At 31.3% G+C, this 57671-nt stretch carries 64 protein-coding genes, 1 pseudogene and 2 other annotated features (2 of these 67 only partly in view); of the genes and pseudogenes, 4 read left to right on the forward strand and 61 right to left on the reverse strand.

Features of this window, described 5'->3' with window-relative positions; genetic code table 11:
• From BIV18_RS03035 to thrS, 24 genes are all read right to left on the reverse strand, one after another.
• A protein-coding gene (locus tag BIV18_RS03035) for a GntR family transcriptional regulator (RefSeq protein ID WP_075659235.1) crosses the window boundary here: on the reverse strand, positions 1-321 show its start. The gene continues 324 nt to the left of window position 1, outside the view; only the first 321 of its 645 coding nucleotides appear in the window; it begins with the start codon at positions 319-321; its stop codon lies beyond the left edge, outside the window.
• A gap of 84 nt (positions 322-405) precedes the next feature.
• Positions 406-1956: a BCCT family transporter gene (locus BIV18_RS03040; RefSeq protein ID WP_075659236.1), complete on the reverse strand. Its 1551-nt coding sequence runs from the start codon at positions 1954-1956 to the stop codon at positions 406-408.
• An 8-nt stretch (positions 1957-1964) separates the two neighbouring features.
• Positions 1965-3461: an HAL/PAL/TAL family ammonia-lyase gene (locus tag BIV18_RS03045; protein ID WP_075660367.1), complete on the reverse strand. Its 1497-nt coding sequence runs from the start codon at positions 3459-3461 to the stop codon at positions 1965-1967.
• Between the two features lie 13 nt (positions 3462-3474).
• Positions 3475-5730 carry a xanthine dehydrogenase family protein molybdopterin-binding subunit gene (locus BIV18_RS03050; RefSeq protein ID WP_075659237.1) on the reverse strand — a complete coding sequence of 752 codons (2256 nt, stop codon included), beginning with the start codon at positions 5728-5730 and terminating at the stop codon, positions 3475-3477.
• Positions 5720-6565 (reverse strand): FAD binding domain-containing protein, encoded by an 846-nt coding sequence (locus BIV18_RS03055; RefSeq protein WP_075659238.1) that lies wholly within the window; start codon positions 6563-6565, stop codon positions 5720-5722. The genes BIV18_RS03050 and BIV18_RS03055 overlap by 11 nt, the downstream gene beginning before the upstream one ends.
• The gene (locus BIV18_RS03060) at positions 6562-7026 is read right to left on the reverse strand and encodes a (2Fe-2S)-binding protein (RefSeq protein WP_075659239.1); all 465 of its coding nucleotides are present in this window, start codon (positions 7024-7026) and stop codon (positions 6562-6564) included. The genes BIV18_RS03055 and BIV18_RS03060 overlap by 4 nt, the downstream gene beginning before the upstream one ends.
• 527 nt (positions 7027-7553) lie before the next feature.
• Positions 7554-8318: an IclR family transcriptional regulator gene (locus tag BIV18_RS03065; protein WP_075659240.1), complete on the reverse strand. Its 765-nt coding sequence runs from the start codon at positions 8316-8318 to the stop codon at positions 7554-7556.
• 95 nt (positions 8319-8413) lie between these two features.
• The gene (locus tag BIV18_RS03070; RefSeq protein WP_075659241.1) at positions 8414-9583 is read right to left on the reverse strand and encodes a UxaA family hydrolase; all 1170 of its coding nucleotides are present in this window, start codon (positions 9581-9583) and stop codon (positions 8414-8416) included.
• A 9-nt stretch (positions 9584-9592) separates the two neighbouring features.
• Positions 9593-9883 (reverse strand): UxaA family hydrolase, encoded by a 291-nt coding sequence (locus BIV18_RS03075; protein ID WP_075659242.1) that lies wholly within the window; start codon positions 9881-9883, stop codon positions 9593-9595.
• A gap of 2 nt (positions 9884-9885) precedes the next feature.
• Positions 9886-10782 carry a dihydrodipicolinate synthase family protein gene (locus tag BIV18_RS03080; protein WP_075659243.1) on the reverse strand — a complete coding sequence of 299 codons (897 nt, stop codon included), beginning with the start codon at positions 10780-10782 and terminating at the stop codon, positions 9886-9888.
• A gap of 112 nt (positions 10783-10894) precedes the next feature.
• Complete coding sequence (locus BIV18_RS03085; protein ID WP_075659244.1) at positions 10895-11809, reverse strand: amidohydrolase family protein; 915 nt, start codon at positions 11807-11809, stop codon at positions 10895-10897.
• A gap of 50 nt (positions 11810-11859) precedes the next feature.
• The gene (locus tag BIV18_RS03090; protein WP_202968681.1) at positions 11860-12972 is read right to left on the reverse strand and encodes a PTS transporter subunit EIIC; all 1113 of its coding nucleotides are present in this window, start codon (positions 12970-12972) and stop codon (positions 11860-11862) included.
• A gap of 369 nt (positions 12973-13341) precedes the next feature.
• A complete protein-coding gene (locus tag BIV18_RS03095) occupies positions 13342-14556 on the reverse strand; it encodes an IS110 family RNA-guided transposase (RefSeq protein WP_075659246.1) in 1215 nt (404 codons plus the stop codon).
• 266 nt (positions 14557-14822) lie between these two features.
• Positions 14823-15200, reverse strand: a complete 378-nt coding sequence (locus BIV18_RS03100) for a RidA family protein (RefSeq protein WP_075659247.1) — start codon at positions 15198-15200, stop codon at positions 14823-14825.
• A gap of 2 nt (positions 15201-15202) precedes the next feature.
• Positions 15203-15565 (reverse strand): ribosome silencing factor, encoded by a 363-nt coding sequence (rsfS, locus tag BIV18_RS03105; RefSeq protein WP_075659248.1) that lies wholly within the window; start codon positions 15563-15565, stop codon positions 15203-15205.
• Between the two features lie 8 nt (positions 15566-15573).
• Positions 15574-16452, reverse strand: coding sequence for an LCP family protein (locus tag BIV18_RS03110; protein ID WP_075659249.1), 879 nt, complete (start codon positions 16450-16452; stop codon positions 15574-15576).
• On the reverse strand, positions 16449-17021 hold the full coding sequence (yqeK, locus tag BIV18_RS03115; protein WP_075659250.1) for a bis(5'-nucleosyl)-tetraphosphatase (symmetrical) YqeK: 573 nt from the start codon (positions 17019-17021) through the stop codon (positions 16449-16451). The genes BIV18_RS03110 and yqeK overlap by 4 nt, the downstream gene beginning before the upstream one ends.
• The gene (gene nadD, locus BIV18_RS03120) at positions 17011-17619 is read right to left on the reverse strand and encodes a nicotinate-nucleotide adenylyltransferase (protein WP_075659251.1); all 609 of its coding nucleotides are present in this window, start codon (positions 17617-17619) and stop codon (positions 17011-17013) included. Before nadD ends, yqeK begins: the two co-directional genes overlap by 11 nt.
• Positions 17619-17906 (reverse strand): ribosome assembly RNA-binding protein YhbY, encoded by a 288-nt coding sequence (yhbY, locus tag BIV18_RS03125; protein WP_075659252.1) that lies wholly within the window; start codon positions 17904-17906, stop codon positions 17619-17621. Before yhbY ends, nadD begins: the two co-directional genes overlap by 1 nt.
• A 17-nt stretch (positions 17907-17923) precedes the next feature.
• Positions 17924-19192 carry a GTPase ObgE gene (obgE, locus tag BIV18_RS03130; RefSeq protein WP_075659253.1) on the reverse strand — a complete coding sequence of 423 codons (1269 nt, stop codon included), beginning with the start codon at positions 19190-19192 and terminating at the stop codon, positions 17924-17926.
• 157 nt (positions 19193-19349) lie between these two features.
• Positions 19350-19649 (reverse strand): 50S ribosomal protein L27, encoded by a 300-nt coding sequence (rpmA, locus tag BIV18_RS03135; protein WP_075659254.1) that lies wholly within the window; start codon positions 19647-19649, stop codon positions 19350-19352.
• A gap of 1 nt (position 19650) precedes the next feature.
• Positions 19651-19980 (reverse strand): ribosomal-processing cysteine protease Prp, encoded by a 330-nt coding sequence (locus BIV18_RS03140; RefSeq protein WP_075659255.1) that lies wholly within the window; start codon positions 19978-19980, stop codon positions 19651-19653.
• Positions 19980-20285 carry a 50S ribosomal protein L21 gene (gene rplU / locus BIV18_RS03145; RefSeq protein ID WP_075659256.1) on the reverse strand — a complete coding sequence of 102 codons (306 nt, stop codon included), beginning with the start codon at positions 20283-20285 and terminating at the stop codon, positions 19980-19982. The genes BIV18_RS03140 and rplU overlap by 1 nt, the downstream gene beginning before the upstream one ends.
• A gap of 10 nt (positions 20286-20295) precedes the next feature.
• Positions 20296-20363: a sequence feature (ribosomal protein L21 leader region), on the reverse strand.
• 204 nt (positions 20364-20567) lie between these two features.
• Positions 20568-22478: a threonine--tRNA ligase gene (gene thrS / locus BIV18_RS03150; protein ID WP_075659257.1), complete on the reverse strand. Its 1911-nt coding sequence runs from the start codon at positions 22476-22478 to the stop codon at positions 20568-20570.
• 40 nt (positions 22479-22518) lie between these two features.
• Positions 22519-22697: a binding site (T-box leader), on the reverse strand.
• Between the two features lie 147 nt (positions 22698-22844).
• Between thrS and BIV18_RS03155 the strand changes: the two genes are divergently transcribed.
• Positions 22845-23279 (forward strand): hypothetical protein, encoded by a 435-nt coding sequence (locus BIV18_RS03155; RefSeq protein WP_075659258.1) that lies wholly within the window; start codon positions 22845-22847, stop codon positions 23277-23279.
• A gap of 39 nt (positions 23280-23318) precedes the next feature.
• Positions 23319-23804: a hypothetical protein gene (locus tag BIV18_RS03160; RefSeq protein ID WP_144015195.1), complete on the forward strand. Its 486-nt coding sequence runs from the start codon at positions 23319-23321 to the stop codon at positions 23802-23804.
• A 183-nt stretch (positions 23805-23987) separates the two neighbouring features.
• Here BIV18_RS03160 and BIV18_RS03165 read toward each other — a convergent pair whose 3' ends face one another.
• The 34 genes and pseudogenes from BIV18_RS03165 to BIV18_RS03330 form a co-directional block, all read right to left on the reverse strand.
• Positions 23988-24674 carry a DUF6873 family GME fold protein gene (locus BIV18_RS03165; RefSeq protein WP_075659260.1) on the reverse strand — a complete coding sequence of 229 codons (687 nt, stop codon included), beginning with the start codon at positions 24672-24674 and terminating at the stop codon, positions 23988-23990.
• Positions 24671-25417, reverse strand: coding sequence for a TrmH family RNA methyltransferase (locus BIV18_RS03170; protein WP_075659261.1), 747 nt, complete (start codon positions 25415-25417; stop codon positions 24671-24673). The genes BIV18_RS03165 and BIV18_RS03170 overlap by 4 nt, the downstream gene beginning before the upstream one ends.
• Before the next feature lie 55 nt (positions 25418-25472).
• A complete protein-coding gene (locus BIV18_RS03175; RefSeq protein ID WP_075659262.1) occupies positions 25473-25973 on the reverse strand; it encodes a DUF4342 domain-containing protein in 501 nt (166 codons plus the stop codon).
• A 47-nt stretch (positions 25974-26020) separates the two neighbouring features.
• On the reverse strand, positions 26021-27118 hold the full coding sequence (locus BIV18_RS03180) for a DUF3048 domain-containing protein (RefSeq protein WP_075659263.1): 1098 nt from the start codon (positions 27116-27118) through the stop codon (positions 26021-26023).
• Between the two features lie 137 nt (positions 27119-27255).
• Positions 27256-27906, reverse strand: coding sequence for a potassium channel family protein (locus BIV18_RS03185; RefSeq protein WP_075659264.1), 651 nt, complete (start codon positions 27904-27906; stop codon positions 27256-27258).
• 2 nt (positions 27907-27908) lie between these two features.
• Positions 27909-29237, reverse strand: a complete 1329-nt coding sequence (locus BIV18_RS03190; protein ID WP_075659265.1) for a TrkH family potassium uptake protein — start codon at positions 29235-29237, stop codon at positions 27909-27911.
• A 64-nt stretch (positions 29238-29301) separates the two neighbouring features.
• Complete coding sequence (gene rplT, locus BIV18_RS03195) at positions 29302-29652, reverse strand: 50S ribosomal protein L20 (RefSeq protein ID WP_075659266.1); 351 nt, start codon at positions 29650-29652, stop codon at positions 29302-29304.
• A gap of 12 nt (positions 29653-29664) precedes the next feature.
• Positions 29665-29856, reverse strand: a complete 192-nt coding sequence (gene rpmI / locus BIV18_RS03200; RefSeq protein WP_019107680.1) for a 50S ribosomal protein L35 — start codon at positions 29854-29856, stop codon at positions 29665-29667.
• Positions 29857-29867: 11 nt separating this feature from the next.
• Positions 29868-30452: a translation initiation factor IF-3 gene (gene infC, locus BIV18_RS03205; protein ID WP_075659267.1), complete on the reverse strand. Its 585-nt coding sequence runs from the start codon at positions 30450-30452 to the stop codon at positions 29868-29870.
• A gap of 107 nt (positions 30453-30559) precedes the next feature.
• Entirely contained in the window at positions 30560-31177 is a 618-nt protein-coding gene (gene udk, locus BIV18_RS03210) for a uridine kinase (RefSeq protein ID WP_075659268.1), read from the reverse strand.
• Positions 31167-32396 (reverse strand): peptidase U32 family protein, encoded by a 1230-nt coding sequence (locus BIV18_RS03215; RefSeq protein WP_075659269.1) that lies wholly within the window; start codon positions 32394-32396, stop codon positions 31167-31169. Before BIV18_RS03215 ends, udk begins: the two co-directional genes overlap by 11 nt.
• Positions 32383-33039 (reverse strand): O-methyltransferase, encoded by a 657-nt coding sequence (locus tag BIV18_RS03220; protein ID WP_075659270.1) that lies wholly within the window; start codon positions 33037-33039, stop codon positions 32383-32385. Before BIV18_RS03220 ends, BIV18_RS03215 begins: the two co-directional genes overlap by 14 nt.
• A 42-nt stretch (positions 33040-33081) precedes the next feature.
• Entirely contained in the window at positions 33082-34743 is a 1662-nt protein-coding gene (locus tag BIV18_RS03225; protein WP_075659271.1) for a ribonuclease J, read from the reverse strand.
• Positions 34743-35201, reverse strand: coding sequence for a Fur family transcriptional regulator (locus tag BIV18_RS03230; RefSeq protein WP_075659272.1), 459 nt, complete (start codon positions 35199-35201; stop codon positions 34743-34745). The genes BIV18_RS03225 and BIV18_RS03230 overlap by 1 nt, the downstream gene beginning before the upstream one ends.
• An 8-nt stretch (positions 35202-35209) precedes the next feature.
• Entirely contained in the window at positions 35210-35449 is a 240-nt protein-coding gene (locus BIV18_RS03235) for a DUF1292 domain-containing protein (RefSeq protein ID WP_075659273.1), read from the reverse strand.
• Positions 35450-35457: 8 nt separating this feature from the next.
• On the reverse strand, positions 35458-35874 hold the full coding sequence (gene ruvX / locus BIV18_RS03240; protein WP_075659274.1) for a Holliday junction resolvase RuvX: 417 nt from the start codon (positions 35872-35874) through the stop codon (positions 35458-35460).
• Positions 35875-35931: 57 nt separating this feature from the next.
• Positions 35932-36186, reverse strand: a complete 255-nt coding sequence (locus BIV18_RS03245; protein ID WP_075659275.1) for an IreB family regulatory phosphoprotein — start codon at positions 36184-36186, stop codon at positions 35932-35934.
• Positions 36187-36233: 47 nt separating this feature from the next.
• On the reverse strand, positions 36234-38846 hold the full coding sequence (alaS, locus tag BIV18_RS03250) for an alanine--tRNA ligase (RefSeq protein WP_075659276.1): 2613 nt from the start codon (positions 38844-38846) through the stop codon (positions 36234-36236).
• Positions 38847-38923: 77 nt separating this feature from the next.
• A pseudogene (locus BIV18_RS03255) lies at positions 38924-40206 on the reverse strand (AI-2E family transporter).
• A gap of 4 nt (positions 40207-40210) precedes the next feature.
• Positions 40211-41338, reverse strand: a complete 1128-nt coding sequence (locus BIV18_RS03260; protein ID WP_178385766.1) for a cysteine desulfurase family protein — start codon at positions 41336-41338, stop codon at positions 40211-40213.
• A gap of 7 nt (positions 41339-41345) precedes the next feature.
• On the reverse strand, positions 41346-41741 hold the full coding sequence (locus tag BIV18_RS03265) for an RrF2 family transcriptional regulator (protein WP_075659277.1): 396 nt from the start codon (positions 41739-41741) through the stop codon (positions 41346-41348).
• An 11-nt stretch (positions 41742-41752) separates the two neighbouring features.
• Positions 41753-42208 carry a Fe-S cluster assembly sulfur transfer protein SufU gene (gene sufU / locus BIV18_RS03270; protein WP_075659278.1) on the reverse strand — a complete coding sequence of 152 codons (456 nt, stop codon included), beginning with the start codon at positions 42206-42208 and terminating at the stop codon, positions 41753-41755.
• Positions 42198-43439: a cysteine desulfurase gene (locus tag BIV18_RS03275; protein WP_075659279.1), complete on the reverse strand. Its 1242-nt coding sequence runs from the start codon at positions 43437-43439 to the stop codon at positions 42198-42200. Before BIV18_RS03275 ends, sufU begins: the two co-directional genes overlap by 11 nt.
• Before the next feature lies 1 nt (position 43440).
• On the reverse strand, positions 43441-44487 hold the full coding sequence (locus BIV18_RS03280) for a SufB/SufD family protein (protein ID WP_075659280.1): 1047 nt from the start codon (positions 44485-44487) through the stop codon (positions 43441-43443).
• Between the two features lie 7 nt (positions 44488-44494).
• Positions 44495-45907 (reverse strand): Fe-S cluster assembly protein SufB, encoded by a 1413-nt coding sequence (sufB, locus tag BIV18_RS03285; protein ID WP_235860774.1) that lies wholly within the window; start codon positions 45905-45907, stop codon positions 44495-44497.
• Positions 45908-46654 (reverse strand): Fe-S cluster assembly ATPase SufC, encoded by a 747-nt coding sequence (gene sufC, locus BIV18_RS03290; RefSeq protein WP_075659281.1) that lies wholly within the window; start codon positions 46652-46654, stop codon positions 45908-45910.
• 124 nt (positions 46655-46778) lie between these two features.
• Positions 46779-47138 carry a YraN family protein gene (locus tag BIV18_RS03295; protein ID WP_075659282.1) on the reverse strand — a complete coding sequence of 120 codons (360 nt, stop codon included), beginning with the start codon at positions 47136-47138 and terminating at the stop codon, positions 46779-46781.
• Positions 47132-47749, reverse strand: a complete 618-nt coding sequence (locus BIV18_RS03300; protein ID WP_075659283.1) for a ribonuclease HII — start codon at positions 47747-47749, stop codon at positions 47132-47134. The genes BIV18_RS03295 and BIV18_RS03300 overlap by 7 nt, the downstream gene beginning before the upstream one ends.
• Entirely contained in the window at positions 47736-48587 is an 852-nt protein-coding gene (gene ylqF / locus BIV18_RS03305) for a ribosome biogenesis GTPase YlqF (RefSeq protein WP_075659284.1), read from the reverse strand. Before ylqF ends, BIV18_RS03300 begins: the two co-directional genes overlap by 14 nt.
• On the reverse strand, positions 48588-49415 hold the full coding sequence (locus BIV18_RS03310; protein WP_075659285.1) for an HAD-IIB family hydrolase: 828 nt from the start codon (positions 49413-49415) through the stop codon (positions 48588-48590).
• A 7-nt stretch (positions 49416-49422) separates the two neighbouring features.
• Positions 49423-50511, reverse strand: coding sequence for a redox-regulated ATPase YchF (ychF, locus tag BIV18_RS03315; RefSeq protein WP_075659286.1), 1089 nt, complete (start codon positions 50509-50511; stop codon positions 49423-49425).
• 118 nt (positions 50512-50629) lie between these two features.
• Positions 50630-51538 carry a hypothetical protein gene (locus BIV18_RS03320; protein WP_075659287.1) on the reverse strand — a complete coding sequence of 303 codons (909 nt, stop codon included), beginning with the start codon at positions 51536-51538 and terminating at the stop codon, positions 50630-50632.
• A gap of 19 nt (positions 51539-51557) precedes the next feature.
• Positions 51558-51839: a hypothetical protein gene (locus BIV18_RS03325; protein ID WP_075659288.1), complete on the reverse strand. Its 282-nt coding sequence runs from the start codon at positions 51837-51839 to the stop codon at positions 51558-51560.
• On the reverse strand, positions 51817-52233 hold the full coding sequence (locus BIV18_RS03330) for a hypothetical protein (protein WP_075659289.1): 417 nt from the start codon (positions 52231-52233) through the stop codon (positions 51817-51819). Before BIV18_RS03330 ends, BIV18_RS03325 begins: the two co-directional genes overlap by 23 nt.
• A 954-nt stretch (positions 52234-53187) precedes the next feature.
• Between BIV18_RS03330 and BIV18_RS03335 the strand changes: the two genes are divergently transcribed.
• Complete coding sequence (locus BIV18_RS03335) at positions 53188-54459, forward strand: ATP-binding cassette domain-containing protein (RefSeq protein WP_075659290.1); 1272 nt, start codon at positions 53188-53190, stop codon at positions 54457-54459.
• Positions 54449-55288, forward strand: coding sequence for an ABC transporter permease subunit (locus BIV18_RS03340; protein WP_075659291.1), 840 nt, complete (start codon positions 54449-54451; stop codon positions 55286-55288). Before BIV18_RS03335 ends, BIV18_RS03340 begins: the two co-directional genes overlap by 11 nt.
• Before the next feature lie 70 nt (positions 55289-55358).
• Here BIV18_RS03340 and BIV18_RS03345 read toward each other — a convergent pair whose 3' ends face one another.
• The 3 genes in view from BIV18_RS03345 to BIV18_RS03355 are tightly spaced (at most 23 nt apart) and all read right to left on the reverse strand, a layout consistent with a single transcriptional unit that may run on beyond the window.
• A complete protein-coding gene (locus BIV18_RS03345) occupies positions 55359-56180 on the reverse strand; it encodes an ABC transporter ATP-binding protein (protein ID WP_075659292.1) in 822 nt (273 codons plus the stop codon).
• Entirely contained in the window at positions 56167-57051 is an 885-nt protein-coding gene (locus BIV18_RS03350; RefSeq protein ID WP_075659293.1) for an ABC transporter permease, read from the reverse strand. Before BIV18_RS03350 ends, BIV18_RS03345 begins: the two co-directional genes overlap by 14 nt.
• Before the next feature lie 23 nt (positions 57052-57074).
• On the reverse strand, positions 57075-57671 hold the 3' portion of the coding sequence (locus tag BIV18_RS03355) for an ABC transporter substrate-binding protein (RefSeq protein WP_075659294.1). The gene runs 393 nt beyond the window's last position; only the last 597 of its 990 coding nucleotides appear in the window; the start codon falls outside the window, past its right edge; the stop codon is at positions 57075-57077.

A 57671-nucleotide genomic window follows, 5' to 3' on the forward strand; every position in this document is an offset into this window, starting at 1 on the left:
CTGTTCTAAATGTTTTTCTTGATTGTTTTCTAAAATAATATTCAAAGCACCTAAAAGTAATATTAAAATCGTCTTATTAAGATCAACTATTTCCTTTTCAGATAATGAAATTACTTTATACTTATTGTTTTCTCTTATTTCAATAAGTCCTAATGAGTATAAAGATGATAGTGCTTCCCTAATAGGAGTATTGCTTACAGAAAATTCTCTAGTTAGTTCAGATATATTGACATCTTGCCCTAATTTATATTCTTTAGTTAAAATTTTTTCTTTTATCAAATCAAAAACTTGATCTCGAATGCTCAGTCTGCTTATTTTCATTAAAATACTCCTTAAATTTTTTAAACATTATAAATTCAATATAACTTTAAACACCATTAAAGCGTTTAAAGTTATATTTTCATTCTATTCTATTATATCATCAAAGAAGAAAGTTTTGATTGCAGAAATCACTTGTAGAATAAAGATAAATAATACTACAAAGCCTCCTGCTGCCGCTAAATCTTTAACTCCTTGAACTCCTTGTTCTCCGCCGCCAAATGCCGCCATTATTATAGCTATACAAGCTATTGTACAACCCCAGATTATTTTCATAAGTCCTGGAGCTTCAGAACCTATAGGAATATTTTTCATACACATTGATGCAATAGATGTTGAAGTTGCATCTGCAGCTGTAACAAAAGACATTAATATTACAAATAAATTTATAGGTATTAATATAGCTGATAGCGGCAAACTTTTTATAAATTCAAACAATGCCATTGTTGCATTAGTATTTGCGATAGCACTAACTAGATCGAGTTCACCCTTCATTTGCATAAATAAAGCATTGTTGCCCCAAACTCCAAACCAAATTATTCCAAAAACTGCTGGTAATAATAAGTTTATTGTCAAAAATTCTCTTATAGTTCTACCATAGGAAATTTGTGCTAAAAATATTCCTGTAACTGGTGCATAGGCAATCCAAACTGCAAAATCAAATAATGTCCACGATCTAACAAGGGGTTCTCCACCAATATCTATTGGATCTAATCCCCATTTCCAAAAATTACTTAGCCATTCCGCCATGCCTGCTGTTGAATTTCTCAAAATAAATAAAGTTGGTCCAACTACAAATAAGAAAATTAACAATCCATAGTAAAAATAAGCATTTAAATTTCCAACTTTTGCCAATCCTTTGCTTAATCCTGCATATGATGACATACAAAATAAGATTACAATTAAAACTCCGATCCCTATAAATAATGGCATCGTCGGTTCAATTCCATACCCTGATTTTAGTCCAGTTGTCAAAAGAACTAAACATACAGTGAATCCAGAAGACAACCCTAAAGCTATACCAAGCATTGATAAAACATCAATTACTGTTGAAGCTTTAGAAGTCTTTATCTTTTCTCCAAATAGAGGTGTAAGAGTAGCTGTAACTGACAATTGTTGTTTCTTGTTAAAATACATATAAGCAGTTAATACGCCAATAAGTGCATAAATAGCATAAGGTGCAAAAGTCCAGTTGTAAAAGCACCTTCCCATAGCAAATCTTAAAGCCTCTTCAGAAAATGGAGCAATATTTAATTTGTCCAATTCTCCCCATATATTTCCATAATAAATTAAGGGCTCATTAACTCCCCAAGTTACTATACCTGTAGCAACTCCACCAGTTAATGTCATTGCAAACCAAGTTTTAAAAGAATACTTAGGTTTTGCATCAGCTCCGCCAAGTCTAATTTTTCCAACTTTAGAAAACAATATTACAAAAGTTAAAATAAGTACGAAAATTGTTAAAATTTGATATAACCATCCAAAATTATCTAAGGACCAAGTAAAAATTTTATTTGATATTGTAGACAATGCTTTGTTGTTTACAATGCCAATTATTGCAGCTGATAATATAAGTATGAACCCCGGTATAAATACTTGCCATCTTATCTCTTTTTTATTTAAGTTTTTCTTTTCCATATTTTACCTCATATATTTAATAATTCTTTTGATTTAATACAATCATAGGCTTTTTTAATATCTTTAGATACATTTCTATCTTTATCATAGTATTTAACATATCTCCTAAAAATTTCGTAAGCTTTTTTAGTGCCTTTGCCAAGCTTAATATCCCCTCTTAAATCTATTGCTTGACAAGCGTGTATTGCCTCTATTCCCAATATGTAATAAATATTATCAAGCATTTGCATTATTTTGTAACATGCCAAAGGTAAATTTGATGCATGATCTTCAATTCCTCCAGCTAGTGCGTAAAAATCCATTGAAGATGGATTAGCAAGCCCTCTATTTTGAGTATCTAACATTGTATAAGTTTTTTGAATAGTACCAAAGGCAATTGTTGTTACTTCCTTAGGAGTTAAAAATCTTGTGAGACCTGTAAAACTTGGATCTGCAAGTTTTATCATTCTATAACATGAAGTCTTTGATAAATGACTTAATGCAGTTGCTATCATTTCAACGCCAACAGCAAGAGATGTTACTTCAAAATTTGCACTCACAAAGGAAGATCCTTCTTCTAATACTATACATGGATTGTCATCAGTTGAATTCATGGCAATTAGTAATTGTTTTTCGACATAATCCAAAACATCGTATATTGTTCCATTTACAGCATGTGCACATCTAAAACATAAGGGATCTTGAAGTGCTCTATTTTCATCATAATCATAGAGATAACTTCCCTCTAAAAACTTTCTACACATTCTTGCAGATTCAACTTGACCTTTAAAACCTCTAAGTGCATTTACATCTTCACGAAGCTGCTCCGTAACGCCATTTAATCCTTCTAAACTCATACAAAAAATTAAATTTGTCATTTTGGCAACTTCTCTTACTTCTTTTATTATAGTGGCGACCATTGCCTCGCCCTGTGCATTTGAAGAAACAATACTTAATCCATCTTTTGGTCCTAATTTTGCAGGTTTTAAACCTATTCGTTCCATTGCAAGCTTTGAATTAATAATTTTGCCATTGAAACTAACATCTTCTTCTCCAATAAAAGCTAGTCCAATATGAGACAAAGTTGTAATATCCGCTTCACCTATAGATGAACGCATTGGGATTCTTGGATGAATTCTATAATTTAAAAATTTTTTATAATGTTCGAGTAAATCTAAACTTAATCCCGTACAACCGATCAAAGCTTTATTAAGTCTTATCAATAGAATAGCTCTTACTTGTTCATCTGTATGATAGGGCTCAACTCCCAAACAATGTGAATTTAAAAGATTTTTATTATACTGTTCAAAAAAATCCTCATCAAATTCTTTATCTTTATTCCATCCAACACCTCTATTTAAACCATAAACAGGTTTCCCTTCTGCAGCCATGTCAAACAGAATTTGTCTAGCTTTTTTAACTCTTTCCTTAGCATCTTCAGATATATCTACTAGTCTATTCTCATAGGCAACTTGATATATTTCTTCCAAGGACAATGCTTCTCCCTTTAAAACAAGCTTTTCCATTCTTTCACCTCTCTTAATTTTTTTCACTTAATGCTTCTATAATTTTTTCTGGAGTTGCCGGATAATTAGTTATATTAGTTCCCAAAGCATGATTAATTGCATTTATTATTGCTGGTGCAGGTGCAACTGCTGATATCTCCCCAACACTTTTAATTCCATAAGGTGCTGATTTATCATTTGTTTCCACCAAAACTACTTCTACATCTGGCATATCCCATACATTAATGACATGATATTTTGATAATGTTGAGTTTTTAACATATCCTTTATTATCTATTTCAATATTTTCTGATAGAGCCATTCCTATTCCAAACTCTGCTCCACCTTCTATTTGACCTTCTACAAGTGCTGGATTAATCGCTTTTCCAATATCGTGAATGCATACTAATCTTTCAACTTTTACAAAACCTGTTTTTTTATCAACTCTCACTTGAGCAAAATTTGCCGCAAATACTGCAGGATTTCCCTTTGGTATGTGTTTTACATATACTGAAGTATGATCAAATAAATTTTTTTCTCTAATTTGAGAAATTTCTCCATAGCTAAATTTCTCATCACTATTTTTTATTTTTACGAATCCATTTTCAACATACATATCTTCAATTTTTATATTTTTTACTTTATTTAAAGTGTCAAATAGTAAATCAATTAATTTTTCAGAAGCTTCTTTCAAAGCCCCTCCTGCTACAAAACTTACTCTACTAGCTTGAGTTCCCGCAGCATCATATGGCGTAATGAAAGTATCTGCTTCAGTTAAAAATATATTTTTAGGGTTTAAATCAAGAGCTTCTGCAGCAACTTGTTTTAATGTTTGCAAAGTTCCACAACCTTGTTCGTGAACAGCTATTTTGCACAAAACATTCCCATCAGCATTTAAAACCATCTCTACATTTATAAAATCGGGAAAAGCTCCAAGATAACCATTGCCATGAGATGCGCAAGCCATTCCAATACCATAGGCATATCTATCTGTATTTTTGTTTTTTAAATTTTCATAATTGTACTTCCAATTTATTTTTTCCATACCAGCAATTACACATCTCTTAATTCCAGCATCGCCAATATTAGGTCCTCCTACTGGATCCTCACAGTATGGATCAACTAAATTTTTAAGTCTAAGTTCACATGGATCCATTCCTATTTTTCTTGCAACATTATCCAAATTAATCTCTGAAACTGCGTGAGCTTGAGAACCTCCATAGGATCTAAAAGCTCCACCTGGTAAAGTATTAGTATAATATGCAGTACCATTAACTTCTTGATTGTAAATTTTATATAATCTAAAAAGTTTTTTTGCATATGCGTTTACAATGCTAGAAGCATTTGTAGCATAAGCTCCTCCAGCAACAAGAGTATCTATTTTTCTACCTAAAATTTTTCCATCCTTATTCACTGCAGTTTTAATGTGAATTCTCATTGGATTTCTAGTAGTTGTTCCCTTTATAGTTTGTTCCCTATCCATATAAATTTGAACTGGTCTCTTTTCAGAATAGGCAACGAAACCTGCAATAAACTCAAGCATAGGTTGTTGTTTGCCACCAAAAGAACCACCCATATTAGTTTTTTTAACTCGTATTTTACTATAAGGTAAATTCAAAATCCTGCTCAAGTGCATCTGTATAGCAAATACTATTTGACTTCCGCTAGATACAACTAAATTTCCAAATTCATCAACAGTAGCCATGGCGGAATGTGGTTCTATTGCTAAATGATGAGTTCTACTTGTGTTTCCCTCGTCTTCTACTATATAATCTGCTTCTTCAAAAGCTTTTTTAACATCTCCACATGATTTAGTGTTTTCATAAGCAACATTTGTATTACCTGTGATAATATTTACATCTTCCATTGCATCATCAATTGTCGCTACTACTGGAAGTTCTTCGTAAATAACCACAACTTTTTTTATTGCTTCTTCTACACTTTCTATACTATCTCCTAATACTAAAGCTATTCTATCTCCTACAAATCTAGCCCTGTCGTTTAAAATCATCTCATCTTTTACACCATTAATACCAGTAAACCATTCCATGGAATTGTATTTATTGTGAGGCACATCTTTATAGGTTAGTATTTTATATATTCCCTTAGTTTTTAGAGCTTCTGAAAAATCAAACTTAAAATCGGCATGAGGCTTTTCACTTAAAACTAATTTTCCATATAACATGTCATTATACTTTATGTCTGTTATGTATTTTGTCTTTCCTTGAACACGATCATAAGCATCATCTCTTATTAATCTTTTTCCAACATATTTCAAATTATTTTTCATAACTTATCAATTCCTCGAGCATATCCTCTAATAATCCTTGTATAGCAATTCTCTTATAATACTTAGAGCTTCTTTCTGGAATAGCTTTCTCAATCTCATTAAATCCAGTTTGTTGTAGAATTTCCAAATTTATATTTTTAAAATCGTGATTAGCAAAAACTTTTTCCAAATCAAATGCCCTAACAGGTTTAATTCCAACAGCACCTAAAAATATTCTAGTGTCCTTCTTTCCATCTTCATTTAAAATAAAATTCATAGCACAGCTAATTTTAGAAATCGTTACTCCTGTACGAGATCCAATTTTATTAAAAATGTTTATACTATTTTTTTTAGGTATTATTATTTCTTTTATAATTTCATTTTGACTTAAAATTGTTTTCTCTCTTCCAGTAATAAAATCTTCAATAGAAACAATCTTTTCATTTTCCATTGAATCTAAAATTTTAATTTTTGCATCTAATGCAAAAAGTGCCAATACACAATCTGCACTTTGAGAAGCATTGGCAACATTTCCTCCAATAGTCGCAAGATTTCTAATTTGATTTGAACCTAATTTATAAGCAGCTTCATAAAGAGACCCTAGATTTTCTTTAATGCTTTTCTCATTAATGATTTCTGTCATAGTCATAAGAGGTCCTATATAAAAATTAGTATCATCTTCCTTAAATCCCTTTAATTCATTTATCTTTGTAATTTCAATGATATTGTAATTGACAATTTTTTTATTCTTTATTTTTATTATTAAATCAGTTCCTCCAGCAAGGATATAATAATTGTCGCCCTTATTTTCTAAAATATAACAAAGTTCACTTAAATCCTTTGGTGCGAATATCATTTTTCCACCTCTTCACAAGCTTTTTCAATAGCTTCTAAAATTTTTATAAATCCAGTACATCTACAAAGATTTCCCTCAATATATCTTTTTATTTCATAAGTTGTTGGGTTTATATTATTTAACATCAAAGATTTTGCACTCATAATGAAGCCTGGAGAACAGTAGCCACATTGAACAGCACCACATTCCACGAACTTTTTTTGTAAAATATCCAATTGACCATCATGTTCTAATCCTTCTATGGTTATAACTTCTTTTCCATCTAACTGTGCTGCAAGCATCGTGCACGATGTAACCGCTAATGAATCCACTAATACAGTACATGCTCCACATTCTCCCTCACTACAACCTTCTTTAGTCCCTGTTAGCTTTAAATCATTTCTAAGTAAATCTATTAATCTTTTCTTTTCGTCTACATCAAAATTATAGATTTCACCATTAACTTTTAAACTTATTTTCATTTTCCCACCTAAATTTTATTTTAATCAATATGCATCGTGCATACTTTAGTGCAATATAATATAAATGTGTTTTAAATAGTATACCACTAATTTAAATCGTTTTCAAACTGTTTTTAAAAATCTTCTCTTATTATTTTGTCCCTCAGTTAAAAACTCCTTCCAAGCATTTAATTTAACTTATATATTATTTATTAATTTTTTAATTTCTTTGTTTAAGTTTAGTTGTAAATATTTTCTTTTGCTTGCTTTTTAAAATGCATCTTACAATATTACATTTATTTAACTTATGCAAGCACATATTTTACTCATCTATAAAATATTTATAATAAGGAGTATCTTCAACTTTTATTAGATTTAATAAGTCTAATTTTTCTTCCCGATTAAATTCTTATTGATATAAAATACAAATAAAAAATACTTTTATTTTGCTGTTGATATTAAAAAAGACCCTTGTATGATTACTAAGGCCTAAATTTGACTTTTTGTTTATTTGAGACAGAAGAGCTTGGTTACTATTTCTTTTTAGTTTAGATTAAATCTTCTTCATTATAAATATTGTGAGTGAAATAACTTTCTATTTCTTTTTTATATTTTAATAGAACTTGAATAGCATTCTTTAATTTTTCATCTGTACTTCTAAAGTTTGGAATCGACACACTCATAGCGGCAATTACTTTTCCACCCTTTTCTATCGGAACGGCAACACACTTTGAATCTAAACTTGTTTCTTGTAAATCAAATGAGTACCCATTATTTTTCACAGTCTCTATTTCATTCAAAAAATCATCTATATCTGTAATAGTTCTCTCTGTCAAAGGAACCATATTATCTCCAACAATGTCTTTAATTTCTTCTTCACTGTTTTTGTAAACCAAAACTTTTCCTAGTGCTGTTGAATAAATTGGTAAAAATTTTCCAACATAGCTCATTAGCTGAATTGATTGTTTTGGATCTTTTTTAGCAATATAGAAAACCTTATTATCTTGTAGTATCCCTAATTGACATATTTCGTTACATTCCTTAACTACTTCTGTCATATAGGATTTTATCATCTCAAGAAAAGATGTTGACTCTATATATGCCTCGCCTACTATGAAGGAATTTATTCCAATCCTATACTTCATTTCAGATTTTTTGGCTAAAAACCTCATATCCACAAGAGTCGAGAGTATTGGTGATATAGTGCTCTTAGGTATTTTTGTTTTTTCAGAGATTTCTGTTAATGTAAGATCTTCTTTTTCAGAAGCTAAAGTTAAAAGTATTCTAAGAACTCTTTCAGTTGGCTTATGCATATTGTTCTCCTTATCAAAGATTTTATAACTATTATTTTATATTATATATTAACCCTAAAAATATTAAAAGAACCCGAAGGCTCTTAATATTATAATTAAACAAAAGCAGATGCTCTTTGAATTGCTGTTTCTGTATAACCAAGAAGCTCTGCCTGAACTTGTTTTCCGTTACATACTTCCACAATTAAGTCTAGCAATTCTTCACTTGCTTGCTCAATTTCCTTGTTTTCTGTAATTATTCCGCTTGCATCATAATCTATGTTGTCGCTCATTTTAGCATAGGTTTCGCTGTTTCCAGTAATTTTCAAAACAGGCGCTATGGCATGTCCAGTTGGAGTTCCTCTACCTGTAGAAAATACAACTAATTGACATCCTCCAGCAATTATACCCCCAACAGACGAAGCATCATTTCCTGGCGTATCCATAATTACAAGTCCTTCTTTTCCTTTAATTTGTTGAGAATAATCGTAAAGATTGTTAATGCTGGAAGTTCCCCCTTTATGAATGCATCCAAGTGATTTTTCTTCTAAGGTAGTAAGTCCACCTTCTTTATTTCCTGGTGAAGGGTTTCCGTCACGAACATCCAGCCCTGTATCATTCTTTATTTTAGTTTCATAGTTTTTAATAATTTCATAAATTTTATCATGAATTTCTTTATTTTTTGCCCTTCTAGCAAGAATGTGTTCTGCTCCAATAAATTCAGTAGTTTCACAAAGTACAGAAGTTCCACCCATTTCTACTAATTTATCACTAACTTTTCCAATTGTTGGGTTTGCTGCAAGTCCTGATGTTGTATCAGATCCTCCACAATTTGTTCCAAGAATTAGCTCTGAAAGTGGGAATTCTTCTCTTCTAATTAATGCAGCTTCGCCAACCATTTTTTTTGCAAGTCTTTGTGCTTTTTCTATGGTCTTTAGAGTGCCACCTTCCTCTTGAATAATAAGAGTTTCTACTTGTTTGTTAGTTCTTTCTAATATTCTTTCTTTAACAATATTAGCTTGGGCCGATTCACAGCCAAGACCCACAACTATTACGCTATAAACATTTGGATTTGCACCATACCCTGCTAGAGTATCTAGAGTCAAATCAAGATCTGCACCTACCTGTGAGCATCCAAGTTGCAAGTTAAATGTTACTGTACCTTGAACTCCTCGTGAAATTAATCTTGTTGTGTCTGATGCACATATACTTGCTGGTAATATTAAAACATGATTTCTAATCCCAACTCTACCGTCTTTTCTTTTATAACCCCAAAAAGTTCTCACTATACCACCTCATTCTTTTTCTTCAAGATTTTCTCTGTGATCTTTAATGTTATGTGTGTGAACATGAAATCCTTTAATAATATCTTTACTAGCTCTTCCTATATGTTCTCCATATTTTACAATATCTTCTTCCATTTTTATGTCTCTTATTGCTATTTTATGATATATTGGAATATCATTTTGTGCCACAACTTCCTTTGTATCTCCATTATCTAAATAGCTTACAGTTTCGCCTTTTTCTATATGGCTTAATACTGTAACCACATTATCTTTATCATCAACTTTAAGAGCGTATTTCATGATTACCTCCCATCCATTACCTTGTTTCTTAATTTTTTTGCAAACTCATAGTTTTGTTCACTTAATTCCTCAAATGGGAATATCGTATAATCGTTTATTTTAAGACCATCATCAATTAAAAACTTTTTAAATATATGAGAGAAATTCTTTTCAACACTATAAAGTGGCATAAGTCTATCAATTATATTACCTATTGCCTTAACTTCTTCAAAGTTCCCATTATTTATTGCTTCTACCCACTCTGACCACAACTTAGGCTCAAAGTTTGATATAGCAGCAATACATCCGCTTCCTCCTGCTATGACATTTGGAACAAAATGATCATCAAATCCTGAATATACCTCAAAATCATCTCTAATTTCTTTAGCTTTTAGAATAACCTCTTTTGTGTGAGTTAGATTTGCTGTTGAGTCCTTCATACCTTTAATGTTTTTATGTTTTTTGGCAAGATTGAATGTTGTTTCAGCATTCATATCAAACCCAGTTCTTGCAGTGAAATTATAAATATATATATTTCCATCTATTTTTTGAGCAAGCACATCATAATAATGGAAAGCCTCCTCTTGACTTATCCCGTAATAAAATGGAGGAGGTATTAAAACTCCCTTGACTCCTAATGAGATTGCATAATTAGATAATTCTATACATTCTTCTACATTAAGAGAACTTGTTCCAGGGATTAACTCAAGTTGCCCTTTAGATTCATCTACATAAAGTTTTATTAGCTTTTTCTTTTCGTCCATTGATAATGCGGTAAATTCACCACTACTTCCGAGTGGTACTGCTCCATTTACACCATTGTCTATTAAGTGTTGAATTAGCAACTTATTACCTTCTATATCAATGTTTCCATTATTATCAAAGATTGTAACTGTTGGTGTTATTATTTTTGCTTCCATCTTAATCCTTTCAACGTCTACTAATTGTTAAGCAAGACATCCCCTCGCCCACAATAGGCGACGGGATTGTCAGTTTTTCTAGTCTATAATTTTATTTTATACTTTTTATAGATTATTTTAAATAATATGCGTCTAATGCATTATTGTAAAATACATCTTCAAGTTCTTTTTCAGTGAACACGTCTGATTCTGTTATAAATTTATACAGGTCTTCATATGAGAACTTAGTCATTACAGTAGGTGTGTCAGTACCCCAAAGAATCTTTTCAGTTCCTAAAATATCTTTTGCTAATTTTATATATTCTAGAGCTGTTGGGAAAGGATATTTTTCAGGAGCAACGTTCCAAGGTAATGCACTAAGGTCAATCCAAACATTGTCATGTTTTAGAAGTGGTAATGCTTTTTCTAAATAATCTCCATCTTCTAATGTAGGAGCCAATAAGTGACAGATTACAATGTTTAGATTTTTATATTTATTTGCAATTCTATACACTGCTTCTGGTTGACAACTTGCCATTGAAGGACTTCCAATATCTAATACTAAAGTCATATTTTCTTCTTCAGCAATTCTGTCATAAATCTTAGTCATCATTGGGTCATCGATAATAAAGTTGTTGTGATAACCCATCATTCCACCACCAACACTGATTTCAAATTTAAATATTTTAGCCTTTAGATCATTTATTAATCTATCTAGAATCGAATCCACTTCCTTACAGTGAGGATCTAGTGTTACAGCTGCTTTAAATCTATCTGGATATTTATTAGCTGTTTCAATAGCATATTCATTTTGGAAACCATATAAACTTCCTTGTAATAAAATTGCTTTTTCAACTTCATTTTCATCCATGATGCTTAATAATGACTCAGCAACAAATTCTTTATCTCCATATCCTTTTGGAATAATTGCCATTTCATCACCATTTGCCCAACGGCAAAGTCCATTTCCTAACGGTCTAAATTCACCGTTTTTACCAAAGCTTCTAATACTTTCAAAGATGTGTGCGTGTGCGTCAATTTTTTTCATAATCGTACCCTCCATAGTTTTTATTTTAAAAAATTTACCTTAAACAAATTTTAAACTTCTTCCTCAGTTTCATTTTCTAATTTCTCTAAATCTTTATTATAGGAAAATAGAGTTAAAACAAATGCCAATCCAAACGCTATTACTAGAGATATTAAAAACTGTATAAAAGCGTTACTCATAAACACTGGAAGCGTTGTAAGTGCTGGTAAAGCAAATGAAGTAGCTCTACATCCAAACATTCCAGCAACTGCTCCTCCTACTCCTCCTGCAATACAAGCACAGGTCATAGGTCTCTTAAGTTTTAAATTAACTCCATACATTGCAGGTTCTGTAATACCTAGCAGTGTTGTAAGTCCAGCAGAAATTGCTTGAGACTTAAATTTCTTATCTTTAGTTTTAAATGCAACCGCTAATGCTGCTCCACCTTGAGCAAATATAGCCGCACCAAACAAAGCTAAAATTGTGTCATATCCTACTAAGGATATATTATTAATTGCTACTGTAAATAATCCCCAGTGCAAACCAAACATAACCATAAACGGTTGTAAACTACCTACGATTATTCCAGCTATAAGTGGGCTCAAATTATAAATATTTTCATATCCACTAGCTAACCATGATCCAGCAACTTTTCCAATTGGTCCAAATACAAATAGGATTACAGGCGTAACAATTAACAAACAAATTGGTGGAGTAAATAATCCCTTAAAAGTTTCTGGTATGATCTTATAACAGAAGTTCTGAACGTATTTTGTAAAATATATCGCTAATATTATAGGGATAACAGAACTAGAGTATATTACTTTTGGAACTTCTAAATTAAAGAAAGTTACTGTCCCATCTGAACTCATTAAATTTGTCATTGATGGATGAAGTAATATGCATCCTATTAATGCTGCCGTAAATGTTTCTACCCCAAACCTTTTTGCCGCTGTTATTGCTAAAAATACAGGGATAAAATAGAAGAAAGCATCCCCAATAGCATTTAATATTTCATATGTAGAAGAAGTTTGGTCAATAGCATTTGTTGCCAATAACAGTGAAATTATTCCCTTTATAATCCCCGTTGATATCATCAGGTTAATAAATGGTAAAAATAGTGATGATAATAATTCTATAAAATCATCTACAAGTTTTTTAAATATTCCCTCTTTCTTATTCACAATAAAACCTCATTTCATTAGATAATAACGGTTATACAAAATCCTATTATATTTAAATAAATTCTTGAAACCTCCTTTATTAGTTTATTCGTACTTAGGAACTAATTCGTATTTCCGTCTGTAATTGAAATATATCACATACTTTAATAAATTACAACATTATTTTTAAAAATTATTAAATATTTTTTTGAAGTATATTGAAACTTTAAGTTTATTTATCAAATATTCTGAAATAAAACCTGCTAACAATAGTCAAGGAGAAAAGCAAAATTAATTTAGCTTTTCTCCTTGTTAATTAGAGTTTAAATTTGAGCACAACAAATAAACCGGTTACTATCGGCTTATTTTTTTATCATTATATTCTTGATTCTAGGCTACTTTTAACAACTTATTTTCTTGTTTTGATACCATAACTTTTACATAGTATGTTCTTAAGAATTTGTTTAAACCTGCAAATTTGCAAACTTTTTTGGCTTTTCCTTCTTTTTCTTTCTTAATCATGTAATTATATATTTCGTTTTCTGGATCTTTTGCACTCATCATACACTTCATTGCCTGGTAGCCTACTTTTCTTAGTATTGCGTTCCCTCTTTTGCTTATTTTTCTTTGATCTGCTTTAAAGTTTCCTGATTCATATGGTGGTGCGTCTATTCCTATAAAGGATATTAGGCTTTTTTTGTTTTTAAATTTTGATAGGGCTCCAAATTCTGCTACTATTTGTACTGCTAATTTTTCTGATATGCCTGAGAATTTTTTTGCTTCTTGATATTCTTCTAAGGGCTCGGATATTTCTATCATTTGTGATAAAATTCTATTTAGAATCTGATTTATTTGTTTTATCAGGTTTATTCCTTCTCTGATATTCGTTTCTATTTTTGAGTTATGGGAAGGCTGTGTTGAGATACTGTCCTTTGCTAATTTGTAAATGGTTTTTGCTTTGTTTGCATTTGGATGGTATCTCTTTTCTTTTGCCCACCTTTTATATTCTTCTGTAAATTCTTCTTCTGTTTTTTCTAGTACTAGGTCTTTATGCCACCATTTTTCTAAAAAGTCTAATAGTTTGTCTTTTGAAAAGTCTCCTGAATTATGTGGTATTAGTTTTTTTATGCCTGGAAATGTTTGATGTATTGTTTGATCTATGTAGTTCATTTGGTCGATTCTTAGATCCATGTAATGTTGGTAGCTTCTATTTAATTCTTTTAGGACTCTGTAGTTTTCTTCATCTACCTTGTATTCTTCTAATTCTTTCCAATACATTAATCCATATTCTGCTATTTGTTTTGCATCTATCTTGTCATTTTTTGCTTTCCTAAAGTTTAATGCTCGGCAAAATTGTTTCATTTTTAGTGGATTTATTACTGCTACAAAATACCCTCTATCTTTTAATTCATAAAGTATTGGTAGATGATATTTTCCTGTTGCTTCTATTGTTATTTTTATTTCTTCTTTTACTTTCTCTAGAAGTTCTTCTACTTTACTTTTGTTTAGATAAACATCAAATGGTTTCCAGATTATTTTGCTTCCTTGTTCTAATGCACAAACTGTAATTTTTTCTTTTGATATGTCTATTCCTACAGATATCATATTTTTTACCTCTTTCTTTTTATTTTGTAGTTTCTACCTGCACCATTACACTCTTTTTAGCTCGTGACACGGACGTTTTGCCCAACCTGCTTAACCGAATATGAATAATGAAAAGGTAGTTGACAGTTTTTATGACGGATATTTTAACCCTAAAAGACCCTCGTCATACTACTTCTTCATTATACAAAAATAGTGCAAGATAGGAATTACTTCCTTTCTTACACTATTTATGGTACTAAAAAGACCCCGAAGGGTCCATATAAAGTTTATTTTACTGCAATTGCTTCAATTTCAAGAAGACCATTTTTTGGAAGTTTAGCTACTTCAACACATGATCTTGCTGGTTTATGTTCAGAAAAATACTCTGAATACACTTCATTTACTGCTGCAAAATCCTTTACGTCATCTAAAAATATATTTACTTTTACAACTTTATCCATACTTGATCCTGCTTCTTCTAGGATTGCTTTGATATTATCAAGACTTCTAGCAGTTGCTTTTTTAATATCGTCAGTTATAAGTTCTCCTGTTTCAGGAATTAGTGGAAGTTGTCCTGATGTAAAAATAAATCCATTTACTTCTGTAGCTTGTGAATAAGGACCTACTGCTGCAGGTGCTTTGTCTGTGTGTAGAATTTTAACCATTATTATTCCTCCTCATTTTCATGGTCATGGTTTTCTTTGTTTTCGTCATTTTCCCACAATCTTTCGAGATTATAATATTCTCTTTCATCCTTGTGGAATACATGTACTATTATATCACCAAAATCTAAAATTATCCATCTACTAGAATTTTTTCCTTCACTGTGAATTGGTGCTTCACCTTGTTCTGATAGTTTTTCGTCAATTTCACGTGCTAGAGCATCTACTTGTATTGATGAATTTCCACTTACGATTACAAAATAATCTGCGATAGAAGTCATTCCCCTTATATCCAAAACTTTTGTATCAATTCCCTTTTTTGATTCACATGATTTAATAATAATATCTAACTTTTCTTGTACTGTCATTTTACCTCCTATTTAAAATTATTTTCTAAAAGCATTACCTTTATTTTATTTTCATTTGGTATGAAGTAAGATACTCCCCCAATATATTTTGGCGTTCCAGGAAGTGTATTTGTAGTGATATCTTCTGTTCCTATGCCACGCATATTTATTGCTATTTTCACCAATTTTTTTACTGGTATATTGTTTTCAGAATAATTTATATAAGATCCGAGAAGTAGAGGCGACTTAATTAATGTTTTTGGCTCCTTCATTTTTGACAAAAGCGCTGACATAAATTGTTGTTGTGCCTTTACTCTTCCAAGGTCGGCATCTTTGTAGCCCTTTCTAAATCTCAAAAATCCAATGGCATCATATCCCTTTAATGTCTGTGTCCCTTCTCTAATGTCTATCTTTAAAGGGGGATCCGCCGTGGGATCTTCATATTTCATATCAATTGGAACATCTACTGTTACTCCTCCAATTTTGTTTACTACATCTTCTACGAACCTATAATCAACTGTTACATAATATTTTATATTTGTGCCAAGGAGATTGTTCACTGTGTCGAGGGTTAGTTCACTTCCACCGTATTTAAAGGAGTGGTTAATCTTTGTCTTTTTATATCCTTTGATTTTTGTGTAAGTATCTCTAGGTATAGAAATAATATTTACTTTTTTGCTTTCTCCATCAACATTTACTATCATAATGGTGTCAGACCTTGCGTTATCTGCTTTTTTTGAGTCCAAGGAATCGACTCCAAGCATTAAAAATTGGAGGTCTTCTCCTCCTTGATCCACCTTGTTAATATCTTCATTTCCGATGAAATAAAAATATCCTGCGATGCCAGCAAGTGCCAATATTAAAATCACAATTATTGTTGTGATAAAGGCTTTAAAAAAACTTTTCATGTATCTATCTCCTTATAAAAATTTCTAGCAAGAACAGTCATCGGAACAATGTATCTGTCCCTTTCTACTAAAAATTTTAGAGTGTTATTTAGTGCGAAATACATGGCAGCGTCCAAATCTTTTTTTGCAAGCTCCCTTGCTTTTTCCACGCCGTCAAAATTTCTCATTGGCTCAATATAATCTGCCAAAAAAATTATTTTTTCAAGATCAGACATATTTGCTCTGCCAGTAGTGTGATAGGCTATGGCATTTAAAATATCTTCGTCTTCTATGCCATAAAATTTATTTGCGAACAATGCACCAAGATATGAATGGATAATTTGTGGAGCTTTTTGCATTTCTCTTGTAAGGAGAAGTCCATTTTCTTTAGCTTTCTTTATAAGACAGCCTTTATCCTTTATTTTTGCACAGTCGTGTAAAAAACCTGCAACTTCTGCTTTCTCCACATCTACATGGTAAATTTTTGCAAGTTCAATTGATGTATCTCTAACTCTAATTGTGTGAAGAAATCTCTTTTCACCAATTCTTTTGCGAATTTCTGATTCATATTTTTTTAAGTTATAGTTCACTTTTGTAAAACCCGCTTTCCTTAATATAATTCACTACTTTTTCAGGAATTAAATATTTTACAGATTTTTTATCTTTGATTCTCTCTCTAAGCTCAGTAGAAGAAATTTCATAGAGAGGCGTGTGGATTATTTTTACCTTTGTGTTATAATTCTCTTGCAAAAATTTTAATTCTCTATTAATCTCTTCAATGTCAATATATTTAGGTCTAAGTGCCACTACAAATTCAATTTCTTTGGAAAGCTCTTCGATCTTTTTCCATGTTTTAAGTTCAAACAAAGTGTCGAGACCAATTAAAAAATATAATTTTTCTTCTTTATAAATTTTTTTCAGTTCTTTAACTGTATCAACTGTGTAGGATAATTTCACACGATTAGTCTCTATGTTGCTTATCTCAAAACTTGGATTAGATGAAATAGCAAGTTTTACCATCTCGTACCTGTCTTTTGCTGATACATATAAGTCCTTGTGTGGAGGACTGCCAGTTGGAATAAAAATAACTTTATCGAGATTAAGCTCTTCCTTCAAATATTCGCAAATCATTAAATGACCGTAGTGGATGGGATTAAAGGTTCCTCCAAAAATTCCGTACTTTTTCATTATAATTCTATTTTTTTATTTTCTTTAGACTCTCTATAAATTGTAAGTTTTTTGCCAATTTTTTGTACAAATTCAGCACCTGTTGCCTCTATTATTTCGTCAACTATTTCCTCAACTTCAACTGGTGCATTTTGCAAAACTTTTATTTTAACAATTTCATGATCCTCTAAAAGTTTATCTATTTGGTTTAAAAATCCCTCATTTATGCCATCTTTTCCCAATTGGATAAGTGGATCCATGTTGTGAGCAAGGCTCTTTAAATATGATCTTTGTTTTCCTGTTAACATTCTTTCTCCTATATATTTTATTCAAAAAATTCAAATTCATAACCGCCGATAAATACTGAACAGCCATCTTCAGCGCCAAGTTTTTCCAACTTTTCAACAACTTTATTCTTTCTAAGATTTTCTTGGAAATATTTAAGTGAATCGTAATCATCAAAATTTGTCGAGCGAATAAGTTTATCAATATAAGGTCCTTCAACAAAGTATTCGCCATTATCTTTAAATACTTTTATCCCTTCTTCTCGTGTAATTTCCTCAACATGCTCTTCATCGTAAGTTTCGTGATTTTTGTAATCTACTTCTTTTAGACTATTATATGTTAGCTTCATTAATTTGTCCAAATTTTTTGTCGTGGCACAAGATCCTTCAATAATCTCATATTTTTCGCCAAGTTTTTCTTTTAATTTTTTTAAATTTTCTTCGGCTCCCGGCATATCCATTTTGTTTGCAAAAATAATTTGCTTCTTTTCGCCAAGTTTTTCATTATATTTTACAAGTTCTTCGTTGATTTTATAAAAATCTTCAACAGGATCTCTGTATTCAGAGCCAGAAATATCAAGGACGTGAATTAAAATTCCAGTTCTTTCAACATGTTTTAAAAATTCATCGCCAAGACCAATTCCCTCTGATGCACCTTCGATAAGTCCAGGAATATCTGCAATTACAAAGGATTCACCTTCTCCAATTTTTACAACTCCAAGGTTTGGCGTAAGTGTCGTGAAGTGATAATTTGCAATCTTTGGAGTCGCAGATGTTACTATGGAAAGAAGCGTTGACTTTCCTACATTGGGAAACCCAACAAGTCCTACATCGGCTAGAAGTTTTAATTCTAATATTACTTCCTTCTCTTCTCCAATATTTCCAGCTTGTGCAAAAGCTGGTGCTTGTCTTGTAGAAGTTTTAAACCTAGCATTTCCTAGTCCTCCTTTGCCACCTTTACATACAGTTACAGACATATTGTTTTCCTTTAAATCGTAGATGACTCCCTTTGTGTTTGCATCTCTAATTAGAGTGCCAACGGGAACTTTTAGTATTATATCCTCGCCATCTCTTCCAAATTTTAATTTGTTCATGCCCTTTTGTCCATTTTCGGCCTTGTATTCTCTTTTGTATCTAAAATCCATCAAGGTGTGAAGTCCAGAGTCCGTCATTACAATTACATTTCCGCCTCGTCCACCATCGCCACCAGCAGGTCCTCCAGCTGGTTCATATTTTTCTCGTCTCCAAGCGACAGCACCATCTCCACCTTTTCCAGCTTTTAATTTTATTTTTGCTATATCTATAAACATTTTTACCTCGCATTTTTTAAAATTATATCATAGAATTAACACAGAATTGTAGTGAAAACTTGAACCTTATGTTAAATATGTAAAATCTTGGTGAAATTTTTAGGTTTTATAAAGAAATAAAACAAAAAATAAAAGCAAGGTTCCCCTTGCTTTATCTTTATGCTAATTCAACTTTTTCTTTTTCGTAAACATTAGCAAATTTCTTTCCGCCTTTGCCCTTAGTTGTGAATCTTAAAATTCCATCAGCTGTGGCAAATAGAGTGTCATCTGAACCTCTCATAACATTTTCACCTGGATGAATTTTAGTTCCCCTTTGTCTAACGAGAATATTTCCTGCTAGTACAAATTGACCGTCTCCCCTTTTAACTCCAAGTCTCTTTGAGTTTGAGTCACGACCGTTCTTAGAAGAACCTGCTCCTTTTTTTGAAGAAAAAAGTAATAAATCAAATTTAATCATTTTACACCTCCACATTCTTTAGTGTCAAATATTCTGGGTAAGCTTCATCAATAAGCTCGATTCCCATTATCATAAATTCAAAACAAATTTGAATATCTTTTCTTTTAAAAACATTACTATTTAAAATTTCTATTTTTAACAATCCGTCACCTTGTGTGTCCACAATTTCACTTTCACTAATTCCCAATTTATTTATAAGTGTAAAATAAAAAGTTTGAGTGAGGGTTGAAATACTAGAGCAGACAATTTTATCAAATTCTCCCTCAGCGTGTCCACAAGACTTAAATCCATAATAATAATCACCCTTTTTGTAAAGGTCTATATTAGTCATTAGTTAATACCTGAAATTTCAACTAAAGTGTATGGTTGACGGTGTCCATTTTTCTTTCTTTCATTTTTCTTAGATTTGTATTTATAAACAATAACTTTTTTGTTTTTGCCTTGAGCTAATACTTTGCCTTCAACCTTTGCACCATCAACAAAGGGAGCACCAATTTTAGGTTCATCTCCAGATACGAAAAGAACTTTGTCAAAAGTTACATTGTCGCCTTCTTTTGCATCTAATTTTTCAACTTTAATTTTGTCGCCAGCTTCAACAACATATTGTTTTCCACCTGTTTCAATAATTGCGTACATTGTAGCACCTCCTCATTACAAGACTCGCCATTATAGGCACTCTAGTTTAAAACCTATTCTGTGCGGTTACATCAATGTATTTTATCACACGAACTAATCTTTGTAAAGAAATTTTACGATTTTTATATTTTCTGTTATGAAAAATATTTTGCATGTGAATTTTTTGTTAAACTTGTTGCAATAAATTATCTAGAACTAATATGATTTTATAAAAAATAAGCAGACTCTCGCCTGCTTACACTTTATCTTTATATTATAAAACTTTCAATATTAATTCTAAAATTATTCAGTGATAGTCTTATTTTTGATTTCTTCTTTAAGTGATGCTATAAATTCATCTAAATCGACATCTGCTACTTCTTCTCCATTTCTCTTTCTAACAGAAAGTTTGCCAGAAGTTTCTTCTTTTTCTCCAATTACTAGCATATAATTGATTTTCTTAACTTGTGCTTCTCTAATTTTATAACCAACTTTTTCTGCACGAGCGTCAAGATGAACTCGAAGGCCTTCTGCATGAAGTGCATCTGCAATTTTTTGTGCATAATCTTTAAATTTGTCAGATACAGGGATTACTTCCACTTGTACTGGAGATAACCATAGTGGGAATTTACCTGCAAAGTGTTCAATTAGTATACCCATAAATCTTTCAACTGAGCCAAGTAATGCTCTGTGAAGCATTGCTGGTCTCTTCCTTTCTCCATCTTCGTCAACATATGTTAAGTCAAAGTTTTCTGGAAGTTGGAAGTCAAGTTGGATAGTACCACATTGCCAAGTTCTTCCAATTGCGTCTTCTAGGTGGAAGTCGATCTTTGGACCATAAAATGCTCCATCGCCTTCATTAATTGTATATGGAAGATTCTTTTCTTCTAGTGCATCTTTAAGTGATTTTTCAGCTAAATTCCATGATTCAAGATCTCCCATGAAATCATCTGGTCTTGTTGAAAGTTCAATTGAATATTTAAATCCAAAAGTTGAATATAAATAATCTGCAAGGTCTATCATCTTAAATACTTCATCTTTAACTTGTGAGAATAAGCAATATACATGGGCATCGTCTTGAGTAAAAGTTCTTACTCTAAATAATCCGTGTAATGCTCCAGAAAGTTCGTGTCTATGAACAATTCCATATTCAGCGAGTCTAATTGGAAGATCTCTGTATGAGTGATTGCTAGAATTATAAACTAAAATTGATCCTGGACAATTCATTGGTTTTACTGCGTAGTCGTCACCGTCAATTTTTGTGAAGTACATATTGTCTTTGTAATGATCCCAGTGACCTGATCTGTGCCATAATGCTTCGTTTAAGATAATTGGAGTTTGGATTTCGCCATATCCATTTTCTTCAAGAACGCCTCTCCACCAGTTAAGAAGATTATTTCTTAAAATCATTCCATTTGGATGGAAGAATGGAAATCCTGGTCCCTCTTCGTGCATACTAAATAAGTCAAGTTCCCTACCGAGTTTTCTGTGGTCTCTCTTTTCAGCTTCTTCACGTCTTTTTATATATTCATCTAATTGTTTTTGTTTTTCAAAGGCAATGCCGTAAATTCTTTGAAGCATCTTGTTCTTTGAATCGCCTCTCCAATATGCTCCTGCAATTGAAAGAAGTTTTATTGCCTTAATTTTTTTAGTTGAAAGAAGATGTGGTCCCTTGCAAAGATCAACGAAATCGCCAATCTTGTACATTGTGATTTTTTCATCTTCTGGTAAATCTTTAATTAGTTCAACTTTATAGTCTTGTTTCCTTTCTTTAAAATAATTAATTGCCTCTTCTCTTGAAATTTCAATTTTTTCTATTGGAAGATCCCTTTTAGCAATTTCTTTCATCTTGTCTTCAATTGCCATGAGGTCTTCATCTACAAATCTATGTTCAAGATCTAAATCATAATAAAATCCTGTTTCAGTTGAAGGTCCAATTGCAAATTTTGTTTCTGGATAAAGTTCTTGAATTGCATAAGCCATTAAATGCGATGCAGTATGCCATAAAATTTTCTTCCCTTCAATGTCTTCAAATTTTACAACTTTAAAGTCACAATCTTCGAAAACTTCGTCGTCAAGTCCAAGTATTTCACCATTTACAACTGCTCCAAGAGAATCCCTAAGAAGTCCTTGTGAGATGTCTCCAGTAATTTCTTTTACCTTTACTCCACTCTCATATTCCTTTTGTGATCCATCTGGTAACTTAATAATCATTTTTTCCTCCTAAAATTAATAAATAAAAAAAGTCATCATCCCAAAGGACGATGACCGTGGTTCCACCTTAATTAAACTCAAGGGATTTAACGCATCCTTACGCCATAGTTTGCTATGGAACTCCAAGTTAGTTTTCAAAAATATAAAATTAGAAATTTGCACCTTCCATTTCCTCTCTTAAAATTTTATATAATTTACTCTTCTTATCAAAGTTTATTTAAAAATTATTTTTATTATATCATATTTTTATTATTTTTCAAGTATTATAAATATTTAATTGTTGATATTAAGTGGTTATTTTGATATGCTTTTATCATAGTAATTTGTTAATATCTATTAGGATATTTAATGCGAAAGGAGCACTTTATGAAAAAGAAAATTTTTAACTTTTTTATAATATTTATTTTAGTGTTTTCTATATTTACGCCAGTATCAGCAAATAGAGAAACCCTAGAAAAAAATAAAAATTATGAAGAAATTATAATTATTCCTATTGAAAATTATCAAGATAAAGAAAGTTTTGAAATTGAAATAGGAAATATATCGAATTATAATAATAATAATAATGAACTCTCTAGAAATAGATATGGTAAAACAATATTAAAAGCATCTGTTTCTCGAAGTGGAAAAACTATCAAAACTAGCGGCTCTACTATGGGTTCAGTAAAATTAGGTGCTGTATCTATACCTTACACTCAAAAAAATGTCATCCTAAGATTTTCAAATCTAAAGGAATATAATATGAATCGTGGTTATTGGTTGCCCGCAGATCTTCATCTCGGTCTTGTTGGTATAAAATAATTTTTATTATCTAAAAGTAAAATGAGTTATCATATTCAAGTGAAAATGTTCAAGCATTTAATTCCTATTGGTGAGAGAAGTTCTGAAGAGATAATCGATTATCTTAAAAATAAATTTGATACTATTGAAATTAACTTCTCAGAATTACCTTCTTATAAAAAAGAAATGCATAGAACAAATGCAAAATATTGCGTAAAAAATTCAAAATTAAATGTTGAGATAAAAGATATGTCATTTCGTGTTTTTAAAATTATAGAAAATGAAAAAAGTATAGATTATATAGATCCCCTTGAAAGTGAGTGGGGTAATTTTCTCTTCTTTGTATTTGAAGAAAAGACTAAATATATGTGCTGTAATAGTAACAATAACAGACTTTTAATAGAGATGGTTTACTTTTCAGGCATTTCTCAAGAATCCTATGATAAAGAAGATTTTGAATTTAAAGACGTACTTAGCAAGTTAATGTTTGATTATCTGGATGATAAGTTTTTGTATAAAAAAATTACTCAAAAATTAAATAAATAATATAAGTTTTTAAATATCCCAATACTATATTAAATAGTGCTATTGCAAAGCCCACAAAAAAGGCGAGGAAGCTAATGTCCTCGCTTTTTTGATACAATTAATTATAATAAAAATATAATAGCTAATTCAAATACTTAATAAATTTGACTAGTAAAATAGAGTTTTCTATTATGCACAATCCCCTTATATAAAGTAAATAGAGCCATAATCTTCAATAGGTTCCTTTGAAAGGATTTCTATTTCATAATTGTATTTTTCGATAATCTTCATAATTTCTTTGTAGGAACTGTGCTCTTTAATGCTACCAGTGAAAAATATTTTTTTATCAAGACTTCCACTTGCTCCGCCGATAAAGCCATAATTAAAGTTTTGAAGTTTTATTTCCTTGTGATTTATCCTATATATTGGAAGAATATCCCTTAATTTCTCATAAGTTCCTCCATCACTTGTTATTAAAAAATTCTCTGTTACAAGTGTAGTGCATTTTGAATACCCCTGTTTTATATGGGTTAATTCATATCCTCTTTCTTTATAATATTCAAGAAGTTTTTTGTCAGTGTGTTTTAAATTATGAATAAAATAATTTTTAAAAGTAAAGGCATTTAGTGCTACATCCCTTGGATATTTGCCAGATAATTGTGAATGAGATGAAATAATTTTTCTATCTTTAAAAATTTCTTTGTAATAGTCAAAGTTGTCTTTATCTACCACAATCTCTCCGCTGGGCAGCGGATGAACTAAAATATCAGGATGTGTGTTTAGCCCTTCCATTACTTTTTTATTTTTCTTTGTTCTAATTATTGTTCCATATTTTTCTAATTTTTTTGCAGATTTTTCAGGAAAGTTTTCTGCTACTATTACATAATTCATTTCATCATCTCGTAAATTATAATTGATGCCGCAACATTTGCATTTAATGAATCCACAGTTTTACTAATTGGAATATTCAAATAGCTATCTGCATTATCCATTAAAAATTCCGAAACTCCCTTTGCTTCATTTCCTATTACCACGATGTCTTTATCCTTAAATTTATAATCCCTTATGGAAGTTGAACTATTAAGGGCTGTTGCAATAATATTAAAATCTAAATCTACTAAATCTTCTCTACTCATAAAATAAATTGGAACTCTAAAAATAGAAGACATAGAAGATCTAACTGTTTTTGGATTGTAAAGGTCGCAGGAGTTTGGTGAAATTATTATTCCATCAAGTTCAAAGGCATGAGCAGATCTAATAACTCCTCCTAAATTTCCTGGTTCTCTAATATCATCTAAATATAAAAATTTACCATGCTTTTTTTCAAAATTTCTGTGAACTTCTTTGTAATATCCAATTATGCCTGGAGATGTTACTGTGTCGCAAAGATTTTTAAAGATATTATCTGAAAAAATATATATATTCTCTTCCTCAATATTTTTTATAATATCTTTAAATTTATTTTCTTTATAGGAAGACTCATTTATAGCAATGTATTTTGGCACAAAGTCCCTTGCTTCTTCTATTACAACAGGTTTTTCCACCATAAAAAGCCCATACTCTTGTCTATATTTTTTTTCTTTTAAATTTTTTAAAAATTTATATGTATCGTTATTTTTACTTGTAATTACCATTTTTCTCCTCGCAATATTAAAGAAAAAAGCCCCTAAGGGCTTTAATATTCAAGTTTTATAAAAATTTACTCTTGTCCTTTAAATACTCTTTTACATCAATTACTTCGCCATTTTCCATGACAATTTTAAAGGAATAGTCATAGATATAAGCTGCGGAAATTCCAATAAGTGATGCCGGCAGTGCTAAAATCATTCCAATTGCAGATGTTGTTAATGAAAGAGAGAGAACTGTTTCATTGCCCTTTTCAACAAGAAGTCTACTTGCATTTCCCTTTCTCCAAATTTCTTTTATTGCATCAACAATTTCATCAAGATACTTTATAACTCCGTCGATATATTCTCTGCCACTTTTATTTTCACTATTTTCATAAGATGCTTTTTCTTCTTCGCTTTCAAAAACCTTGGAAGGTTCAACTTTTTCCTTATACCTTCCTTCTTTTATAAATTCTATGGCAAGATCTACATCGCCATCACTATCTAAAAGTGCTTTTCTAACTATTTCATACCTTGCTCCAGTTGTATTTATAACATAATCAATTTTTGTCATATTAATCATAATATCACCTCAAAAAATATTTACCCAAAAGAAAGATTTTTAAAATTTCATTTTTTTACGCCTTCACTTTCAACTTTTGCATTTGAACTAGGGTTTTGTTCTCCTTCAGGATTTTCTGCCTGTGGCTTTTCATAAACTGCGTCTTTTTCTTCGTCAACTATAGATACGAAAGTTCTTCCAGGATAAAATTTAATTTCCTTACCTTCAGCATCTTTAAAAATTGTCCTCGCATCCTCATTTGATTTTTCCCATGTAATTGGTGCAAGTTTTCCCCTTTGAAGAAGAAGCCCCGTGCCAGCTCCTATGTTTGCAAGTTTTAAAGTACCCTTAGGCCCAGCTACCACACCCTTTTGGAACAAAATTATTAAATTATCTGTTGTAAATTCTTCGCCACTTGCTTCATCAGTTACAACTTGTCCTTGACGAATATATTTGTATTTACCATTTTCTTCATCGTATACAAAATTAGTTTTATAATTTCTGTTGAAGTTTAAAGTTATTTCCTTTACATCTTCTCCAGCAATATTTTCGTCTTCATTGTAAAAATTAAGTGATGCAGTGTTGTCCTTTACATCAATTCCCTTTTTTATCAAATAATTTTCAAGTTCAGGAAGTGAAATGTATCCATTGTGTGGTGCACGCTTTCCAACATTTTTGTTCCTGTGAAAAACAATTCCTTCTAGGGCAATTCCGTCGAGATCGACGACATTTCTATGTCTAACTTCAGCAAGTCCTGCTTCAGATCCACCCCAATGAGCATATATTGCATTGTATTCCTTCGCAGTCTGTACAAAGTAAGGTCTTGCAGAGCGAACTGGTCCCACACCTTCAGGTAAATTACTTTGGAAAAGTGCCATATATCTTGTGTATTCACCTTCAACCCTATACTCGTATATTATGTCGGCTTTAGAAATTTGTGCTTGTGGCCTTGCATCGTCGTGATTGTCTAGCATAACAGCAAAGATTTTATTCTTTTCTTGCTCCTTGTCTTCTCTTTCTTCATGAGTAAGTGGTGTGTAATAAACTATTTTTTCTGGTTCTTTAGGTGGCTCTTCTTTTGTTTTATTAGTAGAGCTTGTCTTGTTGCAGGCGACTAAAAAAGTTGTAATTAAACCAACAAGCAAAAGTTTTTTTAGATTTTTCATTAGATTACCTCTTTTCATATGTATTAATTTAATTGTAATTTAAAAGTTTGATTCTGTAAATAAAGTAAATTTTTATAATTCAAATTTCTTAATTTTTGAACAAAAAAGGCTACAAAATTAAATCTGTAGCCATAAAATTAATTGTTCTCTGTGAACTTTTTAATATCTTTTTCTGATCCTAAAACCGTTAAAGTGTCCTCTTCCTTGACTTTAAAAGAGGCAGTTGGGTTTACAAAATTTTCCCCATCTCTCTTAACCATTAGAACATTAAAATTATAATCTTCTCTAAGTTTTAAGTCCTTCATTTCTTTTCCATTCATCTTTGCACTTGCTTTAAACTCAAAAATTGTATAGCCTTTAGAAATTTCATTAGAATCTAATAAAGAATCATTTGACAAATTATTTGCAAGCCTATATCCCATATCTCTTTCAGGAAAAATAATTTTATCTGCACCACATTTTAATAAAATTTTGCCAAATCTATAATTAGGTGCTTTTGCAATAACTTTTTCAATTCCCGCTTCCTTTGATGCAAGGACTGCCATAATAGCCGCTTCCAAATTTTCTCCAATAGCAACTATTGCAATATCATAATTTCCTAGCGCAAGTTCTATCATTGATTTTTCATCTTCAAGATCACATATAATTGCTTCAGTAACATTTTGTGAAATCGCATCAATTTTTTCTTCATCATTATCTACAATGACAACATCATTTTTTAAATCATATAATCTTGTGGCAACAGTTGAACCAAATCTTCCGCAGCCAAATACAATAAATGTCTTCATAATTACCCCACTATAATTTTTCCTTCTGAATATTTTGTATGTTTTTTTGTTTTTCTATTTAAAATACCAATGCCTAAAGTTGCAGCTCCAACTCTTCCAAGGTACATTAAAATTATTAAAATAATTTTTGAAAGAGAACTTAAATTTGCAGTAATGCCTCTACTAATACCAACTGTTCCGAAAGCAGATACTATTTCATAAAGAATGTCCAAGTATAAAAATTTTCCTTGCTCATCAATTGTAATCAATAGAGAAGAAAAAATTACCAAGGTAGAACTCAAGGTAAATATACAAAGTGATTTAATAAGTGATTCGTGAGATATTGTCTTGTGAAATATTTCTGTCTCTTTGTTTCCTCTTAAAAACGAAATAGTGGAAAATAATAAAACTCCAAAAGTTGTTGTCTTTATCCCACCACCAGTTGATGCTGGAGATGCACCGATAAACATCAACATAATAGTTACAATTAAAGAGCTTTCTTGCATTTTTGAAATATCAATAGAATTAAATCCAGCCGTCCTTGCTGTAACTGACATAAAAAAAGATGATAAAACTTTTCCCTTTAATGTCAAACCTTCCATAGCAGCACTATTACCTTCTATTAAGAAAAAAGCAATTGCCCCAACTAAAAGAAGTATTGCAGTTACTGAAATAACTATCTTTGAGTGTAAATTCAAATTTTTAAAATTTTTCTTTCTAAAAATATCAATAAACACCGTAAAACCTAATCCTCCAAAAATTATTAAAAGGGAAATTACAATATTCACTGTGAAATCAGATACATAGTCTACAAGAGAATTTCCTGTAATATCGAACCCTGCGTTACAAAAAGCAGAAATCGAATGAAAAATTGAAAATAAAATTCCCTTTTCAATGCCAAAATCAGGAATAAATTTTGTAGCAAGTAAAATTGCTCCAATTAACTCAACGCTTAAACTAAATTTTATAATATAAATTACAAGTCTAATAATTCCCTTGCTTGTGTCTGCATTCGTTTGTTCTCTTATAATTCTTCTCTCTGTAATTCCAATTCGCTTGTTAAACACCATAGCAACAAGGGACAAAAATACCATTGTGCCAAGCCCACCAATTTGAATCAAAAGAATAATTACAACTTTGCCAAAAGCAGTCCACTGACTCGCCGTGTTTGCAACAATAAGTCCTGTAACACAAGACGCCGATGTAGATGTAAAAAATGCATCTAAAAATCCAATCCTCTCACCATTCATACTTGCAATTGGAAGATCTAATAGACATGCTCCCAAAAAAATTAACGCAAAAAAAGAAAGGCAAACTATTAGAGGCGGATTCTTCTTTAATTTTCTAATCATAGTACCCTCATTATAATGTATTCATATATTTGTTATGCAAAAAAGCTCCCAAAAGGGAGCATTATTATTGTTCTTTTGCAATTTGAACTAATTTTGCAAAGCCTTGTGGATCATTAATAGCCATTTCAGAAAGCATTTTTCTGTTTATATTTACATTAGCTTTCTTAAGACCACTGATAAATTTTGAATAACTCATTCCATTAAGTCTTGCAGCAGCATTAATTCTTGTAATCCAAAGTTTTCTAAAATCTCTTTTTCTTTGCTTTCTACCAATATATTCATAGTTAAGAGATTTCATAACAGCTTGATTAGCAGTTCTAAATAATTTTGATTTAGCACCAAAATATCCCTTAGCTTGTTTTAGGATATTATTATGTCTTTTTTTAGCGTTAACGCCTCTTTTTACTCTAGCCATCTTTACCTCCTATTAAGGGATCATGTGATCAATTCTCTTTTGATCACCTTTAGAAACTAAACTACCTTTTCTAAGTTTTCTTAGTCTTTTAGCAGTTTTCTTTCCAGTTAAATGTCCTTTATAAGCATAAAATCTTCTAAGCTTTCCAGAACCTGTTCTCTTAAACCTCTTCGCGGAAGCTCTGTGAGTTTTCATTTTTGCCATAAAAATCCTCCTTAATTATCAGACTTATCCTTGTCTTTTCTCTCTGAAAGGAACATCACAAGATTTCTTCCTTCCATTTTAGGTTTTTTGTCCACAACTCCATACTCAGAAATTAAATCATAAAACTTATCGAGAACTTCTTTTCCAAGATCAGTATGACCCATTTCTCTACCTCTAAATCTAACTGAAACCTTAATTCTATCACCATTTTTTAAGAAATCAATAGCTCTATTGGCTTTAGTATTCAAGTCATGATCTTCAATATTTGGAGTGAATCTAAGCTCCTTAATATTGATCACCTTTTGTTTTTTCTTAGCTTCTTTTTCTTTTTTCTCCGTGTCGTATTTGTATTTACCATAGTCCATTAAACGACATACTGGTGGTTTTGCATTTGGCGCAACATTCACTAAGTCCAGTTTTTTAGATATAGCCAAATCAATGGCTTGCAACTTAGGCACAACACCTAATTGATTACCTTCATCATCTACCAATCTGACTTCCTTTTCCCTTATCTCTTCATTAATTTGAAGTTCTTTAATTTCTAAGCACCTCCGTAAATTAAAAAAGCGAGCACCTAAAGATGCCCGCAAATTCATCGTAATTTTAAAATAACCTAAATGACTTAGCCATTAGGTGAGAAGCGGACTTCTTCTTTAATAACAAAAGACATGATAACACATAGATTTTATCTTGTCAATTATTTTTACACTAAAGATTTAATTTTTTGATATAAAAGATCAATCGCAACTTCATTTTCTCCACCTTCAGGCACAATTATGTCTGCATACCTCTTTGAAGGTTCAACAAATTGAAGATGAGATGGTCTAACTGTAGATAGATACTGCTCAATTACAGAATCTAAAGACCTCCCCCTCTCCTTCATATCTCTTTTAATTCTTCTTATTATGCGCACGTCAGCATCTGTGTCGACGAATACTTTTATATCCATTATGTCAATTAAATTTGCTTCGCTAAAAATCAAAATTCCCTCTAAAATAATTATTGGCTTTGGGATTACAATTTCCTTTTCCTTTTTTCTATTGTGAATTGAAAAATCATAAATTGGTTTTTCGATTTCTCTTCCTTCCTTTAGCATCTTTAGATGTTCATACAAAAGGTCATTATCAAAGGCAAGGGGATGATCATAATTTGTCTTTATTCTGTCTTCAAATACCAAGTTTGATTGATCTTTATAATAGGAATCTTGTTCAATCACAGACACATTTTCCCTTCCAATAAGTTCAATCAATTTTTTTGTTACAGTACTTTTCCCACTTCCACTTCCGCCACATATGCCAATAATACAGGCTTTATTGCTCATTTTCTCTCCTTAAAATAAATCCTTTTTTAACAGGTTTATCTATTTTTATTTTAAAAATCTGCTTCGCCTTATTTGCAACTTCAATTTCATTATCCTTTTCATCTAACATTTTTTCAATTTTGTAGTCAAAATGCTTTATTCCAGGTCCAAAAATTTCTATTTCATCTCCAAGGAAAACTCTATTTCTTTGCTCAATAATTGCAATCTTTGAATTTTCATCATAATCTAACACAATTCCAAGGAAGTCATAGCCCCTTATATAAGAATTATCCTCATATACTTGAGAGCTTTCGTTTGCCTTTCCATAAAAAAATCCAGTAGTAAAATCTCTATGGCTTACTTTCTTTATCTCTTTTAAAAGATAAGGATCGTACTTATAATTTTTTGGATCATCATAATAAGCATCAATCGCCATTCTGTAAGATCTTATTACAGTTGCAAGGTAGTATTCACTTTTTACTCTACCTTCAATTTTAAGACTTGAAATACCAGCTTCAATTAAATCGTCAATATGCTCGATCATACAAAGATCCTTTGAATTCATGATAAAAGTACCTTCATCATGCTCTTCAATTGGAAAATATTCTCCAGGCCTTTTTTCTTCAACTAAGTGATATTTATATCTACAAGGTTGTGCACAATCGCCCATATTAGCATCTCTTCCAGTCATGTAATTTGAAAGTAGACATCTTCCTGAATAAGACATACACATTGCTCCATGGGCAAAAGTCTCTATTTCAATGGAGTCTCCAACTTTTTTAATTATATCAGAAACTTCTTTTAAACTTAATTCTCTCGCCATTACAACTCTTTCTGCCCCAAGTTTTTCCCAAAACTTTACAGTTTCAGCATTTGTAACCGAACCTTGAGTGGAAATGTGAATTGGAAAATCTGGAGCAACTTCTTTTACTTTTATAAACATTCCAGGATCTGCAACTATTAATGCATCAACTCCAATTTCATATAAATTTTTAATATAATCTTCCACTCCAACAATATCCTTGTCGTGAGGTATTATATTTAAAGTTACATGAAGAGTCTTTCCTTTTTCGTGTAAATAATCTGCTGCCCACTTAATATCCTCTATGGAAAAATTCTTTGAAGCCTTTCTAAGCCCAAAACTCTCCCCTCCAAGATAAACTGCATCTGCACCATATTCCACTGCAGTTTTTAATTTATTAACATCACCAGCTGGTGCTAAAAGTTCAATCTTCTTCATCTTTTCTCCTAACTAAAAGTATGCCATCTCCAATTGGCACTACAGAAGATATAAATCTATCATCTTCCGAAATATCTTTTAAAAATTTTCTAAGTCTTTTTACTATTGTTATTTTTCTTCTCTTAACTAGAGAATCTTCAGCAACCATTCCCTTGAATAGGACATTGTCGCAAATAATAATTCCCTCTTCTTTTAAATTTTTAAGTGCCGAGTCAAAATATTTTTCGTACTGACCCTTTGCTGCATCTATAAATATTAGATCATATTTTTCATCTAAATCTACTAAAAAATCATAAGCATCACTTTCGTGAACTTCGATGATTTTTTCCAAACCAATGTCAGAAATATTTTTTCTTGCAATCTCTGCCATTTCTTTTTTCAATTCAACACTGTCAATTTTTTCTATTGATTTATTTCTCTTTGCAAAGGAAATTGATGAATAACCAATTGCCGTTCCCAGTTCAAGAATTTTTTTTGGTTTTTGCATTGATATTAAAAAATTTATAAATTCTTCGCTTTCTCTTTCAATTATGGGAACATGGTTTTTCTCTGCATAATCATTCATGTCCCTAAGTTTTTCATCTTTAATATCTTTTAATTTTCTCAAATAATTTTCTATATAATCATAATTTATATTTGGCATAATCCCTCTAAAAAAGGGAACCTAATAGATTCCCTAAATATCCTAAACCTCCATAATAATTGGTAAAATCATAGGATTTCTCTTTGTGTTTTTGAAAATATATGATCTCAAATTGTCCCTGATATCTGACTTTAAGCCATTCCAATCCTTTAGATTTTCTCTTGAATCTTCTTTTAATATTTTTCTGACAACATTTTTTGCATCTTCTATTAAATCTTCAGACTCTCTCACATATACAAAGCCCCTAGATATTATATCAGGTCCTGATACAACTTTTCCTTCTTTTGTAATAGTTATTACAACAATAATTAATCCATCTTCAGAAAGATGTCTTCTGTCTCTTAGGACAATATTGCCTACATCTCCTACGCCAAGCCCATCTACTAAAATATTTCCTGAAGGTACATCGCCAACTAATTTTGCTTCTTTTTGTGAGATTTCAAGACAGTTTCCATTTTCCATTATGAAAATATTCTCTTCTGGTATTCCCATTTGAGTTGCAATCTTTGCGTGCTCCATGAGATGTCTAACTTCGCCATGAGCAGGAATAAAATACTTTGGCTTTACTAAGCTTAAAATTAATTTTAATTCCTCTTGACAAGCGTGACCTGAAACGTGAATTTCTGAAAGAGTTTCATAAATTACCTTTGCTCCTCTTTCAAGAAGTCTATTTATAACTTTTGTAACTGCATTTTCATTTCCAGGAATTGGCGTTGCAGATAGAATAACAGCATCATTTGGAGTAAGTTGGATCTTTCTATGTTCCCCATAGGCAATTCTAGTAAGAGCTGACATTGGTTCTCCTTGTGAGCCTGTTGTAATTAGCACAAGCTCGCTGTCATCGTACTTATCCATATCCTTGATATCAACAAAGGTATCTTTCTTAACTCTAAATTGACCAAGTCTTCTAGCAGTTTCCGTTACATTTACCATGGATCTACCCGATAAAACAACCTTCCTGCCATATTTTTCCGCAGAATTTATAATTTGTTGTACTCTGTGCACATTTGATGCAAAAGTTGCAATTATAATTCTATTGTCTTGTAAACTTTGGAAAAGTCTATTAAAAGTTTCTCCAACTTTTGATTCACTCATCGTGTATCCTGGCCTAAGCACATTTGTGCTTTCTCCAATCATCGCCAACACACCTTTTTTACCAATTTCCGCTATCCTAGTCAAGTTAATTGGCTCTCCACTAATTGGTGTAAAGTCAACTTTAAAATCTCCTGAGTGATAAATGTATCCAAGAGGTGTCTTTATTGCAAGAGCACAAGAATCAGGTATAGAGTGATTTACGCTAATCCATTCAACTTCCATTTTACCAAGTTTAACTACATCTCCAGCATTTACTACATGAAGCTTATCTCTTGAAAGTCTATGTTCCTTTAGCTTATTCTCTAAAAGTCCAATAGTAAGACCTGTCCCATAAATGTCTAGATCTAGTTTTCTCATAACATATGGAATGGCACCAATGTGGTCTTCATGACCGTGAGTTAATACAAGTCCTCTAATTCTATTTTTGTTGTTTTCTAAATAAGTTACATCTGGTATTACTACATCAATACCAAGCATTTCGTCTTCTGGGAAAGTCATACCACAGTCGATGATAATAATATCTTCTCTGTACTCTATAACTGTAAGATTTTTTCCAATCTCGTGAAGTCCTCCCAGAGGAATAATCTTCACTTTATTAGTGTTTTTCATTAATTTGCCTTCTCCTCAAATTTGTGGCGGCAGTCTTCGCAATAACCCATAAATTTTAGAGTGTGGTCAACTATCTTAAAATTCTTTTCTTTTTCAACTTTTGCTTCTAGTTCATTTAAATTGTCAATGTCAATTTCTTCTACTTTACCGCAATTTATGCATATAAGATGATGGTGTCTATGACCTTCTGTTGGAACTCTGAGTTCGTATCTTATAATATTGTCATCAAATACAATTTGATCTAAAATTCCCAGTTTGTGAAATAATTGAACAGTCCTATATATAGTTGCAATTCCCATTTCAGGATCTTTTTTTGCAACTAAATTATAAACTTCTTCAGTAGTCAAATGTTTATCTTTGTTGTCCAAAAAAATTTCATAAACCTTAGCTCTTTGTTTAGTGTATTTATAACCACTATCTTTTAAGATCTTTTTAACAGGATCAATTTTTAAATCCATATTCTCACCTATTCTAATTCATTTAAAAGTTCTTCATAGGCTTCTTTTGCTTCTTCAAGTTCATCATCATCAATCCCTGCAAGAAGCTCTTCACCCAATTCATCTTCTATCACTTTTAATATATAGATTTCTGGTTCCTTTTCATCTGTATAGAGTGCAACATAGTCTGTGTCGTCAATTGAAAATTTTGCATCCACAAAAAATTCAACTTCAACATTATTTTCATCATATAATTTTATTTTTTTCATTTTTTCACCTATAAATTTAATCTATCCAGATAGCTTTGCAGAATATATGTTGCTGCAATTTTATCTATATATTTTTTCCTATTTTCTCTTCGAACAGAACCCGCTATTAAAACTTGTTCAGCCATCAAAGTGGTCATCCTTTCGTCAACATACTCAATTTCAATACCAAATTTGTTTTTCAATTTTTCTGCAAACTTCATGACTTTTTCACTTTGCGGCCCAATAGTATTGTTCATGTTCTTTGGAAGACCTACCACTATTTTTTCAATATTATTTTCTTTTATTATGTCATGAATTTTATCATAGACGCTTTTGTTTGATTCTCTTTTTATAGTCATAAGAGGCTGCGCTGTAAGCATGAGAGCATCAGATATTGCTACTCCAATCCATACATCGCCAACATCAAGGCCTAAAACTTTATTCATATAACCACAACCTTTACAGGTACATATATAATATGTAAAAGAGATGGTCTAGCCATCTCAATTTTTTTCTAAATAAACTTTCAACATTTCTTGTAAAAGTTCATCGCGCTCTATTTCTTGAATCATGGATCTTGCATTATCATGACTTGTAATATAAGTTGGATCGCCAGATAATATATATCCAATAATTTGGTCAGAAGGATTGTATCCCTTTTCCTCTAGAGCATTATAAACAACTTTTAAAACACTCTTAATTCTCTCTTGTTCCAAACTGCTTTTTTCAAAAATTTGTGTATTATTGTTTTGATCCATAATTACCCCCAGATAGATTATATCATAAAATATCTACTTTGATAATATTATAATAGTTCTCTTAGCTTATTTAGAGCTTCATCAACTTTATTTAAATTCTTAGCACCAGCAGTTGCCATATCTGGCCTTCCGCCTCCGCCTCCGTCAGCAACTTTTGCTATTTCTTTTATAATTTTTCCAGCAGCAATTTTCTTTTCTACTAAATCTTTTGAAACTGCACATACAAAGTTAAGTTTTCCATCATTTATTGTCGCAAATAAAACTACAACTGAACCAACTTTATTTCTAACTTCATCAGCTAAATCGCGAAGTGTGTTTACATCAACCCCATCGAATTTTTTAATTACATAATTTATGCCATTTTTAACTTTTACTAAATCAATAAGACCTGAAATTTGATCCTTTGCCATGTCGTGCTCAAGTCTTTCAATTTCTTTATTTGCTTCTTTAAGATTTTTGTTGTTTAATTTTATCTTTTGTAGAATTTCATCTTTATTTGATTTCAATTCCCTGGCTATTTCTTCTTGTTCCTCTTTTAGTTCATTTAAATATTTTAAAACAGCAGGACCTGTTATAGATTCAATTCTTCTTATCCCATTACTTATACCACTTTCAGATAGTATTTTAAACATAGAAATTTCAGAAGTATTTGATACATGAGTACCACCACAAAGTTCCCTAGAATAATCTCCCATGGAAAGAACTCTAACTTCTTCGTGATATTTGTCTTCGAATAGACCAATTGCACCCATTTTTTTTGCTTCATCTAAATTTGTAATCTTGGTTTCAACGGGAAGAGCTTCAAAAATCTTTTCATTTACAATTTTTTCAACCTTATCAATTTCTTCCTTTGACATCGCCTCAAAATGAGAAAAGTCAAATCTCATTCTGTCAGGCATAACTAGGGAACCAGCTTGATTTACATGATTTCCAAGCACGTCCTTTAATGCTCTGTGAAGTAAGTGAGTTACAGAGTGATTTCTTCTTATATTATTTCTTCTAACAACATCAATAATAGCTTTAACAGGAGCTTTCTCTAGTTTACCTTCCTCAACTTCTACAAAGTGAAGGTGAAGCCCATCTTTAGTCTTTTTAGTATCAGTTACCCTTAATCTAAATTTGTCGGAAATAATTTCTCCAGTATCTCCTACTTGTCCACCACTTTCACCATAAAAAGTAGTTTTGTCTAGAATTACAATTCCCCTTTTGCCCTTATCTATGCAATCGACAATTTCATCATCATAAATAATTCTTATAATATGTCCTTTGCATTCATTTTTTTCGTAACCTAAAAACTCATTGGAAATTCCTTCAAATAGGTGCTTATTGTCTTGATTTGCCCAGCCTATATTTTTATCATCTCTTGCATCTCTTGCTCTTTTCCTTTGAAGTTCCATTTCTTCTTCAAATCCAGTCATGTCGACATCAAGATCTTCTTCCTTTAAAATTTCTTCTGTCAAATCAATTGGAAATCCATAAGTGTCATATAGTTTAAAGGCTTTTTTGCCCTCTAACAACCTTTCATTATTTGTCTTCATTTCTTTAATGTGAGCATTAAGCCTTACGAGTCCATCGTCAATAGTTTCTAAGAATTTTTCTTCTTCTCTTCTAATTATTTCTTTAATAGACTCTCTATTTTCTTTTAACTCTTTATATTGATCGCCCCAAGAATCAATTACCATATCTGCAATTTCAAAAAGAAAAGCTCTCTTTATTCCTAGTTTTCTTCCATGTCTTGCAGCCCGTCTTATAAGTCTTCTTAATACATAACCTCTTCCTTCATTTGAAGGTACTATTGTATCAGAAATCATAAAAGTCATTGCTCTTATGTGGTCGGTTATAACTCTAAAGGAAATATCTGCCTTTTTATCTTCGCCATATTTTTTGCCTGAAACCTTTGCAATTTCTTCTATTATATCTTTTATTGCATCTATTTCAAAAATATTGTCAGTCTTTTGTAAAACTGTGGCAATTCTTTCAAGACCCATTCCCGTATCAATATTTGGATGTGAAAGTGGATTGTAATTTCCATTTTCGTCCTTATCAAATTGTGTGAAAACTAAATTCCAAACCTCGATAAATCTGTCGCCTTCTCCACCAGGTCTTTCATCTTCTGAACCATATTCTAATCCTCTATCAACATATATTTCTGAGCATGGACCGCTTGGGCCGACCTCAAGTTCCCAAAAATTATCATCTTTTCCAAGTCTAGTAATTTTTTCTTCGGGGATTCCAATTACATCTCTCCAAATATTGTATGCTTCATCGTCATCTTTATAAACAGTAACCCAAAGATCTTCCTTTGGAATTTCAAGATTAACTGTTAAAAATTCCCAAGCCCACGGAATCACTTCGTGTTTGAAATAATCGCCAAAGGAAAAATTTCCTAACATTTCAAAAAATGTTGCGTGTCTATCTGTCAATCCTACATTATCTATATCACCAGTTCTAATGCATTTTTGGCAAGTCGTAACTCTCTTTGCAGGCGGAATCTCTTCGCCAGTAAAGAATTTTTTCATTGGCGCCATTCCTGCACCGATTAAAAGAAGTGACTTGTCATTTTTTGGAATTAGCGAAAAACTTGGTAATATTAAATGGTTTTTTGATTCAAAAAAATTTAAAAACTCAGTTCTTATATCGTGTAAACCTAAATACTTCATAAACAACTCCTATTAAAAATCCTCCCATTCCCTGGGAGGATGTGCTATAAATATTATAATTATAAAAAATATGAATGTCAATTAGAGCTATATTTGTCGTTGTATTTTATTTTTGCAAAATCAATTAATATAAATATAATTGACGTGATTGGAACAGAGATTACCATTCCCCAAACTCCAAAAATTCCTCCACCAATGATTATTGAAATTAAAATAAGTAATGGATTTAACCCTGTACTATCTCCAATAAGTTTCGGTGCGAGAATATTATTTTCTATCCATTGAACTAATATGAATAAAACCATTACCCAAAATGCTTTTACTGGAGAATCTACTAATGCAAATAAAACTGCAGGCACACATCCAAGGAAAGGTCCTACATATGGAATAATATCTGCAATACAAGTGATAAGTCCAATAATTATTGCAAAGTCCACTCCTAATATTAATAGATAAATCATAGTGAGTACTCCAACGAAAATTGCCATTAACATTCTTCCTCTAATAAATTGTTGAAGAGCTATGTCTATTCTGTTTGCCAAAAATGTAATGTCATCTCTATATTTGTTTGGAATAATTTTTTTACTTTATGAGTGAATTTTTCCTTGTCCACAGAAAAGTAAAATGAAAATAAAATTATTAATACTAATCTAAAGGCACCAGTCAATGCTCCATATACCTTTGAAAAAACTCCAGAAAGTGAACTCATAAGTGAGCCTTGAATTTTTGTAGCTAAATCGTTAATAGTTTTTGTCATGGAATTTAAAACATTTGATACAATTTGTGGCGTCTTGACATCCACCCCAACCTTTGGATTTGACTCTTTATAGATGTCTATAAAGTTTTCTGGTAATTTAATATTAAAATTTGCAAAAATCTGCGTCAAGAAATCATTTACGTTTCTAGTAAGCGTGTCCACCATTGCAGGTAAGCTTGTGAGTAAATTTGAAACTTCATTAATAGTTTTTGGTATTACAGAAATTATTAATATTCCAAAAATTAAAATAACAGAAATATAAACTATTATTACTCCAAACTGTCTTTTTATTCCCTTTCTCTCTAAATAATTTACTATTGGATCTATTATGTATGCAAAAATAATTGCAATAATAGCAGAAGAAAGAGTATAACCTAGAATTGGGAACTTGTTAAAAATTATTGTTATTAAATAGAAAGCTAAAATCCCTAAAAATATTTTTGTAATGTAATGTAGATCTATATTTATTCTTTTTTTGCCTTCAATATATCTATTCCCAATATTTATTAGATAATAAATTGCCAAAAATATTAAAAGTATAGATAATGTTACAAGGGCATAAATCATAAATCTCGCAGCATTACCGGAAATTTGTTCCAACATATTATCACCTGTTCTTGAACTTTTTCATCCCTTCACTTATTTTCTCCACTACATAATCGCACTCTTCTTTTGTGTTATTGTGATTTATGGAAAGTCTAAGCGTTGAAAGAGAATCTTCTTCACTTCTTCCAATTGCCCTAAGGACATGGGATGGATTTATACTTCCCGCTGCACAAGCAGATCCAGATGAAACACATATATCATACATATCAAGGTATTGCACCATTGTTTGTGGCTTAGTATCCTTTAGCGTAATATTAATATTTCCAGGAAGTCTATTGTCTATTGGACCATTAAAAATAATTCCATCTATGTTTAAAAGTTTTTCAATAGTATAATCTCTTAAATCACTTGTGTAGTTTATATTTTCATCCATATTTGCATAGGCGTCTTCTATTGCTTTTGCTATGCCAACTATGGATGCAATATTTTCTGTGGATGCTCTCATGCCCCTTTCTTGTTCTCCACCATTTATAAAGGGCGAAATTTCTACGCCTTCTTTAATGTATAAAATTCCAATTCCTTTAGGAGCTCCAAGCTTGTGTCCTGATATAGAAAGCATGTCCACGTCTATATCTTTTAGATTAAATTTAACATTTCCCATAGCTTGTACTGCATCTGTATGAAATAAAATATTTTTTTCTCGAGCAATTTTTGAAATTTCAGAAATTGGCTCAATGGTTCCTATTTCATTATTTGCAAACATTATGGAAATTAATTTTGTATTGTCCTTTATTTTTTCACTTAATTCATCTAAATTCACAAATCCTTCTTCGTCTACTGAAATTAGAGAAGTTTCATTGCCAAATCTCTCAACTGATTTAAGTGAATTTAAAATAGCTGGATGTTCTATCTTTGATGATATTATATGATTTTTTTCCCTTGGATTCAATGTTTCTTTTATAACCCAGTTGTCAGATTCAGATCCTGATGAAGTAAAATAAATTTCACTTGGCTTTACTTTTAAATTTTCTGCAATTTTTATTCTCGAGTTTTCAATTGCCGCTCTCGACTTTTGTCCTAGAGAATAAATTGCCGATGCATTCCCATAATTTTCTCTCAAATAGGGAAGCATGGCCTTTAGTACATTCTCTGTGATCTTTGTAGTAGCAGCATTATCCATGTAAATCATATTAACCTCACATGTCTGCCAGAGTCATGGACTCCATTACATCTTCAATTTGTCCTTGTAACTTAGATAGTATATCTCTAGTTGCACAATCCTTTAGCTTTCCGCAATTGATATTTTTGCCAAGGTCACAGCAAGAAAGAGAAATATCGCCTTCAAGAGCATTTATTATTTCTCCAATGGCAATATCCTTTGGAGCTCTCGATAAAACATAGCCTCCACCTGCTCCTCTTATTGATTTAACGAGTCCAGCTTTTTTTAAAAGAGAAAAAAGTTGTTCTAAATAAGATTCTGATAAATTTTCTTCTTTTGCAATATCCTTTAGTGCAATGGGACCCTTCCCTTCATTTTCTTTTAAATTATACATTGCCATTAAGCCATAACGGCCCTTTGTAGAAAGTTTCATTTAATCACCTCTTATGATGGAATAAAAGATCCTTCTTCTTTATTGTTTTCTAACATATCTTTTAAAGTGTACCATGAAAGGACTGCACACTTTACCCTTGCTGGAAGATTGCTAATGGATTCAAAGGCTATGGCATCGTCAAGTTCTTCAAGCTCGTCAGGATCTTTGACTTCACCCTTTACCATTCCAATAAATTTCTTTGCTCTTTCAATAGCTTCTTCCACAGTTATCCCTCTTACATTGTCACACATAATTGATGTGGATGCTTGTGAAATCGCACAACCATGTCCCGTATAAGAAATGTCTTTTATAATTCCATCTTCTACTTTTAACTGAAGAGTGATTTCATCACCGCAGCTTGGATTGTGTCCAAGCTCTTTGTGAGTATAATCCTCTAAATCACGTCTATTGTGTTTATTTCTAGAATGTTCTAAAATTAATTCTGTGTAAATATTATCAAGATTCAATGCCTAAAATCCTCCTTACATCTTCAAGATGATCCACGAAATAATCAATTTCTTCAACTGTATTATAAATTGCAAAGCTTGCTCTACAAGAGAAGTTTGAGCCTAAAAATCTATGAAGAGGTTGAGCACAGTGATGTCCTGACCTTATTGCAATGCCATAAGTATCTAAGATTGATGCAACATCGTGGGGATGAGCCTCTTTAAAGTTAAATGATATTACTGGAGCTCTATTTTTGTTGCTAGTTGTATAAACTTCAAGATATTCTAATTTTATTAACTTTTCATAACAATAGTCAGTTAAATATCTTTCGTACTCGTCAATCCTTTCCATGCCATATTTATTTACAAAATCAATGGCTGCTGCAAGGTTTACTGCACCTTCAACATTTGCAGTACCAGCTTCAAATCTTTGCGGTGCGTTTAAAAAAGTTGTATGGTCTTCATAAACATACTCTATCATATCGCCTCCTGTTAGGAAGGGTTCCATTTCATTTAATATGTCTTCTTTTCCATAAAGTACACCTATTCCTAGAGCAGAGTACATCTTATGACCAGAAAATGCCAAGAAGTCAACATCAAGTTCACTTACATTTACTTTTCTATGAGGCACAAGTTGTGCACCGTCTAAAATAATTTTTGCCCTTGAATTTTCTCTAACATACTTCACAATTTTTTCAATATCTGGATTTGTCCCTACTACATTAGATGCTCCTGTAATAGATAAAATCTTTGTCTTTTCCGTAACTTTTTCTTCTATTTCAGAAAAAGGAATTTGCTTGTCCTCGTCTATATACAAATATTTTAATTTTGCGCCAGTTTTTCTAGCAACTTGTTGCCAAGGAACTAAATTTGAATGGTGCTCCATTATTGAAATTACAATTTCGTCGCCTTCACTTAAATTATTAAGTCCATAGGAATAGGCTATTAAATTTAATGCCTCTGTTGCATTTCTCAAAAATACAATTTCACTTGCCTTTTTTGCTCCTACAAAATCAGCAACTTTTTGCCTTGCATTTTCATAAACTTCCGTCGATTTCATTGCAAGATAGTGAGCTCCCCTATGGGGGTTTCCATTTTCAGTTTCATAAAAATTTTGAATATTTTCTAAAATTTCACGAGGCTTTTGAGTTGTTGCTCCATTGTCAAAGTAGACAATATTCTTTCCATTGGGTTTCAATTTTAAAAAAGGAAACTCTCTTCTTATATTTTCTATTTCTTTATTTGTAAACATATTAATTTCCTCTCTTTATAATTTGTCTAACTGAATTCCAAACTTCCTCTTTTAATTTTTCATCTGCCAGTGCGTCAATTGCTCGAGAAAATTTTGATTCAACTATTAGTGCTTCTGCTTCATCATAACTAATTCCTCTGCTCATTAGATAAAATACTTGATTCATGTCGAGTTTTCCTGCACTTGATGCGTGATTGCCTACTACATCATCTTCGTGAGCAAGCATTAGTGGCACTGAAATTGAGTTGACTGTGTCGTCAAGCAAAATTGAATACTCTTCTTCAGAGCCAACAGCACCCTTTGCGCCTTCTATAAATTGTAAGTTTGACTTAAAATTTTTAAAGGATTTGTCCTTTAGTGCTCCATTTACCAAAATATCTGACTCAGTCTTTTTTCCTCTATGAATCATGTCGTAATTCATATTTAAATATTCCTCTTTTTGTCCAAAATAAATTGAATCTACAACTGAAGAGGATCTTTCGCCAATAAGTTCTGCTTTATAGTTTGTGTATAGTTTTGATGCGCCTAGTTCATATTGGTGAACAGATACCTTTGCGTCATCTTCTGTGTAAATTCCAATAGATTCAAGGACTAAGGATTTGTCATCGTCTCTTGCTATTACAAAAACTTCTACTTGAGAGTTTTCCTTTGCTAAAACCTTTATAACAGAATTTCTGAATTTTTCGCCCTTGCCACAAGAAGTGTAGTCAAGTATAACTTTCAATTTTGAATTTTTTTCTGCAATTATATGTTGAAGATCAAAAAGTTCACAATACTCATCATCTAGTTCAAATAATTTGAAATCTTCTTTGACTTCTCCTTCCTTTGCCACATAGGAATTGTAATAATTTAAATATTTTCTATTTAATTCCAATGCGTCAGATGAAATTCCATATTTTATTTTTTCAAATTCAGAAATTTCTCCCGGATTTTTTTCTCCTTCTTCTCTATATAATTTCCCCTTGATTTTTGGGATTTTTATTTCTGTTTCATTTACCTTTAAAAAACTAAAAGTTTTAAAGGCAATTTCATTTCCAATTATATTCATCTTTCACCTACCCAATTGCTCCAACAAGTTCAAGGTTAATTAGATTATTCATCTCAACTGCATATTCCATAGGAAGTTCCTTTGCAATTGGTTCTGCAAATCCTCTTACAACCATTTCCCTTGCTTCTTGTTCAGAAATTCCTCTAGACATCAAATAGAAAATTACAGAATCACTAATTCTTCCAATTTTTGCTTCGTGTCCTATATCAATATCGTTATTCTCGATCTTTATAGTTGGAATTGTGTCTGAACGGGACTTGCTATCAAGCATTAATGATTCACAGGAAGTTGAATTCTTTGCGCCCACTGCATTTTCCTTAATCTCAACAAGTCCTCTATAAATAGCAATTCCACCGGATTTTGAAATTGATTTCGTGTTAATAGTTGATTTAGTATGAGGTGCTGCGTGAACAACTTGTGCTCCTGTATCTAGATTTTGCCCTTCACCCGCAAAAGAAATCCCCGTAAATTCACTGCTTGCATTTTCTCCCACTAAAATTGATGCAGGATATAACATTGAAACTTTTGAGCCAAAGGAACCTGAAACCCATTCAATTTTTCCATTTTTTTCAACAATAGCCCTCTTTGTGTTTAAGTTATACATATTTCTCGACCAATTTTCTATTGTTGAGTACCTTAGAGTTGCATTTTCTCCAACAAAAAGTTCAACAGCTCCCGCATGAAGATTTATTACATTGTATTTTGGAGCAGAACAGCCTTCGATGAAATGACAATAAGCATCTTCTTCCACAATTATAAGAGTATGTTCAAATTGCCCAGCTCCTGGTGCGTTAAGTCTAAAGTAAGATTGTAAAGGTATATCTACATTTACTCCCTTTGGAACATATACAAAGGATCCTCCAGACCAAACTGCATAGTGAAGAGCTGCATACTTGTGAAGATTTGGGGTGATGCATTTGCTAAAATACTTTTTTACAATTTCTGGATATTTTTTAAGCCCCGTTTCAAAATCTGTATAAATTACCCCTTGGTCGGACAAATATTTTTGAATATTGTGATATACAACTTCAGAATCATATTGTGCCCCAACTCCAGATAACATAAATTCCTTTTCTGCTTCAGGAATTCCTAGCTTATCAAAGGTATCTCTTATTTCCGCTGGCACATTTTTCCAGTCGTCACTCATATCTGCATCAGGCCTAATATAAGTTGTGATTTCATCCATATCGACTTCAGATAAATCTGGTCCCCACTCTGGGTTTGTCTTTTCATTAAATATTTTTAATGCCTTAAGTCTACTTTCAAGCATCCACTCTGGTTCATCCTTTTCCTTTGAAATTTGTCTTACAATTTCTTCTGTAAGACCCTTTTCAGTCTTTGATCTAAAGGTAAATTTATTTTTAATATCATAGACGCCACGATCCATGTCTTCTACATAAGTTTTATCTATCTTAGTCAATTATTTCACCTCTTCTCTTATCCAATTGAATCCATCTTTTTCGATTTTATCAATTAGAGAAGCGTCTCCTTCTTTTACAATTTGTCCATCTAAAACTACGTGAACAAAGTCTGGTTTAATGTTGTCTATTAATTCTTTGTGGTGAGTGATGATTAAAACTGCATTATCTTTATTTAAGAACTTTTCAATTCCTCTTGATACAATTCTCGTTGCGTCGACATCAAGCCCTGAATCAGTTTCATCTAAAATTGCAAGTTTTGGATTTAGCATAAGCATTTGAAGAATTTCATTTTTCTTTTTTTCTCCACCAGAAAAGCCAACATTAAGATATCTTTCAGCATAAGAAGAATCCATTTTTAACTCTTCCATTTCCTTTTTTATTTCCTTTTTAAATTTTAAAATAGAAATTGTCTTATCTTCCTTTAAAGATTTTGCCGTTCTAATAAAGTTCTCCACCGAAATTCCTGGAACTTCTTCAGGAGTTTGGAAGGACATAAAAAGTCCTTTATTTGCCCTCTTATCAGTTGTAAGATCTGTAATATCTTCTCCATCTAAAAATATTTTTCCACTAGTTACATTGTAAACTGGGTTGTCCATGATTACATTGGCAAGTGTGGATTTTCCTGAACCATTTGGCCCCATAATTACATGCACCTCGCCGTAATTAATTTTTAAATTTATATCTTTTAAAATTTCTTTATCTTCTACGCCAGCACTTAAATTTTCAATTCTCAATAACTCTGTCATACTTCCTCCATTTATAAAAAATAATTCATACAAAATTACTATGTTTTTTCTATTAACTATAATAACACAACTCTTTTAATAATTAAACAATAATTAAAAATAAAAAAACTAGGATTTACCTAGTTTATGAAAGCATAAATGCCGACTCTATGTGATTGATTTCCTTTTCATTAAAATAAATTTCAATTATATCAAAGCGAACCATTATGTCGTAAAGATTTTTTTCCATAATATACGCCGTGGCAGTTTGAATTATATTTTGCATTTTAAATTCCGTGACAGCTTCGCAGGCATCACCATATTTTCTCGAGTTTCGAGATTTTACTTCAACAAAGACAATTTCATCTTTATCCCTTGCTATTATGTCTATTTCTGTGCCAAGGGCTCTATAATTCCTTTCTAAAATTGGGTAACCCTTCTTCTCCAAAAATTTTGTGGCAATGTCTTCTCCACGATTGCCAAAAAATAAATTGTGTCCTACCATAATTTCATATTCTTCAAAAAAGATTTTCTGTGCATATCCGTTGGACCATAAGCCTTTAGAGCATCTCTATGATATTTTGTAGCATAGCCCTTGTGTTTTTCGATTCCATAATGAGGATATTTCTCCGCCCACTTGTTGCAAAGGTCATCTCGATAAACTTTTGCAATAATTGAGGCACAGGCAATGGAATAACAAGACTCGTCGCCCTTAACAATTGCATGTTGAAAAACCCCAGTTTCTATAGTTTCGGCATCTATTAAAACACAGTCTGCATTGACCTTTTTATTTTCCCTATCACGCAAATTTTCAAGAGCATTTATCATGGAAATGTGAGTAGCCATTTTTATATTTACTTTATCGATAATATCTGCATTTGCCCTTCCAATTCCAACGGCAATGCAAGACTCCAAAATTTTTGTATAAAGTGCCTCTCTTTTTTTAGGCGTCAACTTTTTTGAATCATCTACTCCCTCGATGTACTCGTCCTTTGGCATAATAATTGCACAAGAAACTACATCTCCAAAAAGACATCCCCTTCCAACTTCATCAATTCCACAAATATTTTTGTACCCCTTGTCGTAGTATTCATCTTCAAATTTATAAAAATTCATCTGGTTCCTCCAAAGTTATTCTTCCAAGAGTTCCCTTCCTAAACTCGTCTAAAATAATTCCAGAAACTTTTTCATAATCTATTAATCCGCCACGCATAAGTGCACCTCTATTTTTTCCAATTTCCTCCATAATTTCAATTGGCTCCATATTTTCGACATTAGAAATTTTATATCTCTCTTCTATTGACTTCGGTGCAATCTTTTTTAATTTTTCAATTAATTTTAAAGAGAGAGTTTCTCTATCCATAATTTCATCCTTTATCGCACCAGTAAAGGCTAGGTTAAGTCCAACTTTTTCTTCAAACTTTGGCCACAAAACTCCTGGCGTATCTAATAGGTGAAGCTTTGAGTGAATTTTTATCCACTGATTTGTCTTTGTAACTCCCGGCCTATTTCCAGTTTTTGCAGATTTTGTGCCAGAAATTGAGTTTATAAAAGTTGACTTTCCAGAATTTGGTATGCCCACAATCATTGCACGAAGTGGTCCCTTGTTAAGGTCCTTATCTTCATATTTTTTTATCTCTTCAGACATTAATTCCTCAGATTTTTTTACGACTAAAGCCACATTTGGCTTCATTGCATTGTAAGAAATCGCAAAATTATTTTCATCAGTAATTCTTTTCATCCAATCTTCATTTAATTTTGGATTTGATAAATCTGACTTATTAAATATTAAAAGTCTTTTTTTGTTTTTTAAAAGGTCGTCAAAAAGAGGATTTCTACTTGAGAAGGGAATGCGAGAATCAATTATCTCTATTGCAAAATCTACGAGTTTTAATTTTTTCTCAATATCCTCAATTGTCTTTTTCATATGACCTGGATACCAGTTAATATTCATTTAATCACCAAATAAAACCTTGTCTAAAATTTTTACTGCTCCATCATTGTCATTGTCGTATTGGGAAACTACATCTGCAACTTCTATAAGTCTCTTTACTCCATTTTTCATTGCAATTCCAAGTCCAACATTTTCTATTAGCATTACATCATTGGAATCATCGCCAATAGCAGCAACATTTTTTAAATCCACATTTCTATTTTCCGCATATTTTCTTATCCCAAAAAATTTGTCGCCGCTTTTTTGTAAAACTTCAAGCATCCACTTTGGCTCTCTTCTAATTTTCATAATGTGAAAATTAAATCTATCAGAAATTTCATCTCTCATTCTATTCCTAAGAGCAACTAAATCATCATGATTTCCAGCAAATACAATTGAAAGTGGGTTCCCCTTTATACTTTCAAAATCATCTACTACAAGATTTCTTCCCTTAAAAGCATCGACATAGGAACCTTCAAAGCTTTCAAAATTCTTTTTCTTGTAAACAAGATCTATTCCATCATCTCTTTCAATATGAAGTGATGTGTAGATATTGTCTTTATCATCAAAACTCATTACTCTTTTTAAATCCTCTTTACTAATTGGATTTACATACTCAACTTTCCCAGTAAGATTATTCCTAATTACATTTCCATTATTGCATATGAGGTCGATGTCCACATTCTTTCCCACAAATTTGTGAGCAGAATAATATTCACGGCCAGTAGCAACTACGGGAATAATATTATTAGATTTCAGTTTTTCCACAAAGGGTTCAAAACTCTTTGTCATAACCTTATCTGTACTTAGAAGAGTTTCATCTAAATCCATAGAAACAATTTTAATCATAAATCACCTATACATTAAATTTAAATACAATTACATCGCCATCTTCAACGACATAATCCTTTCCTTCACTTCTAATGAGTCCCTTTTCTCTTGCAGAAGCAACAGAGCCTGACTCAACTAAATCCTTATAGCTAACTGTATCAGCCTTAATAAATCCCCTTTCCATATCAGAGTGGATTTTCCCAGCAGCAGTTGGCGCCTTTGAACCTTTTTTAACAGTCCATGCTCTAGTTTCCATTTCACCAGTAGTTAAAAAAGAAATTAAACCAAGAAGTTTGTAACTCGACTTAATTAATTTGTCTAATCCAGATGAATCAAGACCAAGTTCTTCAAGGAAAAGTTTCTTTTCATCATCTTCAAGAGTAGCAATTTCAGCTTCAATTTCTGCAGAGATTACAACAACTTCATCGCCAGTTTTTTCTGCATACTCTTTTACTTTTTTCACATATTCATTGTCTTCTTTGTTTAATTCTTCTTCAGAAACATTGCATACATAGATTACAGGTTTTGCACTTAGAAGAGAATAATTTTTTATAATTTTTTCTTCTTCCTCGTCAAGTTCAACTTCTCTTGCAGCCTTACCTTTTTCAAGAGCATTTTTAATTTTTTCCAAAAGATCTCTTTCCTTTGCAAGAGATTTTTCTGCCCTAGCCTTTTTTACAACCTTTGAATATCTATTTTCAACTTGTTCAAGATCAGAAAAAATTAATTCCAAGTTTATATTTTCAATATCACGAATAGGGTCAATAGATCCATCAACATGAATAATATTTTCGTCATCAAAACATCTTACCACATGAACAATGGCATCAACTTCGCGAATATTTGATAAAAATTGATTTCCAAGTCCTTCGCCCTTGCTTGCACCTTTAACAAGACCTGCTATATCATAAAATTCTATATTTGTGTGAACAATCTTTTGTGATTTGCTTAATTTTGCAAGGACATCTAATCGTTCATCGGGCACATTTACAACTCCAATATTTGGTTCAATAGTTGCAAAGGGATAGTTTGCAGCTTCAGCACCAGCACTTGTAAGAGCATTAAATAAAGTTGACTTGCCTACATTAGGCAGTCCTACGATTCCAAGTTTCATTAGAAAACCTCCATTCAAATTAAAATTATATCATAATTAAAAAGCATAGGTCTATTAATAAAAAAATAGTGTCAGTCTTTACAACTAACACTATTATGATTAACACTTAAATTATATTTTATTTAGAACCATTTAGCAGACCTAATATCTTTTCTCCTACATTAACACTCAGGTTCTTGTATTTAGTTTTGCCATTACCTATTCCATATGATACATAATATTTTTCCCCAATTTTATTTTCTGGAATAAATGTGAAGGTTATATCATCATCCTTATCAGCTTTTATATTTACTATAACCGTTCCCTTATATGGTTCGTTTTTTAGTGGGTCTTCTGGTCCTTGACTACTAATGTTTTTTATGATTGTGTCCAAAATATCTTCTTTCAACTTACCTATTACAATAAAAGATTTAATATTTAGATCTTCATCTGTAATTACTTCTATATTCATAGATTGACATCCAATAGTCTTGTTATCAAGTGTAAATTTTTTATCATTTACTTTGCTTATTTCACTTGTGTTTAAAGTTATATATTCACTCTTTTGACTCATTGGAATTTTATAAATTTCACAAATTTCTTTTAAAGGCACATAGTTATCTCCATTAATCAAGTACATCTGCATTCCTTTAATTTCTTGTTTCTTTCCATTATCTTTATTTTCTTTTGAATAAGCAATTAATTTATGACTTGAATTAAAAATCTTTATTTTTTTATCAGATTTTACAGGCTTAATTTTAATGGAATTCTTCATTTTCAACATCTTTGGTTGGATATTTAACATTACGCTATTTGATTTGCTATCATAATTCACAAAACTATCATTTTGTTTGTCGAAAAAATCTAGGAAATCCCTTAATTTAATGAATAGGGCATCTTTCATATAAAAAGCTTGGATATCTTCTCCGCAATAATTTATTTCACACTTTACTGCATAAATTTCTTTACTTTTTGCTTGGGATATACTGGGGATAAGAAATACCCCCAGTATGAAGATAAATAAAATTTTTAACGATTGTTTTATCATAGCGTCCTCCTGCTAAACTCTAATAAAATCCATTATAACTTCGATTTCCGAAAAATCTAATTGGGCAGTATTCAGGTACTTTATTTGCCGCATCGAGCGCAGCCTGACGTACTGATTTACTACTAGAAGGAGAATTCCAAAATTGCCATAAATAATTATAGCTAAAATATCCCCCTACTAAGTCATAACCCATTCTAGCTAGTCCTGATTGAGCATCTGTTACAGACTCTCTTGGGTAAGGGATAGCGTCATCATTTATAGATGCTGCCCCTGCATTATCATAGATACAACTCTCCTCCAACAATCTCTCCAGAATATAAATCTACATACACTTCTACTTTTTCATTTTTTAGGATATAAACTTCCTTAATTATTTGATCTTCTAAGTTTTCTTCACTTATAATAACAGGTTCAGTTTCTTCTTTTCCATCCATCAGCCTAAAAAAATCTTTATTAGGAATAGCAGTTTCAACACTAACTTCTTGAATTTCCCCTTTATTGTATTTTCTTAAGAATTCATTTGCTATTCTTATGACTTTATCTTTTGAAATTGGATTTCTAGTTTGGCTAAAACTTCTCAAAGAAATTTCCTCTTTCTCTATACCCTTTTTCTTAAAGCTAACTAAAGCTCCCTTTTCTGTATCTATATAAACATCATAAGCATCATATTGATTATGTCCACCATAAGGCATCATCTTTTCATATCTTAATTCTTAATAGAAGGAATAGTCTAATGAACCATCAGAGTTCATCCTCTCTTCTCTACTAGTCCAATTAAAAATACCATCGTCACTTTCTTTTCATTATCAACTTCATTCTCTAAAGCAAATATACTAAAAGAACATACTAATAGCATTATTGCTATTAAAACAAAACTTTTGAAATATTTCAAAGGTTAGTATAGATGATAATATTCCAAACAATATATTGTCTACGTTAAAATTTTTATATAATAAAAACTTAATTACTTCTAATAAAACAACAATGATAAAAGTAACTTTAAGATAATTTTTACTGTTCTTTTTTAAAATTAAAATAAAAATTGGAATTAAGTAAACTATTGGCAATATTATAAATTTAAAAAAAAGAAAAATAGCTTAATTCATCTGTCATAGTTATGAAATCGTAAGGATAATTTACAATAGATTTAAATGGAATAATATTAATCCTTGGATAAAAATTATTTATTCTTCTAAACAAAATAAAAAATATAAACAATACATAAACGAAACCCGATATGTATTTATTTATTTTCAAAAAATATTATTTCCTTTATTATCCATAGATAAAGCAAAAATATATCCCAAAAGCAATAAAGCTAGAAATAATACAAAAAATCGCATTACAGTATCCTTATCTATTAAAATCTCTCCTCTTGCCATTCCTGGCAAAACACTCGTTAACATTGCAAGCAATATAAATATTCCCAAATAAGAACTTACCAAAAATATTAAAGGTATAATTTTCTTTTTCTTAAAAAAACTCCTTAAGATTTATCGCTTCTTTTTGCTAAATATGTAATTCATCTACTTATTATTATATCACTAGATTAAATAAAAGCAATGCACTTTATTATAATTTTTATATCCTTTTAATTAGCTGTTTTTTATTGTATAATGAGTTTATCAATTATTAAAGAGGTGAACAGTATGAGTGCCATCGTCATAAATGACCTGACAAAACGCAAGGGCAAAGAAAAAATTTTATCTAATTTAAATTTAGAAATTTTAGATGGCGAATTTTTCTCTCTTCTTGGAACAGAAAAATCCGGAAAAACAACTCTTGCAAAAATTATTATGGGATACTTAAAACCCGGTAGCGGATCTATTAGGGTTTATGATATGGATTCCTTTAAAGAATCAAAAGAAATAAAAGAAACTGTGTCCTTCGTACCTGAAGATATGATTTTCGATTCAAAGATAAAATCTTATACTTTATTAAAAAAGACACTTAGTACACGTAGTATGTCTAACACAGAAGATATTGATGCTCTCTGTGATTATTTTGAATTTAATTCAAATTTAAGAATTTGTGATTTAAGAGATAGAGAAAGAAAACTATTTGCTATTATTAATGCTCTTGTTGTTAAACCAAGGCTTTTAATATTAGATAGTCCTTCTAAATTTTTGGAAGAAAAGGATATTGATAGACTTTTCTCTCATGTTAAGAAATTAAATGAAACAGAAAGTTTAACTGTTTTACTTCTATCTAATTCACTAAGAGAAGCAAAAAAATATTCTCAACGCATCGCTTACCTATCTGATGGTAAAATTCAAGATATTGAATACAATAATGTAAAAGCTGCTGAAGATAAAGTTTTAAAAATTGACTCTTATAGGGGAAATTTAAATTACTTTACTTCAATAGGTGCAAGAGTTATTAAGGATGAAGAGGAAACTGTGCTATACTTTGACGGAGCACTTCCTGAACTTTCAAGGGTGATTTACGAGGAAGCTCTTGAAAATTATGTGCTTGAAGATGCAAAATTAAGCGATAAAATAAATGCCTACTACAAGGGAGAAAATGCAAAACTTCCTAGGAAAAAAACTGAAGCACCAAATAAAGGAGTAGCTGAAAATTCAACAGAAAAAATTTCTGCAAATTCAGTTGAAACTTCTAATATCAATGGAGTAACAGAAGGCACGATAAAAGTTAATGAAGGCGAAAATAATTTCACTGAAGTGGAAGGCGTAAAATTAGAAAACTCTGAAAAAGATATAATCCACAATACAAAGACAAATCTCTTTGTAGATGACGACTACAATAAAGTTGTTCCTAATGAAATGAATGATGAAGTTGAATCAACTAAAGAAAATTTAGATGAAAATAAATCTGATGAAACAATTATTTTTAAAACCTCTGATGACGTCTTCAATGTAACAGAAGAGACAAAGATAAAGGAGGATAAAAATGATATTTAATATGGAATTTAAATCAAATTTTGCAAAGATGATATCTTGGGCAATCGTCCTAATAATTTTACTTGGACTTATGCTTGCCTTTTATCCCTTCCTTGCAGAATCTCAAATGAACTCACTGTTTAACTCAGTGTTAGAAGGTTTTAACGAGCCTGCTAGAAATATTTTAGGGCTTTACGATGGAATTGATATAGTAAACATTGGCGACTACATTGCACTTGTTTACCATTATCTTGCAGTCCTAATTTTTATATTTGCAATGCAACTTGGAGCAAATTCTCTTGCAAAGGAACAAAGTTCTGGTAACATTGAATACATTTATTCAAATCCAATTTCAAAGTCAGAAATTGTAACTGGTAAAATTGCTGCCAACTTGTTAATTTATATTTTATTTTTAATAATAATGGCACTTGCAACAGTGGGACTTGTCCTTGGAATTTCTTCAATAGGAATTGTTGGAGATGGAGCTATACAAATAACAAGTTTTGAAATTTTTGAAGCAGTTTTAAAAGTCTTTATTGGACTACTTGGCGCCGGTCTTGTGTTTATGTCCATTGGCTTCTTCTTCTCTGCAATATCAAAATCTTCTCTACACCAAGATGCAATTGCCGCACTTTTTGTATTTCTAATTGTATTACTTACAATAGTAGGAAAAGTTATTGGAGATTCCTTTGAAATAGTTATATCTTACTTCCCTAATGAGGTCTTTGGCCCATATAGCTTCGTGAGTGCAGATCTAAACCTAATTGGTTTAATTGCAAATGCAATTATCTTCGTGCTAATGATAGTATTGACTTATTCAATTTATTCAAGCAAAGAACTTAAATATTAAATAATAAAATAAAAAGTCCTACCCTTCACTGGGTAGGATTTTTAATGTAATCATTCTTATGAATACTATATTAAGCAAATTTTTTTATTTGTTTTAAATTTTCTAATTTTTCTGATTTTTCTGATTCTAAATTATTTGATTCTTCGATTTTTTCATTGTAAATTCTATTTAGTTCTTCTTCTGTAACTTCACTTGGGAGTATGTCGAGTACAACTTTTCCCTTATTTAACATAATAATTCTATCAGAATACTCAATTGCATTTTTCAAGTTGTGAGTAATCATAAGTGTTGTGATTTTTTCTTTTTTAATAAGGTCATTGGTCTTATTCATTATTATCTTAGATGTCTTTGGATCGAGAGCCGCCGTGTGTTCGTCAAGTAAAAGTATCTTTGGTTTTTTTACTGTTGCCATTAAAAGTGAAAGTGATTGTCTTTGACCACCTGATAGGAATTTTACTTGCGTCTTTAATTTATTTTCAAGTCCAAGGTCAATGCTCTTTAATTTTTCAATTATCTTTTCATTATTATTTTTGTCAATCAATTTTTTAAAAGTAAATTTATGACCTTTCTTAAATGCCATTGACATATTTTCTAAAATATTTAAGCTTTGACAAACTCCCTTTGAGGGATCTTGGTTTACCTTTCCAATGTCAATTGCTCTCTTGTCTTCAGATAATTTTGCAATGTCGACATCGTCTAATAAAATTTCTCCTGAGTCTGGATTTAGTGATCCACTAATCATATTAAATAGTGTGGACTTGCCACATCCATTTGGTCCCAAAATAGCAACACATTTATTTTCTTCGATTTCAAGGGAAAAGTTGTCAAATACTTGATTTTCTTCATCCATTCCCTTGTAAAAAGTTTTTGATATATTTTTAATTTCTAGCATTTTCTTCCCTCTTTTCCTTTAATACAGATAGTCCCTTTGATGAAACATTGTTATAAACTATGAAGAATACTACTATTATTGCAGTTATTCCCTTTAAATCGCTTGGAGCAAGTCCAATGTATAGTGCAATTCCATATATAATTCTATAAATTATAGCGCCAATTATCGCTCTTGTAGTTCTATTTAAAAAGTTTGAATTCTTTAAAAAGGCATCGCCAATAATTACTGATGCAAGTGCTGATACTATTATGGATTGACCCATTGTAATGTCTGCGTATCCATTTGATTGTGCCATAAGTGCTCCTGCTAATGCTGCAAGTGCATTTGAAATTATAAGACCTATAGCAATGTACTTGTCAGGATTTTTGCCAAGGGCTTTTACTAGAGTTTCATTGTCTCCTGTTGCTAAAAGCAAATATCCCTTTTCTGTTTTTAAAAACCAATCTAGAACAATTTTTATAATTATTGTAATAATTATTAGAATTAAAATCTTTGGCACAGATTCAAAAAGTTGAAAAACAGTTTTGAAATCAAAGAAAGTAACATTTGGCGTGCCAGTAATTCTTAAATTCACTGAATATAAAAATGTCATTGTAAGGATTCCAGCAAGTATTGCTTGAATTTTAAATTTTCTAAATAATATATAAGTTATATACCCGCCAATACCTCCTGCAATTAATGAAACTGCCATCGCAAGTATTGGGTTTATCCCTAGAGTTAGCATCTTCGCAAAAGAAAAAGCTCCTAGTGGAAAGGTCCCTTCAACAGACATATCTGGAAAATCTAAAATTTTAAATGTTATTACTACTCCTATTGTCAATATGGAAAATATAAGTCCCATAACAATGGATTCCATTATTACTGAATTCAACTTTCTTCCTCCTAATTTTAAATCTATTCTACTACCTTTGCATCCTTCATCAACTTTTCATCTTTGCTAAGTCCTAAATCCTCAGCAGTTTTTTTGTTTACAACTTTTCTAGTGTCTGTTGAAAATAAAACTGGAACTTCACTTACTTTTTTACCGCCAAGTATTTCACTTGCCATACCAGCTGCTTTCTTCCCAAGGTCTGCATAGTCCACACCTGAGCTAATTAAAATTCCATTTTCAACTGGTCCTTCTTCTGATGCAAAGGAAGGAATTTTTGCTTCCCTTAAGCTTTCTGCAATAATAGTTGATGCAGATGAAACTGTGTTATCTGTAATAGCCATAAATATGTCTATCTTTGGCTCAATTGTCTTTATTGCCGTTGATACGTCATTAATATTATTTACTCCAACTTCAACTACATTTAGTCCAAAACCTTCTGCAGATTTCTTTAGCTCTTCAATTTGGAATTTTGAATTTGCTTCGTTAGTAGAAAACATTACTCCAATATTTTTTATATCCGGGAAGATACTAATCATTTCTTCAAGTTGTGCTGAGATTGAAAAATAATCGCTTACTCCCGTTACATTTCCCTCTGGTGTTTCAAGATTTTTTAGCAAATC

This window comes from Peptoniphilus grossensis (assembly GCF_001940285.1).
Classification (GTDB): domain Bacteria; phylum Bacillota; class Clostridia; order Tissierellales; family Peptoniphilaceae; genus Peptoniphilus_A; species Peptoniphilus_A faecalis.

Bases quoted from the DNA above. Each gene is read 5' to 3' on its own strand.
- BIV18_RS03040 (WP_075659236.1), bottom strand. From the start codon at position 1,956: ATGGAAAAGAAAAACTTAAATAAAAAAGAGATAAGATGGCAAGTATTT.
- BIV18_RS03045 (WP_075660367.1), bottom strand. From the start codon at position 3,461: ATGGAAAAGCTTGTTTTAAAGGGAGAAGCATTGTCCTTGGAAGAAATA.
- BIV18_RS03050 (WP_075659237.1), bottom strand. From the start codon at position 5,730: ATGAAAAATAATTTGAAATATGTTGGAAAAAGATTAATAAGAGATGAT.
- BIV18_RS03055 (WP_075659238.1), bottom strand. From the start codon at position 6,565: ATGATATTCGCACCAAAGGATTTAAGTGAACTTTGTTATATTTTAGAA.
- BIV18_RS03060 (WP_075659239.1), bottom strand. From the start codon at position 7,026: ATGAAAATAAGTTTAAAAGTTAATGGTGAAATCTATAATTTTGATGTA.
- BIV18_RS03065 (WP_075659240.1), bottom strand. From the start codon at position 8,318: ATGCATAAGCCAACTGAAAGAGTTCTTAGAATACTTTTAACTTTAGCT.
- BIV18_RS03075 (WP_075659242.1), bottom strand. From the start codon at position 9,883: ATGAAATACGCTCTTAAAGTTGATGATAAAGATAATGTGGTTACAGTA.
- BIV18_RS03080 (WP_075659243.1), bottom strand. From the start codon at position 10,782: ATGGAAGCAAAAATAATAACACCAACAGTTACAATCTTTGATAATAAT.
- BIV18_RS03085 (WP_075659244.1), bottom strand. From the start codon at position 11,809: ATGAAAAAAATTGACGCACACGCACACATCTTTGAAAGTATTAGAAGC.
- BIV18_RS03095 (WP_075659246.1), bottom strand. From the start codon at position 14,556: ATGATATCTGTAGGAATAGACATATCAAAAGAAAAAATTACAGTTTGT.
- BIV18_RS03100 (WP_075659247.1), bottom strand. From the start codon at position 15,200: ATGGTTAAAATTCTACACACAGACAAAGCACCTGCAGCAGTAGGTCCT.
- rsfS (WP_075659248.1), bottom strand. From the start codon at position 15,565: ATGACAGTACAAGAAAAGTTAGATATTATTATTAAATCATGTGAATCA.
- BIV18_RS03110 (WP_075659249.1), bottom strand. From the start codon at position 16,452: ATGAAAAGTTTTTTTAAAGCCTTTATCACAACAATAATTGTGATTTTA.
- nadD (WP_075659251.1), bottom strand. From the start codon at position 17,619: ATGAAAAAGTACGGAATTTTTGGAGGAACCTTTAATCCCATCCACTAC.
- yhbY (WP_075659252.1), bottom strand. From the start codon at position 17,906: ATGTTAACAGGAAAACAAAGATCATATTTAAAGAGCCTTGCTCACAAC.
- obgE (WP_075659253.1), bottom strand. From the start codon at position 19,192: ATGTTTATAGATATAGCAAAAATAAAATTAAAAGCTGGAAAAGGTGGA.
- rpmA (WP_075659254.1), bottom strand. From the start codon at position 19,649: ATGATTAAATTTGATTTATTACTTTTTTCTTCAAAAAAAGGAGCAGGT.
- BIV18_RS03140 (WP_075659255.1), bottom strand. From the start codon at position 19,980: ATGACTAATATAGACCTTTACAAAAAGGGTGATTATTATTATGGATTT.
- rplU (WP_075659256.1), bottom strand. From the start codon at position 20,285: ATGTACGCAATTATTGAAACAGGTGGAAAACAATATGTTGTTGAAGCT.
- thrS (WP_075659257.1), bottom strand. From the start codon at position 22,478: ATGATTATTAAGTTACCAGATGGATCACAAAAGGAATATGAGAGTGGA.
- BIV18_RS03155 (WP_075659258.1), top strand. From the start codon at position 22,845: ATGAAAAAGAAAATTTTTAACTTTTTTATAATATTTATTTTAGTGTTT.
- BIV18_RS03165 (WP_075659260.1), bottom strand. From the start codon at position 24,674: ATGAATTATGTAATAGTAGCAGAAAACTTTCCTGAAAAATCTGCAAAA.
- BIV18_RS03170 (WP_075659261.1), bottom strand. From the start codon at position 25,417: ATGGTAATTACAAGTAAAAATAACGATACATATAAATTTTTAAAAAAT.
- BIV18_RS03175 (WP_075659262.1), bottom strand. From the start codon at position 25,973: ATGATTAATATGACAAAAATTGATTATGTTATAAATACAACTGGAGCA.
- BIV18_RS03180 (WP_075659263.1), bottom strand. From the start codon at position 27,118: ATGAAAAATCTAAAAAAACTTTTGCTTGTTGGTTTAATTACAACTTTT.
- BIV18_RS03185 (WP_075659264.1), bottom strand. From the start codon at position 27,906: ATGAAGACATTTATTGTATTTGGCTGCGGAAGATTTGGTTCAACTGTT.
- BIV18_RS03190 (WP_075659265.1), bottom strand. From the start codon at position 29,237: ATGATTAGAAAATTAAAGAAGAATCCGCCTCTAATAGTTTGCCTTTCT.
- rplT (WP_075659266.1), bottom strand. From the start codon at position 29,652: ATGGCTAGAGTAAAAAGAGGCGTTAACGCTAAAAAAAGACATAATAAT.
- rpmI (WP_019107680.1), bottom strand. From the start codon at position 29,856: ATGGCAAAAATGAAAACTCACAGAGCTTCCGCGAAGAGGTTTAAGAGA.
- infC (WP_075659267.1), bottom strand. From the start codon at position 30,452: ATGAATTTGCGGGCATCTTTAGGTGCTCGCTTTTTTAATTTACGGAGG.
- udk (WP_075659268.1), bottom strand. From the start codon at position 31,177: ATGAGCAATAAAGCCTGTATTATTGGCATATGTGGCGGAAGTGGAAGT.
- BIV18_RS03215 (WP_075659269.1), bottom strand. From the start codon at position 32,396: ATGAAGAAGATTGAACTTTTAGCACCAGCTGGTGATGTTAATAAATTA.
- BIV18_RS03220 (WP_075659270.1), bottom strand. From the start codon at position 33,039: ATGCCAAATATAAATTATGATTATATAGAAAATTATTTGAGAAAATTA.
- BIV18_RS03225 (WP_075659271.1), bottom strand. From the start codon at position 34,743: ATGAAAAACACTAATAAAGTGAAGATTATTCCTCTGGGAGGACTTCAC.
- BIV18_RS03230 (WP_075659272.1), bottom strand. From the start codon at position 35,201: ATGGATTTAAAAATTGATCCTGTTAAAAAGATCTTAAAAGATAGTGGT.
- BIV18_RS03235 (WP_075659273.1), bottom strand. From the start codon at position 35,449: ATGAAAAAAATAAAATTATATGATGAAAATAATGTTGAAGTTGAATTT.
- ruvX (WP_075659274.1), bottom strand. From the start codon at position 35,874: ATGAATAAAGTTTTAGGCCTTGATGTTGGCGATGTATGGATTGGAGTA.
- BIV18_RS03245 (WP_075659275.1), bottom strand. From the start codon at position 36,186: ATGGATCAAAACAATAATACACAAATTTTTGAAAAAAGCAGTTTGGAA.
- alaS (WP_075659276.1), bottom strand. From the start codon at position 38,846: ATGAAGTATTTAGGTTTACACGATATAAGAACTGAGTTTTTAAATTTT.
- BIV18_RS03260 (WP_178385766.1), bottom strand. From the start codon at position 41,338: ATGATTTACATGGATAATGCTGCTACTACAAAGATCACAGAGAATGTA.
- BIV18_RS03265 (WP_075659277.1), bottom strand. From the start codon at position 41,741: ATGAAACTTTCTACAAAGGGCCGTTATGGCTTAATGGCAATGTATAAT.
- BIV18_RS03275 (WP_075659279.1), bottom strand. From the start codon at position 43,439: ATGTTTACAAATAAAGAAATAGAAAATATAAGAAGAGAGTTTCCTTTT.
- BIV18_RS03280 (WP_075659280.1), bottom strand. From the start codon at position 44,487: ATGAATATAATTGGAAATGAAATTGCCTTTAAAACTTTTAGTTTTTTA.
- sufC (WP_075659281.1), bottom strand. From the start codon at position 46,654: ATGACAGAGTTATTGAGAATTGAAAATTTAAGTGCTGGCGTAGAAGAT.
- BIV18_RS03295 (WP_075659282.1), bottom strand. From the start codon at position 47,138: ATGGTAGGACACAATTTATTTTTTGGCAATCGTGGAGAAGACATTGCC.
- BIV18_RS03300 (WP_075659283.1), bottom strand. From the start codon at position 47,749: ATGAATTTTTATAAATTTGAAGATGAATACTACGACAAGGGGTACAAA.
- ylqF (WP_075659284.1), bottom strand. From the start codon at position 48,587: ATGAATATTAACTGGTATCCAGGTCATATGAAAAAGACAATTGAGGAT.
- BIV18_RS03310 (WP_075659285.1), bottom strand. From the start codon at position 49,415: ATGATTAAAATTGTTTCTATGGATTTAGATGAAACTCTTCTAAGTACA.
- ychF (WP_075659286.1), bottom strand. From the start codon at position 50,511: ATGAAACTTGGAATCGTAGGACTGCCTAATGTAGGCAAGTCAACTTTA.
- BIV18_RS03320 (WP_075659287.1), bottom strand. From the start codon at position 51,538: ATGATAAAACAATCGTTAAAAATTTTATTTATCTTCATACTGGGGGTA.
- BIV18_RS03330 (WP_075659289.1), bottom strand. From the start codon at position 52,233: ATGATGCCTTATGGTGGACATAATCAATATGATGCTTATGATGTTTAT.
- BIV18_RS03335 (WP_075659290.1), top strand. From the start codon at position 53,188: ATGAGTGCCATCGTCATAAATGACCTGACAAAACGCAAGGGCAAAGAA.
- BIV18_RS03340 (WP_075659291.1), top strand. From the start codon at position 54,449: ATGATATTTAATATGGAATTTAAATCAAATTTTGCAAAGATGATATCT.
- BIV18_RS03345 (WP_075659292.1), bottom strand. From the start codon at position 56,180: ATGCTAGAAATTAAAAATATATCAAAAACTTTTTACAAGGGAATGGAT.